We start from the raw sequence: 55253 nt of genomic DNA, 5'->3' as shown, positions 1-55253 counted from the left end.
ACCTGCGCCAGGATACCCGCACGCTGATCGTCAGACAGCGCACGCGTCATGTCCGTTTCAATAAAACCCGGAGCCACAACATTGACAGTAATACCACGGGACGCAACTTCACGCGCCAGTGATTTACTGAAACCGATCAGGCCCGCTTTCGCCGCAGCGTAGTTTGCCTGACCTGCATTTCCCATGGTACCAACCACAGAACCAATAGTGATAATGCGACCACAACGCTTTTTCATCATAGCGCGCATTACCGCTTTTGACAGGCGGAAAACGGATGATAAATTGGTTTCGATAATATCGTTCCACTCATCATCTTTCATTCGCATCAACAGATTATCACGAGTGATACCGGCATTATTAACCAGGATATCCACTTCACCAAATTCTGCGCGAATATTTTCCAGAACAGATTCAATAGATGCAGGATCGGTCACATTCAACATCAAACCTTTCCCGTTAGCACCTAAATAGTCGCTAATGTTCTTCGCACCATTTTCACTGGTCGCAGTCCCGATAACTTTCGCGCCGCGGGCAACGAGAGTCTCTGCAATTGCGCGGCCTATGCCACGGCTTGCACCAGTCACCAGCGCAATCTTTCCTTCAAAGCTCATGGTTTTCCTCTTTTATTGCGTAAGTGCCGCAGACAGCGCCGCCGGCTCGTTCAGCGCCGACGCTGTCAGGGTGTCGACAATACGTTTCGTCAGACCAGTGAGGACTTTACCTGGACCCACTTCATAAAGATGTTCAACGCCCTGCGCCGCGATAAATTCCACGCTCTTCGTCCACTGTACCGGATTGTACAACTGGCGAACCAGCGCATCGCGGATAGCGGCGGCATCGGTTTCACATTTCACGTCAACGTTGTTTACTACCGGCACCGTTGGCGCGCTAAAGGTAATTTTGGCTAATTCAACCGCCAGCTTATCTGCCGCTGGTTTCATCAGCGCGCAGTGCGACGGTACGCTCACCGGCAGCGGCAGCGCGCGTTTCGCGCCAGCGGCTTTACAGGCTGCGCCCGCGCGTTCTACCGCCTCTTTATGCCCGGCGATAACCACCTGTCCCGGCGAGTTAAAGTTAACCGGCGAAACAACCTGCCCTTCGGCAGATTCTTCACAGGCTTTAGCAATAGAGGCATCATCCAGCCCGATGATCGCAGACATGCCGCCAGTACCTTCCGGAACCGCTTCCTGCATGAATTTACCACGCATTTCCACCAGACGAACGGCATCAGCAAAGTTGATGACGCCAGCGCAAACCAGCGCGGAATATTCGCCCAGGCTGTGACCTGCCATTAACGCAGGCATTTTACCGCCCTGCTGCTGCCAAACGCGCCAAAGCGCGACGGAAGCGGTTAATAACGCCGGCTGCGTCTGCCAGGTTTTATTCAGTTCTTCCGCTGGACCTTGCTGGGTGAGCGCCCACAGATCATATCCCAGAGCCGCAGAAGCTTCAGCAAACGTTTCTTCTACGATAGGGTAATTTGCCGCCATCTCGGCCAACATCCCAACGCTCTGAGAACCCTGACCGGGGAACACAAATGCAAATTGCGTCATGTTTAAATCCTTATACTAGAAACGAATCAGCGCGGAGCCCCAGGTGAATCCACCCCCGAAGGCTTCAAGCAATACCAGCTGACCGGCTTTAATTCGCCCGTCACGCACGGCTTCATCCAGCGCGCACGGCACAGAAGCCGCGGAGGTATTGCCGTGCCTGTCCAGCGTGACGACGACATTGTCCATCGACATGCCGAGTTTTTTCGCTGTCGCGCTAATGATACGCAGGTTAGCCTGATGCGGCACCAGCCAATCGAGTTCTGAGCGATCCAGGTTATTAGCCGCCAGCGTCTCATCGACAATATGCGCCAGTTCAGTGACCGCCACTTTAAAGACTTCATTGCCCGCCATCGTCAGGTAAATCGGGTTATCCGGATTTACACGATCGGCATTCGGCAGGGTCAGTAATTCACCGTAACGGCCATCGGCATGAAGATGAGTGGAGATAATACCCGGTTCTTCAGAAGCGCTCAGTACGGCCGCGCCTGCGCCATCGCCGAAAATAATGATCGTACCGCGATCGCCAGGATCGCAAGTGCGGGCTAATACATCGGAACCGACCACCAGCGCGTGTTTAACCGCGCCGGATTTAACGTACTGGTCGGCGATGCTTAACGCGTAGGTGAAACCTGCGCACGCTGCCGCGACATCAAACGCCGGGCAACCTTTAATACCGAGCATACTTTGAATCTGACATGCCGCGCTTGGAAATGCATGCGTTGCTGATGTGGTAGCCACCACAATCAAGCCAATTTGGTCTTTATCGATCCCCGCCATCTCAATCGCGCGATTCGCAGCGGTAAAGCCCATCGTCGCGACAGTTTCATTAGGCGCGGCGATATGGCGTTCACGAATACCTGTACGAGTGACAATCCACTCGTCAGAGGTCTCAACCATTTTTTCCAGATCGGCGTTAGTCCGCACTTGTTCGGGCAGATAGCTGCCAGTACCAATAATCTTCGTATACATGTACGCTCAGTCACTTTTCGGTTATATACCGTTACCTGTAAACGTCTGGCACGCTGGCGGCGCCGGGGAGACAGCGATATTATCTGTGCGCCCGCAGGTTTACGCCTTTGCCATCGTCCAGCGGTTCAAATCCGGCTGGGTATACAGATTCCAGGCGAGCGGCAATTCGCTGAGGAACTTGTCGCTGCACCGCCTGCACTGCCTGTTCAATCGCGACTGCAAATGCTCGCTGATTGGCCGCACCATGACTTTTTATCACCGTGCCGCGCAATCCTAACAGACAGGCGCCATTATACTGGTCGGGGTTGAGGTGACTGAATCGCCTCGTCAGGCTTTTTTGTAACCAACGTTTTAATAACAGCAGCCACCACGACCGTTTTTTCCCCTCGCCCTGTGATTTCAGCAGTGAAAGGAACATTCTGACAACCCCCTCCATCGTTTTAAGTGTGACATTGCCTGTAAAGCCGTCACACACCAGTACATCGGTTTTTCCCGTCAGTAACTCATTCGCCTCAAGGTAGCCGATGTAATTGATGGTTGGGACTGTTTTTAACATTAAAGAGGCTTCGCGAATACTGTCGAGGCCTTTGGTTTCTTCTTCCCCGATATTGAGTAGCGCCACGCGGGGATTTTTGATCCCGACGACCTCTTCCGCCAAAACGGCGCCCATCACGGCAAACTGCACCAGCATGGTACTGTCACAGTCGACGTTGGCACCCAAATCAAGCACTACCGTTTTGCCCTTTTGCTGGTGCGGTAATACCGTCACCAACGCCGGACGCTCAATCCCCTCAAGAGGCTTGAGCAATAATTTCGCCAGCCCCATCAGCGCCCCGGTATTACCGGCGCTAACGCAAGCTTCGGCTCGGCCTTCTTTCACAAGCTCCAGGGCCACACGCATGGATGTCCCGCGACTGGCGCGGATCGCCTGCGAAGGCCGGGCATCACTGGCAATAACTGACTGTGCAGGGATAATCTGCAGACGCGAACGTTGTTCAAAGTCAGCTTTGGCAAGTAATGGCGTGATAATATCGGGATTCCCGACTAAAAGAAGAGTGAGCTGCGAATTAGCGTTCAGTGCCTGCAATGCTGCAGGCACCGTCACGGAAGGACCAAAATCGCCCCCCATGACATCTAACGCCAGGGTTAGACGTGTCAAGGTATCGTCGCTGCCTGGTTCGGTGTTCTCCGCTTACGCGGAGAAATCCTCACTAAGCTTTATCACGCTTGTACTCTTCGGCTTTTACACCACAGGCACGCCTGTGATGCAAAAGGCATCGAGTATCGCGCGATTACTTAGCGATGACCTTACGGCCGCGGTAGTAACCGTCGGCAGTGATGTGGTGACGCAGGTGTTTTTCACCAGAAGTTTTGTCTACAGACAGGCTGGTGACTGCGGTCAGAGCGTCATGGGAACGACGCATGCCACGTTTGGAACGGGTTGGTTTATTCTGTTGTACGGCCATGGACCTTACTCCTCAATTACGGTTTATCCCTGCGTCCGCGGGGAAGACCTATTACTTACGCTTTAAGCTGGCTAATACGGCAAATGGGTTTGGCTTTTGCGCTTCATCAGGCAGTTCGCCAAAGACCATGTCCGCCTCGGACACTTCACAGTGTTCAGAATCATGCACCGGAACTACCGGCAAGGCGAGGATGATTTCATCTTCAACCGTCGCCAGCAGATCGATTTCGCCGAATTCGTTTACCTCAATCGGCTCATACGCTTCCGGCAGTGCTTCAGCCTGCTCGTCGGAACGGACAGGGCTAAAACAATACGTTGTGTGAACCTGATGGGTAAACGGTTTCCCGCAACGCTGGCATTCGAGCGACACCGTAACGACCGCATCGCCGGTTAAAACGGCGAGACGCTGGTTATCGATAGCGAACGACATGGAGCATTCCACATCACTGTCCACACTGACTACAGATTCGGCAACGCGCTCAACCTGATCGGGGGTATAGATACCCTGGTAATCAAGGCGTTTTTGAGCGGTACGAACCGGATCAAGAGTCAGGGGTAATTTTACCTTTTGCATAGGGCGCGCATATTAACTTCGTAACGTCATATAGTCAAAGAAAAAGGCAGCCTGCGGTTGCCTTTTGCCAATAATTCGCACACATTGCGGGTTACAGACTTATTTTCGCTCAAGACGAGTCAGTATGACAGGCTTGAAGACCGAAGAGCATAGTTTAAGATGGCTCTCATCATTACGCTATATCTGAGGGAAAAAATATGCCCCGTCTCATCCTTGCGTCTACCTCTCCCTGGCGTCGCGCGCTGCTGGAAAAGCTGACGATTCCTTTCGAATGCGCCGCGCCGGATGTTGATGAAACCCCCATGCCGGGCGAAGCGCCGCGTCAGTTGGTGCTGCGGCTGGCGCAGGCGAAGGCGCAATCGCTCGCCGCGCGTTTCCCGAATCATTTGATTATTGGCTCCGACCAAATTTGTGTTCTGGACGGCGAAATCACCGGCAAACCGCTGACGGAAGAAAAAGCGCGTCAGCAATTAGCCAAAGCCAGCGGAAATATTGTGACGTTTTATACCGGACTGGCACTGTATAACTCCGCCTCCGGGCAATTACAAACCGAAGTGGAGCCTTTTGACGTTCATTTTCGCCATTTAAGCGAAGCGGAAATAGACGACTATGTCCGTAAAGAGCATCCGCTGCACTGCGCGGGAAGTTTTAAAAGCGAAGGTTTAGGCATTGCATTATTTGAGCGCTTAGAGGGCCGCGATCCGAACACGCTGATCGGCTTGCCGCTTATTGCCCTGTGCCAGATGCTGCGACGGGAGGGCTTCAACCCGCTACAGCAGTAAACGGCCTACTCTGTAGGCTTTTCAAATACCCCTAAAAGCCGTTTCTGCACGTGTTGGTAGTTATCTCCCGTTTATTGGGGAGCAGTTTCGACCGCTTCCAGTTCTAACCAACTGGAAAGCGCTTGTTGTGAACAATTTAGTGCCTGCCGATCTTCACTCTCTTCGTGCGGGCCCGTTTCCTGGTCAATCCATTCACCGACCAGAAAAAAAGCATTGGCATTACGAACCGATGTACGGTGCGTTTTATCCCATAGGGTATCAACAGCGGTATACGTGCGCGTTAATGAATTCCCCATCTCAGTTCAGTTTTGTAAAAACACATGTTCTCAATACTCGCCTGACGCGCTCTACGGCGTCAAAAGCGGCTTACGAACTTATTCTCGCGAGCAACTCTCAGGACGTTTACTGTCCTGAAACCTTCCCCTTGCGACTCGTTAAATTCCATCTCGCGATGAGTTTACGCCCCCCTAACATTGCTTCACCTCACGACACATTCCTTTAATTAACGCCGCCAGCATCAGCCGCATCTTGTTGACTATTTATAAATTCAACCATCTGCTGAGTAAGATGGTTTATATCATTCTGCGTAATGAAAAAATTAAATTGTTGATCCTGAAAGTGTTCTTTTGCTGCCAGGTCGGCAAAAACCGCTTTTCCATTCGTTTCAAAGCGGACTTTATTTCCCTGTTTTTGCAGAAACTCGCCCATTGCGACCAGCTGGTCGAGCCGCTTTCCGCGCAGAAAATAATAGCGAGTCATCGTCTCATCCAGCGGTGTTACGGTTTTATTCCACGCAGCGTCAAAGACAGGCTTCACATCAGAGGGGAGCTTTAAAGCAGAATATTTTTTTCTGTTTTCACTACTCACATTTTTCAACCGAAGGATAAATCGATTGTTTACGTCACGAGCCACACGTAGCTCGTTCAGGAAAACCAGATTATCACGCTCAGACTGAATAACACCGGTGATCTTATCCTCCTGGCCGGTCTCATACACCACAGCAAAGATTTGCCCGTAGGCAGCTAATAGTACATCGTAGTCATCGGCGTAATGACCAAAAGCCTGACGTTGGGCTGGCGTCAACTCACAGACGCCCACCACGGGAGACGTAATGATTTGCGTATTCAAATACTCAACGAAAGCCCGTCGTGAACTATCGCCCTTTCCTTCGCAACCGGTCAGCATCGCGATCACGAGCGGCACGATAACGTATTTTCCCCAACGCTGAGTAAATGAGCGCATCCAGCTAGTATTGGCCATCTGTTCGTCCTTAAACACGCCGAAATCCGGATCGCAAGAATAAACAGTACACAACGGTAAAAATGCGTCGGATACAGCAAAACAAAAATATTATGAGAAAAGTGAGATTCGGGCAGATAACCTGCCCGAGAGAGGAACTATTTTGCGTTACGCAGCACCTGTAGACAGCGCTTCAGGGCGTTATCCATTGGCGCTTCAATGCGCATGACTTCGCCCGTTCCCGGATGCGTGAACTTCAGCGCCGCGGCGTGCAGAAAGAGACGTTTAAGACCGGTTCCCGCTTCGGTAAGCTGTTGATCAAACTCACGGTCGCCGTAGCGATCGTCGAACGCAATAGGGTGACCGGCATATTGGGTATGTACGCGAATCTGATGCGTACGGCCCGTGACCGGGCTACAGCGCACCAGCGTGGCGAAGGCATAGCGCTCTTCCACCTTGAAGCGCGTTTCTGACGGTTTGCCTTCCTGGCTCACGCGAACAATGCGTTCGCCGCTTTGCAGAATCTTCTTTAATAATGGCGCCTGTACGGTTTTAACGTGCGATTGCCACTGGCCGCGCACCAGCGCCAGATAATCTTTCTGCATTCCCTTTTCGCGCAGTTGTTCATGCAGCGAACGCAGCGCGGAGCGTTTTTTCGCCACCAACAGCACGCCGGAGGTATCGCGGTCAAGACGATGCACCAGTTCCAGGAATCGCGCTTCCGGACGCAACGCCCGCAGCCCTTCGATGACGCCAAAACTTAACCCGCTCCCGCCGTGTACGGCGGTGCCGGAAGGCTTATTCAGCACCAGAATATGGTCGTCTTCATACAAAATGACGTCCGCCAACGCCGCCACTTTTTGCAAATGCGGCGACACGGCCTCTTCTTCGCGTTCAGCAACGCGAACCGGCGGAATGCGGACTTCATCGCCCGCTTCCAGTTTGTATTCCGGTTTAATGCGTTTTTTGTTCACCCGCACCTCGCCTTTACGCAAGATGCGATAAATCATACTTTTTGGCACCCCTTTCAATTGAGTGCGCAAAAAGTTATCAATGCGTTGCCCCGCTTCGTCAGCGGCGATAGCAACAATTTTTACGGATGGCGTTTCTGTTTTCATGGGGGGCGATTCTAAATAGCCTGTGAGATTCGCGCCACACATTTTTCTATGCTTATAGAGACGTCTACGCCAGCGGATGAACATTTTTCACTGCGGTTTTGCTGGTTATTAAAGCGATTGGCTCACGCTGGTGAAAAAACTGTGAGTAAGCGGGTGATAAATGGTAAAAGTCATCTTGCTATAACAAGGTTAGCAGTGGAATAATGATGCGGTTTCCGCACCGAAACTTGTTAAAACAAAAAGTTTAGCGGAATAACCCATTTTGTCTGACCGATCATCAACGCAGCAATGGCGTAAGACGTATTGATTTTTCAGACAGTTAGCGGGCTGCGGGTTGCAGTCCTTACCGGTAGATAGGATCTTCTCTGGAGAGTAATGCCCAGGCTGCTTCCCTGATAATTGCGCTGTGTTTCCGTATGAAATACAGGCAACCGACACTCTGCGCCTCTTTGAGCTGACGATAACCGTGAGGTTGGCGACGCGAAATAGTCACGAGGCCATCGGTTCATGCCCGGTAAGGCGTCACCATGCCCGCAGCTTAGTCGTCAACGTAAGAATAATGAGTAAGTTACGATGAAAAGAATGTTAATCAACGCGACTCAGCAGGAAGAGTTGCGCGTCGCCCTTGTAGATGGGCAGCGTCTGTACGATCTGGATATAGAAAGCCCCGGACACGAGCAGAAAAAAGCGAACATCTATAAAGGCAAAATTACCCGTATTGAACCGAGCCTGGAAGCGGCTTTTGTTGATTACGGCGCAGAACGCCACGGTTTCCTCCCGTTAAAAGAAATTGCCCGCGAATATTTCCCCGCTAACTACAGCGCTCATGGTCGCCCGAACATTAAAGACGTGTTACGCGAAGGCCAGGAAGTCATTGTTCAAATCGATAAAGAAGAGCGCGGCAACAAAGGCGCGGCGTTAACCACCTTTATCAGTCTGGCGGGCAGCTACCTGGTGCTGATGCCGAATAACCCGCGCGCGGGTGGTATCTCCCGTCGCATTGAAGGCGACGATCGTACCGAGTTAAAAGAAGCGTTGGCCAGCCTGGAACTTCCTGAAGGGATGGGGCTTATCGTACGTACCGCGGGCGTGGGTAAATCCGCCGAAGCGTTGCAGTGGGATTTAAGCTTCCGCCTGAAACACTGGGAAGCCATTCAGAAAGCCGCTGAAAGCCGTCCCGCGCCGTTCCTGATCCATCAGGAAAGCAACGTCATCGTACGCGCGTTTCGCGACTATCTGCGTCAGGATATCGGTGAAATCCTGATCGACAATCCAAAAGTGATGGAAATGGCGCGTCAGCATATCGCCGCGTTGGGCCGCCCGGATTTTAGCAGCAAAATTAAGCTGTACACCGGTGAAATCCCGTTGTTCAGCCATTACCAGATCGAATCGCAGATCGAGTCAGCGTTCCAGCGTGAAGTGCGCCTGCCCTCCGGCGGCTCCATCGTCATTGACAGTACCGAAGCGTTAACCGCCATCGATATCAACTCCGCCCGCGCGACTCGCGGCGGCGATATCGAAGAAACCGCGTTCAACACCAATCTCGAAGCGGCCGATGAGATTGCCCGTCAGTTGCGTCTGCGCGACCTGGGCGGCCTGATCGTTATCGACTTTATCGATATGACGCCGGTACGTCACCAGCGCGCGGTAGAAAACCGTCTGCGTGAAGCGGTGCGTCAGGACCGGGCGCGTATTCAGATTAGCCATATTTCCCGCTTCGGCCTGCTCGAAATGTCGCGTCAGCGCCTGAGCCCGTCGCTGGGCGAATCCAGCCATCACGTGTGTCCGCGCTGTAGCGGTACCGGCACCGTGCGCGATAACGAATCTCTGTCGCTGTCCATTCTGCGCCTGATTGAAGAAGAAGCGCTGAAAGAGAATACGCAGGAAGTCCATGCCATTGTTCCGGTGCCGATCGCCTCTTATCTGCTTAACGAAAAACGGACGGCAGTTAACGCTATTGAGACGCGTCAGGATGGCGTCCGCTGTGTCATCGTCCCGAACGATCAGATGGAAACGCCGCACTATTCCGTGCTGCGCGTACGCAAAGGGGAAGAAACGCCGACCCTGAGCTACATGCTGCCGAAGCTGCACGAAGAAGCGATGGCGCTGCCTTCTGAAGAAGAGTACGCCGAGCGTAAACGCCCGGAACAGCCTGCGCTGGCGACATTCGCTATGCCAGATGTGCCTCCAGCGCCGACGCCTGTCGAACCGGCGGTTAGCGTCGCCACGGCGAAAAAGGATAATGTTGCCGCCGCGCAGCCTGCCCAGCCGGGTCTGTTTAGCCGCTTCCTTAACGCGCTGAAACAACTGTTCAGCGGTGAAGAAACGAAAACCGTCGAAACAGCCGCGCCGAAAGCGGAAGAAAAAGCGGAGCGTCAGCAGGATCGACGCAAGCCACGGCAGAATAACCGTCGCGATCGTAACGAACGCCGCGACACCCGTGATAACCGTGCCGGACGTGACGGCGGCGAGAGCCGCGACGATAATCGTCGTAACCGTCGCCAGGCGCAGCAGCAAAATGCGGAAACGCGCGATACCCGCCAGCAGGAAACGGCGGAAAAAGTGAAAACCGGCGATGAGCAGCAACAGACGCCGCGTCGCGAACGCAGCCGCCGCCGCAATGATGACAAGCGCCAGGCGCAGCAGGAAGTAAAAGCGCTTAACCGCGAAGAACAGCCTGTCCAGGAGACCGAGCAGGAAGAACGCGTTCAGCAGGTTCAGCCGCGCCGCAAGCAGCGTCAGCTTAATCAGAAAGTCCGCTTTACCAACAGCGCAGTGGTTGAAACGGTTGACACGCCGGTCGTCGTCGACGAACCACGCCCGGTTGAAAACGTTGAACAGCCCGTTCCAGCGCCGCGTACCGAGCTGGCGAAAGTTGATTTACCTGTCGTTGCCGATATCACGCCGGAGCAGGATGATAGCGTAGAACCTCGCGATAATACCGGTATGCCGCGTCGCTCCCGCCGTTCTCCGCGCCACCTGCGCGTAAGCGGTCAGCGTCGCCGTCGCTATCGTGACGAGCGCTACCCGACACAATCGCCAATGCCGTTAACCGTCGCCTGCGCGTCGCCGGAAATGGCATCCGGTAAAGTCTGGATCCGCTACCCGATTGTCCGTCCGCAGGAAACGCAGGTTGTTGAAGAGCAGCGTGAAGCAGATCTGGCGCTGCCACAACCGGTTGTCGCTGAACAGCAGGTTATCGCTGCGACCGTAGCGCTCGAACCACAAGCGTCGGTACAGGCGGTAGAAAACGTTGCCGTTGAGCCGCATACTGTCGCCGAACCACAGGCGCCGGAAGTCGTCGAGGTCGAGACAACGCATCCGGAAGTCATTGCCGCGCCAGTTGATGAACAGCCGCAACTGATTGCCGAAAGCGATACGCCGGTGGCGCAAGAGGTTATTGCTGACGCCGAACCGGTAGCAGAAACCGCCGACGCGTCCATTACGGTGGCTGAAAACGTAGCTGATGTTGTCGTTGTCGAGCCAGAAGAAGAGACAAAAGCGGAAGCGGCTGTTGTGGAGCACACGGCAGAAGAAACCGTTATCGCACCGGCCCAGGTGGTGGAAAAGCCGCAGGACGTTGTCTGCGTTGACGATCATAACCACGCCAGCGCGCCGATGACGCGTGCGCCAGCGCCGGAATATGTGCCGGAAACCCCGCACCATAGCGACTGGCAGCGCCCTTCCTTCCACTTTGAAGGTAAAGGCGCAGCAGGCGGACACAGCGCCACACGTCACGCCAGCGCCCCGGCAACACGACCACAGCCGGTAGAATGATGTAAATGCTGATACAAAGCCGACCGCCAGGTCGGCTTTTTTTTATGCCTCTTACAGGGCGATGCCTCACCCCATGGCGTCTTTTAGTCACTCCAGGCGTATGAGATCAGGCGGGATAATACGTACGGATGGCGTCGCTACGGGCGCGACAATATGACCACTAACTCAATGACGACTAAAAAAATGCCCGCGCCGGGGTGGATGGCGCGGGCAGACAAAACATATCCAGTTTCGTGATATGTTTCAAAAAGAGGCGTTACCGGTTCAACTGGAAAAGTGACATTCCCTGCATGTCGGTAAACGTTTTATAGGACGCCTGTAATGCCGCCTGTTGCATGACGTAGGAGGAAATGACCGAGTTCCAGTCCACATCTACCAGGTTGCTCATCTGCAGCTTCTGTCCCAGCGCACGGTCGCTTCCCAGTGAATCCAGCGTACTGAGTTCGCTCAGTTGCGTTCCCAGTTCCGCACGAACGGTCAGGACGTTATTGAGCGAATTTTTTAAGCCGCGATTGGTTTTATCAATGGCGGCAGCGGCCTTTTCTTTTTCCACGTCATTGCCTTCCACCGGGGTCTTGAGCGCGGCAATTGCCGTATCGAGCATGACAAACAGATTCTTTTCGGAGTCCGAGCCATCCGGTTCCGGCACCGCATTGCTGGTGATGCTATTAAAAATTTGCGCTCCCGTATGGCCAATTACCATCGTGCGTGCGGAATCCACCTGCTGGGTAACACTTTTCTCGCCGCCATGATAACCACCTGTCGCCTGGTCGAATGGCGCCGCTTCCGTTTTATACCCGGCAAAGATATAGCGACCATTGCCGTCAGTGCTGTTTGCCAGGTTCATCAGCTGATCGCGGATCCCCTGTAAATCCGTCGCCAGCGACGCGCGGTCATCGTCGCTTAACGTGCCGTTTCCGGCATAGACGATTTTTTCCTGCGCGGTTTGAATCGCCGTCGTCACCTGACTGAGTACGCTTTCTTCCAGCGACACTTTTTGGGTGGCAAACGTACGCGCCAGGGCGTACTGGCTATTCTGCGCCTGCGCCTGAGAGAGTACTACCGCCTGCGACGCGGCGATCGGATCGTCAGATGGGTTGGTAACGCGCTTACCGGTAGACATCTGCTCGCCCAGCTTCATCCATTCGGCCTGAGAATTAGTGATGCCGCTCATATTTTGTTCGTACATCATCTGGGTACTGATACGCATGTCATCCTTCTCCTTTAGCGAATATTCAGTAACGCATCAAACAGCGCATTCGCGGTCTGCAATACTTGCGCATTCGCCAGATAATACTGCTGATAACGCTGCAAATTGCCGTACTCTTCGTCGAGGTTAACGCCGGAAACCGACTGTTGCTGTTTATAAAGCTGTTTAACCACATTCGCCTGCGTGGTGCTGCTGGTTTTCAGCGTTGACGTTTTGTTACCCACATCGCTGACCAACGTGGCGTAAGCATCGTTAAAAGTTTTGTTGCCGCCCACTACATTGCTGTTTTGTAAGTCCAGCAATGCCTGACCATTGCGGTTATCGCTGTCGCCGGTATCCACGTCAGGATCGAGTTTTGACTCAGACGCCATCGCAATCTCGGCTTCATTCGTCACTTTAACGTTCATGTCGACGATAGCATTGCTGACCGGCTTGAGAAGAAAACTGTCGTTTTTCTGTGCGCCGGTCCCTACCGTCACTTTCAGACCGTCAATCTCCAGTTTTCCGTCAGCATCTTTTGTCGCCGTGAAGGTGGTGTTATCCGCAGTGCGAGTAACCTGCCAGTCTGTACCGTCAAAAACAATCTTATAATCCGTCGCCTGAACCTTCGTGCTGTCGACCACCTTAGCGGTTAGCGATACCGTTTTATCGGCATTATTACTGTTGCTATATACCACCGGCGAGCCAATGCTAAAGAAGTCTTTCCCTTTATTGCCGTCGGCGTCATAACCTTTGGTATGCTGCGCGTTAAACGCATCGGCAAACGCCAACGCCAACTGGCCCAGCGTATTACGAGTCTGATCCAGATCCTGAGAACGGAACGTCAGTAGCCCGCCGAGCGAACCGGTGTTCAGCAACTTTTCCGGAATTTCGATGTTACCGGCGGCCTCATCGACATAAGCGACAGTCGTTCGCGTCGGGTCGGCGCTGGAGGGAACCGCCGCCAACTGACGCGCCGTCGACCCCTGCACCAGCGTATAGCCATTGGCCATCGTCAGGTTATAGGTGCCGCCGTCCTGTACACTCACCTCGACGCCAACGATCTTGTTAAGCTCGCTGACCAACTGATCACGCTGATCGAGCAGGTCGTTCGGCGATGCGCCCGCGCCTACGCCCGTCATACGGGAGATTTGATCGTTCAGGTTAGCTATCTGCTTCGCGTAATTGTTGATTTGCGCCACGCTGGAGCCAATCGCGATATTGACCTGTTTATCCTGATCGCGCAGATACTGATCGGTGGTTTTGAACTGGTTTACCAGCCCTTCCGCTTTACCAATCAGCGCCTGACGCGCCGCAGGATCTTCCGCATTACTGACTAACGTTTGCAGGCTGGTAAAAAAACTCTGCAACGAACCAGACAGTGAGCTGGATTTATCGGCCAGCAGGTTGTCGATTTTCGACATCTGTTCATAGCGCGTGGTCAAGCCGCTGCTCTGGTTTTGCGCGCCGCGTAGCTGATTAGTGATAAACGCATCATATTCGCGCTGTACGCCTGAAACGTAAACGCCATTACCTATCCAGCCGCCAGCCCCTAACGTACTGTTTGCCTGCGCCAGAATAGTTGTCTGCCGGGTATAACCCGCAACGTTATAATTGTTGATGTTATTACTGACCGTATTTAACGCGGCCTGCGCAGCGTTAAGTCCGCTCATGGCGTGATTAATCAAGCTGGACATGATGGTTCCTTTTAATCCTTCAATACTCGTTGTTATCGGCAGCGACTACGTGGACTTGAGCAATTTAAAAGAGATTGTCGAGATTCGCGCTGTAGGTTTTGCTGACCTTTTCACTCATCGCTTTCAACTGCTGAATCATGCTGGTCAATTTACGCGCGTAATTCGGGTCAGTGGCGTATCCGGCGTTTTGCAGAGCCACTGCGCCCTGCTCTGCCGTGGCGGCAGTGGTCACGGCAGCGTAGCGTGGGTTACGCGTTAACAGCGCGACATAATCCGATAACGCCTCCAGATACGAGCTATAGACGCGGAATTTCGCTTTCACTTTTTTCGCTTCGCCATTTTCGTATTCAGTGGTGGTGATTTCCGTCACCGGCCCTTTCCAACTGGCGGTCGCTTTCACGCCAAATACGTTATAGCTGGGTTCGCCATTCTCCCGCAGGATTTGCCGCTGCCCCCAGCCGGACTCCAGCGCCGCCTGCGCCAGAATCAGATGATGCGGCACCCCGCTTTGTTCGCTGGCCAGCCTCGCCGGGAGCGAAAGCCGGGCCAGAAAGTCTTTACTGTCGCCGGAGAGCGGCGCATCGCTGCTGTCCGGCGTTTTCGGTATGGCTTTGCGCACCAGTTGGGTCAGCGCCTGATTTTGATAGCTGCTTACCGTCTCCAGGGAGAATTTAAGCGGTACTTGCGGCGCGTCATCCGCAGGCATCGTCTGCCCGCCCGTCATCTGTTTAACCATCATATCCGCCAGCCCCAGTCCCTTACCGGCGGTCATCTGCTGGGCAATCTGCTGGTCATACATGCTGGTATACAGACGCGTCTGATCGCTGCTGAATAAACCATCTTTGGGTAAAGCCTCGCGCATACTTTTCAGCATCATCTGCACAAACATCCCTTCCACCTGACGGGCCACAGGACGGATATTCGCCGCCGGGTCCTGGCCCGCTTTCGCTTTCAGTTCGTTCAGAGATTGCGCATCCCAGGCCGCGCTGGCCAGCAATTTACCGTCTCCGATCATCAGATGATTTCCAGTTTGGCGCGTAGACAGCCCGCGCTCTGCATGGACTGCAAAATCGACATCAGGTCCATCGGCGTCGCGCCAAGCGCATTCAGCGCACGCACTACGCTGTTCAGATTGGCGCTGGAACGCACGCTCTGTAGCGATCCGCCGCTCTGACGCAAATCTATTTGAGTCTGTGGCGTCACCACGGTCTGCCCGCCGCCAAATGGCGTATTCGGCTGGTTGACGTTGAGCTGGCGATTGACTGTCACTGACAAATTGCCCTGCGCCACAGCGCAGCTATCCAGCGTGACTTCCCGATTCATGACCACCGAACCGGTACGCGAGTTGATCACGACTTTTGCATCCTGCGGCGTCACGTTGACTTCCATATTTTGAATGTCCGCCAGAAAACGCACCTGCGAGCTGTTGCCGCTGGGCACGCGTACCTGTACCGTTCGCGCATCAAGCGCAGTGGCGCTGCCGTAACCGCGGGCGCGGTTGATGGCGTCGGTAATTTGCTGCGCCATCGTAAAATCTTCGTCGTTCAATTGCAGATTAATGGTGTTGCCAGCGCCGAACTGAGTCGGCAACTCGCGTTCGATAATCGCGCCATTAGTGATGCGCCCGCCATTAAGCTGGTTAACCTGCACGCTACTGCCGCCTGCGGAAGCGCCCGCGCCGCCGACCAGAATATTGCCCTGCGCCAGAGCATACACCTGGCTGTCCACCCCTTTTAACGGCGTCATTAATAACGTCCCGCCACGCAGACTTTTAGCGTTCCCCATTGAGGAAACGACGACATCGATCGTTTGTCCCTGTCGCGCAAAAGGCGGATACGACGCCGTCACCATCACCGCCGCCACGTTTTTCAACTGCATATTGGTGCCGGTGGGGACCGTAATCCCCAGTTGTGACAGCATGTTATTCAGCGTCTGGGTGGTAAATGGCGTCTGGGTCGTCTGGTCGCCCGTACCGTCCAGCCCGACCACCAGCCCGTAGCCGATCAGCGAGTTTTCCCGTACTCCCTGGACACTGGTCAGATCCCGGATACGCTCGGCGTGCGCCAGAGTGGCAACCAGTGCCAGAACGATTCCTGCAAGAGCTTTAAACACATACACCTCGCTTACATCGGCGACAAATTAAGGAAGAAACGTTGCAGCCAGCCCATATTTTGCGCTTCGTTAATATAGCCGTTCCCGACATATTCAATCCGCGCATCCGCCACCTGTGTCGAGGGAACAGAGTTGCTGCCGCTGATGGTGCGTGGATTTACCACGCCGGAGAAGCGGATGAATTCCGTTCCCTGATTAATCGCGATCTGTTTTTCCCCCACGACGTGTAAATTGCCATTGGCCAGAACCTGATCGACGGTCACGGTCAGCGTGCCGCTAAAGGTATTGCTGGCATTCGCGCCGCCTTTACCATTAAAAGAGTTGCCGCCGGAGGCCTCCATATCCGCGCGGGAATTACCGAATAATCCCTGCAGATAACGCGGTACCGTATCAAAACCAAAGCTGGTTTTGCCGTCGCGGCTGGCATTTGCCGACGAGCTTTTACTGGCGCTGACGTTTTCCTGTAACACAATCGTGAGCGTATCGCCGATATTACGCGGTCGACGATCTTCAAAAAGCGGCTGATAGCCATAATTAATCGGCTGCGCAGACTGAAATATGGAGCCATTCGCCACCGGTACCGGGCCAGGTATCGGCTGCGCCGTGGTCGCCCCCTGCACGAGCGGTTTAGCGGGTATCCAGGCGCATCCTGTCAGCGTCGCGACCATCAGGGCCATAACTGGGTAAGCGTGAAGCGCGTATTTTTGCATTACCTTCATCTTCAAAATCAGGGAGCCGGTGGCGTATCCCCCACCGGCGGCCCCTTAGAGTTGCGTCAGTTTCTGCAGCATCTGATCGGTCGTCGATACTGCTTTACTGTTAATTTCATAGGCGCGTTGAACCTGAATCATGTTCACCAGCTCTTCCGCCACGTTAACGTTCGACGTTTCGACATACCCTTGATACAACAACCCCGCGCCGTTGAGCCCCGGCGTGCTTTCGTTCGGCGCGCCGGACGATTGCGTTTCGATATAGAGGTTCTCGCCGATGCTTTCCAGACCGGTGTCGTTCATAAAGGTGGTCAGGTTAAGCTGCCCGACCTGAACCGGCGCGGCCTGCCCCTGCTGGGTCACGCTGACCACGCCGTCGCGGCCAATCGTGATGCTTAACGCGTTGGCCGGAATGGTGATTGCCGGCTGCACCTGAAAACCGCCCGCCGTCACCAGTTGACCATTCTGATCCACCTGGAAAGAGCCATCGCGGGTATAAGCAGACGTACCGTCCGGCAGCATGACCTGGAAAAAGCCCTGCCCTTTAATCGCCACATCTTTACTGTTGTTGGTCTGCGACAGGTTCCCCTGACTGTGCAGACGCTCCGTGGCGACCGGACGCACGCCGGTACCGATTTGCAGCCCTGAAGGCAGCGTCGTCTGCTCGGACGACTGCGCGCCCGGCTGGCGGATGGTCTGATACAACAGATCTTCAAATACCGCGCGCTGACGCTTAAAACCATTGGTGCTGACGTTTGCCAGGTTATTGGCAATCACATCCATATTGGTTTGCTGCGCGTCCAGACCGGTTTTGGCGATCCATAATGAACTGATCATAAAATGTCCTGTATTAACTCATCGACAGCAGTTGGTTAGCTCGCCCTTCGTTCTCATCTACGCTGGTGATAACCTTCATCTGCATTTCAAAACGACGTGCGTTGGCGATCATGTCGGTCATCGCTTCAACCGGCTTGACGTTACTGCCCTCCAGCACGCCCGACATAATGCGAATTGACGGGTTGGCGGCCAGTACCGCCCCGCGTTCAGCCTGTGCCTCGGCGGTAAGGCGGAATAAACCGTCATCGCTCCGCTGCACCTCATTGCCTTCCGCTTTGACCAGCTTCAGTCGCCCAACGGGCGCCACCGTGTTTGGCGGGTCGCCGGGATTGAGCGCGGAGATCGTGCCGTCTGCCGCAATGGTGATTTCCGACCCTTCAGGAACGGTAATCGGGCCGCCTTCGCCGATAACCGGATGTCCCTGAATGGTTAACTGCCCGGTCGGACCCACCTGGATATTCCCGTTACGGGTATATCCTTCAGCGCCATCCGCCGCTTGCACTACCAGCCAGCCGTCCTGCTGTAACGCGACATCCAGCGGACGGGAGGTGTAGTCCAACTGACCCGGGGTCATATCCGCCCCGGGCGTCGACGCCGTAACCAGCGTGCGCGTTGCTAAAGAGAGGCCATCAACAGGCACCGCGCGTAACGCGTTAAGCTGCGCGCGAAAGCCCGGCGTCGAGGCATTAGCCAGGTTGCTGGCCGTTACCGCCTGCTGGTTAAGCGTCTGGCTGGCCGCCCCCATGGCGGTATAAATTGCGTGATCCATTAAGCTATCCCGTCAGGCGCTTAGCGCAGGTTAACCAGCGTATTGAGGATCTGGTCCTGGGTTTTGATGGTCTGCGCATTCGACTGGTAGTTACGCTGCGCGACGATCATATTCACCAGCTCTTTACTCAAATCCACGTTAGAGGCTTCCAGCGCGCCGTTCGTCAGCTTACCGAAGTTGCCGGAACCGGCAGTCCCCAGCAGCGCTACCCCGGAGGCCTGCGTCGCAGCCCAGACGTTATCGCCCTGGGATGCCAGACCTTCGTTGTTGGCGAAGTTAGCCAGCACAATCTGCCCCAGCACCTGCTCCTGCTCGTTGGAGTAGTTGCCAACCACGGTGCCATCATTGTTAATCTGGTAGCTCACCAGGTCGCCAGGCTTATAGCCGTTTTGATTGGTGGCGACGATGTTATTAGCCCCGGTGTTCTGCTGCATGGAGTTAAGGAAGCTGAGGGAGAAGGTGGCCGCTGTCGCGCCATTAATCGTACCGGTGGTGATGTTCACCGTACCGCCAGACTCCAGAATCCCGTTTTCATTGAATTTCAGCGTAGTGGACGCCGTTGTTGGCGCAGTGGCTGCAGGATCGCTGCTGTCATGGGTGTACACAGCCCATTCATTATCTTTGGTTTTCACAAAATAGACGTTCATGTCATGGGCATTACCCTGGCTGTCATAAACGGTGACGGTGCCTTTTTTGTTATACGAATCCGCATCACTCACGCTAAAGGGCGTTTTAGACGGTACAGGGTCCGTTGAGTTCAGGTTGATCTGCATTGACGCGGTGGTGGTCGATTTCGCCGCCATCAGCGTGTTCGGAATGGTGATCGGCGCAGGATTCGCCCCCTGCTGAATGGTCGGCGGCGTACCGGTGGCCGGATAGCCGGTCAACTGCATCCCCTGCATATTGACCAGGTTACGGTTCTCGTCCAGTTTGAACTGGCCGTTGCGGCTATAGAACACGGAACCGTTGCTGTCTACCAGGCGGAAAAAACCGTTCTGGCTAATCGCGACATCCAGCCCGCGCCCGGTGTTCGTTGTCGTACCGTCGGTAAAATCCTGGGTAATCCCCGCCACTTTTACGCCCAGCCCCACTTTGGAACCGGCGAACATATCGGCAAATGATGCCGTACCGGACTTAAAGCCATAGGTGGCGGAGTTGGCGATGTTATTACCGATAACATCAAGGTTGGTGGCCGCAGCGTTCAGGCCGCTAACCGCTTGAGAAAAAGACATGACTGACTCCTGATAAATGTAAGGGCTTAGATTATTTGCCGAACTTCGTCGAGTGTGGTGGTGCCGTAGGTACCCAGATCCAACAGGTTGCCGTTACTGCCCTTCGTCACGCCCTGTACCAGAGCGAATTGCAGCGGCTGCGCCACCAGTTGCGTCCCGCCATTGCTGGCGGTAATCGCAATGTTGTAAGAACCATTCGGTACCGTTGTTCCGTCCGTTTGCTTACCATCCCAGGTAAAGGTGTGTACCCCGGCTCGCAACTCACCGATCTCCAGCGTCCGTACCACCCGGCCATCTTTATCGGTAATGGTTGCCGTCACTTTGTCCGCAGGCTGTTGCAATTCCACGCCAAACGGCGTCGTGGACGTCACGGCCCCTTCTTCCGCGCCTTTACCCGCCAGAATTGTGGTGCCAGGCACCATAACGCCATGTCCAATCAGCGTGGTCGCCTGTAGGGACTGACTATTATCGATTTGCCCGGAAATAGCCCCCAGCGTCGTATTCAGTTTTTCAATGCCGCTCACGGTACTGATTTGCGCCAACTGCGTCGTTAACTCATTATTTTGTAATGGGTTAGTCGGGTCCTGGTTCTTCAATTGCGCGACCAGTAAGGTCAGGAAACTGCTTTGCAGATCGGCAGCGTTGCTTCCGGTCATCGACCCGCTGCCGGTCGTCGTTTTGACGCCCGTGTTGGTCGGGTCATTCATATTTACGGCAATAGACATACGCGCCTCCTTTACTGGCCTAATGTCAGCGTTTTAAGCATCATGCTTTTTACGGTATTCAGGACTTCGATATTTGCCTGATAGCTGCGCGAGGCTGACATCGTGTTGACCATTTCGCCGACCACATCGACGTTGGGCATTTTGACGTAACCATTAGCGTCCGCCAGCGGATTGCCTGGCTCATAAACCAGCTTTTCCGGTGCCTGACTTTCAATCACGCTGGCGACCTTTACCCCGCCAGTGGCTTGACCCGGCGCGGCGTCCACCTGAAAAACCACCTGTTTGGCGCGATAAGGCTGTCCGTCCGGGCCGGTGACGCTATCCGCATTCGCCAGGTTACTGGCCGCAACGTTCAACCGCTTGGACTGTGCGGCAAGCGCCGATCCGGCAATATCAAAAATGTTTAACAGCGCCACGAATTAGTTTCCTCCCTGTAGCACATTCATCATGCCTTTGAGTTGGCTACCCAGAACGGTAAGCCCCATCTGATATTTGAGACTGTTATCCGCAAACTGCGTACGTTCCCTGTCCATATCTACGGTGTTACCATCCAAAGAAGGCTGATCGGGTACGCGATAAAGCAGATCCACTGCGGGAGAAGAGACCGCCTGGGCGGGAATATGGTGAGAGGAAGTCAACGTTAACGCGACGCCGCCGGTTTCTTCCCGTCCACGCACCATCACCTTTTTTAACTCACTGGCAAAATCAATATCGCGCGCCTGATACCCCGGCGTATCGGCATTGGCGATATTCGCCGCTAATATTTCCTGACGTTGCGCGCGCAGATTTAGCGCTTCCTGCTGAAATCGTAAGGCGGCATCGAGCCTGTCGAGCATATCTCCTCCGCAAATGGCAAAATTCAGCCGACAGCTTAAATGCCTTCACGCGCGCGTTATCGCCGGAATAAACGCAAAATGCGTCGCTATTTATTGCGTTGATGCTTGCTTCACACGGGTAGAATCCTGTCATGACATCAACCAGGGGGAAGTACCATGCAAACGTTAAAACGAGGATTCGCCGTGGCGGCTTTGCTGTTCAGCCCCCTGACAATGGCGCAGGACATCAACGCCCAGCTGACCACGTGGTTTTCCCAGCGTCTGGCTGGCTTCAGCGACGAGGTGGTTGTCACGCTCCGTTCACCGCCCAATCTGCTGCCGAGCTGCGAGCAGCCAGCCTTCAGCATGACGGGCAGCGCGAAGCTGTGGGGCAACGTCAATGTGGTGGCGCGCTGCGCCAATGAAAAACGTTATTTGCAGGTGAATGTGCAAGCGACCGGCAATTATGTCGCTGTTGCCGCGCCCGTCGCGCGCGGCGGAAAATTGACGCCGGCCAACGTCACGCTAAAACGTGGCAGGCTGGATCAGTTACCGCCGAGGACGGTACTGGATATCCGTCAGATTCAGGATGCCGTCAGTTTGCGCGATCTCGCTCCCGGGCAGCCGGTACAGCTTACGATGATACGTCAGGCCTGGCGCGTCAAAGCGGGGCAACGAGTACAGGTCATCGCCAATGGCGAGGGGTTTAGCGTCAATGCGGAAGGTCAGGCGATGAATAATGCCGCCGTCGCGCAAAATGCGCGCGTACGCATGACATCGGGTCAAATCGTGAGTGGAACCGTCGATTCTGATGGGAATATTCTTATTAACCTATAATTGTGTAAAGATTTTGTCGCGGCTGCCGATGAGATATTCAACCATGATGGTAGCTGGCCGCTACAACGTAACCCTCGATGAGGATAAATAAATGAGCATTGACCGTACCTCACCTTTGAAACCCGTTAGCACTGTCCAGACGCGCGAAACCAGCGACACGCCGGTACAAAAAACGCGTCAGGAAAAAACGTCCGCCGCGACGAGCGCCAGCGTAACGTTAAGCGACGCGCAAGCGAAGCTCATGCAGCCAGGCGTCAGCGACATTAATATGGAACGCGTCGAAGCATTAAAAACGGCTATCCGTAACGGTGAGTTAAAAATGGATACGGGAAAAATAGCAGACTCGCTCATTCGCGAGGCGCAGAGCTACTTACAGAGTAAATAAGCGTATGACTCGTTTGTCAGAAATACTTGACCAGATGACCACCGTCCTGAATGACCTGAAGACGGTGATGGACGCCGAGCAACAACAGCTTTCCGTAGGCCAGATTAACGGCAGCCAGCTACAGCGTATTACAGAAGAAAAAAGCTCGTTGCTGGCGACGCTGGATTATCTGGAACAACAGCGCCGTCTGGAGCAGAATGCGCAGCGTAGCGCAAACGATGACATTGCAGAGCGCTGGCAGGCGATTACCGAAAAAACGCAGCATCTTCGCGACCTCAACCAGCACAACGGCTGGCTGCTGGAAGGGCAAATCGAGCGTAATCAACAGGCGCTGGAGGTGCTGAAACCTCACCAGGAGCCGACCTTGTACGGGGCTGACGGTCAGACTTCCGTCTCTCACCGCGGCGGTAAAAAAATTTCTATCTAATCATTGCCGGATGGCGACGTTGCGCCTTTCCGGCCTGAATGCCTTGTAGGCCTGATAGCACAGCGCTATCAGGCACTGAATTTACGCCGTCCGGCGAACAAACTCTTTCACTTTAAAGCCCAACACGGCAAGCGCGGCGAAATAGGCCGCGATACCCGCAATCACTACCGCCATCAAACGTAGCAAACGCCATAACATCGACCCTTGCGACCACTCCGGCATAATATGCAACACGCCGAACAATACGGCAGCCATCACCAGTACGGAAATGATCAGACGCATCAGGAACCACATCCAGCCCGGTTGTGGCGTAAAGATATTCTGTTTGCGCAGTTGCCAGTACAGCAGCGACGCATTGAGACATGCCGCCAGACCAATAGAGAGCGACAGCCCGGCGTGTTTCAGCGGTCCAATAAACGCCAGGTTCATTAACTGCGTCATGATTAACGTCACGATGGCGATTTTCACCGGCGTTTTAATATCCTGGCGAGAATAGAAGCCCGGAGCCAGCACTTTTACGACGATCAAGCCAATCAGCCCCACCGAATAGGCGATTAACGCCCGCTGCGTCATTGCCGCATCAAAGGCGGTGAATTTACCGTACTGAAACAGCGAGACCGTCAGCGGCTTCGCCAGAATGCCTAACGCTACCGCGCTCGGCAACGCCAGTAAAAAGCACAAACGCAGCCCCCAGTCCATCAGGCGGCAGTACTCATCATGATTGCCGCTGGCAAAGCTTTTCGACAATGACGGCAACAGGATGGTCCCCAACGCCACGCCCAGCACGCCGGACGGGAACTCCATCAACCGATCGGCATAGTACATCCATGAGACCGAGCCGGAGGCCAGAAACGAGGCGAAAATGGTATTGATGATAAGGGAGATCTGACTGACGGAAACGCCCAAAATCGCCGGCCCCATCTGTTTGACCACCCGCATCGCCCCAGTGTCGCGAAAGTTAATGCGCGGCAGCACCAGCATACCGATCTTTTTCAAATACGGAAGTTGATACACCAGTTGCAGCACGCCGCCGACGGTGACTGCCCAGGCTAACGCCAGCACCGGCGGATTAAAGTATGGCGCGGCGAATAATGCAAAACCGATCATGCTGATATTAAGAAATGTCGGCGCAAAAGCAGGAATAGAGAAGCGATTCCAGGTGTTGAGAATGGCGCCAACCAGTGAAGCCAGCGAGATCAGCAGAATATAGGGAAACGTAATCCGCAGCAGTTGCGTCGTCAGCGCGAATTTATCCGCAGTATCGGCAAAACCCGGCGCGGTTACCATAATCACCCACGGGGCGGCCAGCATACCGGCCACCGTCACGACGGCCAATGCCAGCGTCAACAGGCCGGAAACGTAAGCGACAAAGATCCGCGTCGCTTCTTCACCCTGCTTGCTCTTATATTCCGCCAGGATAGGCACAAAGGCCTGAGAAAAAGCGCCTTCGGCAAAGATCCGGCGTAGTAGATTGGGGAGTTTAAACGCCACAAAAAAGGCGTCGGTCGCCATCCCTGCGCCAAAAATTCTGGCGACAATCGCATCACGGGCAAAGCCCAACACGCGTGAAAACATAGTCATCGAGCTGACGGCAGCCAGCGATTTCAATAAATTCATTTCTTTTGTATTCCAGACCCTGGCGTAAAACTCCTGCATGGCTGATCCATCGACCGGATAACGCAACTTCTGCCGTATCCGGCTGTATCACCGCGCCTGACGGCGACGTTAAAACGTCTTATCAGGCCTTACAGACTCCCCACGGTTTGCCATTATTCACTGTGAAAAGAGGTATTATGTAGAGTGGGCATATATACCCGCCATACTTCGAGCTGCATGTGCGTTAGCTTTTCTGCAACTCGAATTATTGAGGGTATAGTACCTGGATTACGATGAATTACTACCGCCAGATGTTACAGAGGATTATTCGCTGATGGCGTCCCGCCACAGCGCCTCCACGACGCGCTGGGCCAAAATCGCCTGCTCCCCCGCCGTTTCCGGAACCGTCTGATTTTGTACGCAGTCAATGAAATGCCGCGCGCATCCGACAAAACCACGCTGCTCAAGCGTCGTTTGCCAACCCGGAATGGGTTTGATGAGAATACCCTGCCCGCGCTCTTCGCGCCATTCACGCATATCCGTCACGTCATACAACCCGCCGTCGGTGACGGCCTGGACCGATTCACGCTGACTTCCGGCGCGCCGGTGCATACTGGTGGTAATTTGTAGTTTGTCGGCGGAAAAATGATGTTCCGCATAGTACATTTCGCCGGACTCGCTGGTGAGCAACGTGCCGCTGGCAAGGCGCGCCTCGCCGCCCGCCAGCCACAGTGCGGTATCCACGACATGCAGATAGTCATCGAGCAAAGTAAAACGTAAGTCGTGCGGCCCGACGCTATCGGTACGATGTTTATCCATACGCAGTGACGCCGCAGTGCCGAGGCGCGTCTTCAGTTCGCGGTACAGCGGCGCGAAACGGCGATTAAAGCCAACCATCAGCGTCAATTTTTTTTGCGCCGCCAGCGCCACCAGCCGTTCAGCATCACGTAGATTTTCCGCCAGCGGTTTATCCACGCAGACATGGACGCCGGCATTGAGAAGTTCGCTGACCACGGCATAATGGCTTGCGGTACTGGAGTGGACGAAGACCGCATCGCAGCCGGACGCTAAATTCGCCAGCGAATCCACATACGGTATGCGCCAGCTTTCGCAGATACGTAAGGCTTTATCCCGCGAAGGAGACCAGGCGCCCTGTAACGTCCATCCGGCGGTGTTGGTTAATACCGGCAGCCAGGCCTTCTGCGCAATACCGCCTAATCCGACAATGCCAATCCGTAATGTTCTCACATTACTCTCCCAGGTGAGCTAACAAAGAATCCAGCCGCTGCTTTAACTCCGCCACTTCGCTTTCCAGCGCTTCGACGCGCGACTGAAGATCGCCCGACGCACTTTCCGGCGCAGACGTCTGGAGAGACAGTTCATCGACGTCGCCGCAAAAAAGGTGCATATAACGGCTTTCGCGCTTACCCGGTTCACGCGCCAGACGGACGACATACGGGCCGTCCTCACGACTGGCAAGCCGTTCCAGCGTGGATTCAACTTCCGCCATATCACTGAATTCATGCATCCGCGACGCCCGGCTACGCAACTCGCCGGGCGTTTGCGCGCCGCGCAGCAGCAGCGTAGTGACAAGCGCCACTTCCGCCGCGCTAAGTTTCAGATCGCCAAATTCGGAATTACAGAAGCGCTGTTCATATTTGGTGACGCGATTGCCAAACCCGCTGACCGTACGCAAAAAGTGGCGTTTCACCAGGTTATCGAGCTGTTCTTGTACCTCTTGTTCCGTCAGGTTCATCACCGGTTCACGGTTGGTTTTCTGATTACAGGCTGTCACCACCCCGTTGACGGAAAGCGGATACTGTTCCGGCGTTGTCACCTGCTTTTCCAGCAGACAGCCAATCACTCGCGCTTCAGTGGCGGTTAATTCATATTTCATCGTTTTCTCCCTTTGCCTCTCATTCCGTAAGCCGCTCAACGCCCCGGCGTCCATAACGGCGTGGTTAACGCCGTCAGGACATGGTCGCGCCATTGTCCATCAATCAACAGGTAATCTTTCGCATAGCCTTCTTTTTCAAAGCCAAGCCGCGCCAGCAACGCGCCGCTACGTTTGTTGTGCGGCATATAGTTCGCCATGATACGGTGGATATGCTGAGTGCGCTGCATATAGCGAATCGCAGCGGTTAAGGCTTCAAACATCAGCCCCTGCCCCTGCCACTTCTGCGCAATGGAATAGCCCAGATAACAGGCATGAAAAGAACCGCGCACCACATTGGAAAAATTCGCCACGCCGATAATTTCTTTTTCTTCCAGATCAAGTAGCGCGAAATAGAAGGCGGAGCCCTGTTTGTGAAATTCACCGATCATTCCCAGACGCGCCTGCCATCCTGAAGGATAACAATGACTTTCATCACGGACCGGTTCCCAGGGTTTTAAAAAATGACGATTTTCCGCGTAATAATCGGCCAGACGCCAGGCATCACGCTCATGCACTAAACGTACCACCAGACGATCGGTGGTTAAGCGCACTTTTGGCACGTTACTACGATAGCCAAACATTCTATACCTACTCCTTCCTGTAACGTCTTCAGCACGCCAGTAACATTACTATACCTGCGCAACCAGGCTCTGTGAAAAGCGCAAATCGTCATTTTTTGAATTGCTGCCACATTTTGATGAAAACTCTCGATTAAAAAGGACTTTTGATAAAAAAATATTGTCCCGCTAACGGTAGGAAAAAACGAAACGCCGCCGCAGAATAGAAGACGCTCATCTTTTATTTCCCGGGAGGGGAAATGTCGCGCGTCTCGCAGGCGAGGAACCTGGGTAAATATTTTCTTCTCATCGATAACATGTTGGTGGTGCTGGGTTTTTTCGTCGTCTTCCCGCTCATCTCTATTCGCTTTGTCGATCAAATGGGGTGGGCTGCCGTAATGGTAGGGATCGCGCTCGGCCTGCGCCAGTTTATTCAACAAGGTCTGGGCATTTTTGGCGGCGCCATCGCCGATCGCTTTGGCGCGAAACCGATGATTGTCACCGGTATGCTGATGCGCGCCGCAGGCTTTGCCACCATGGGTATCGCGCATGAGCCCTGGCTCTTGTGGTTTTCCTGCTTTCTTTCCGGTCTCGGCGGTACGCTTTTCGACCCGCCGCGTTCAGCGCTGGTGGTCAAATTAATTCGTCCGGAGCAACGGGGCCGCTTCTTCTCTCTGTTGATGATGCAGGACAGCGCGGGCGCGGTGATTGGCGCGCTGCTGGGAAGCTGGTTGCTACAATACGATTTTCGCCTGGTCTGCGCGACGGGCGCTATTTTGTTCATATTATGCGCCCTTTTCAATGCATGGCTGCTTCCGGCCTGGAAGCTATCAACGGTCAGAACGCCGGTGCGTGAAGGAATGCGCCGCGTCATGAGCGATAAAAGGTTTGTCACCTACGTGCTGACGCTGGCGGGCTACTATATGCTGGCGGTACAGGTCATGTTAATGCTGCCGATTATGGTAAACGATATCGCCGGTTCGCCTGCTGCCGTGAAATGGATGTACGCTATTGAGGCGTGTCTCTCGCTGACGTTGCTCTACCCGATTGCCCGCTGGAGCGAAAAGCGTTTTCGGCTGGAGCATCGGCTGATGGCCGGTTTGCTCGTCATGTCGCTGAGCATGCTCCCCATCGGGATGGTGGGCAATTTACAGCAGCTTTTTACGCTTATTTGCGCTTTCTACATCGGCTCGGTTATCGCCGAACCGGCGCGCGAAACGCTCAGCGCGTCGCTCGCAGACGCGAGGGCGCGGGGAAGCTATATGGGCTTTAGCCGTCTGGGATTAGCCATTGGCGGCGCGATTGGTTATATCGGCGGCGGCTGGTTGTTTGATATGGGTAAAGCGCTTGCGCAGCCTGAACTACCGTGGATGATGCTCGGTATTATCGGCTTTATCACCTTTTTGGCTTTAGGCTGGCAATTTAGTCATAAACGCACGCCGCGCCGGATGCTGGAACCCGGCGCCTGATTTGATACCTGTCGCTATCTCCTCCATACTGGTCAGATACCGACAGTCAAATGGAGGAGAAACGTGAAGCTTTATATTTACGATCATTGCCCTTTCTGCGTTAAAGCCCGCATGATTTTCGGCCTGAAGAACATCCCCGTTGAACTTAACGTGTTACAAAATGACGACGAGGCGACGCCCACCCGGATGATTGGTCAAAAGATGGTACCCATCCTGCAAAAAGATGATAGTCGCTACCTTCCTGAAAGTATGGATATTGTACATTATGTCGACAACCTCGACGGCAAACCGCTGTTAACCGGGAAACGCAATCCAGCCATTGAAGAGTGGTTGCGCAAAGTTAACGGTTACGTTAATCAGCTATTGCTGCCGCGATTTGCAAAATCCGCTTTCGATGAATTTTCTACCCCTGCGGCGCGCCAGTATTTTATCCGCAAAAAAGAAGCCTCATCTGGCAGTTTTGACAACCATCTTGCGCACTCTGCAGGACTGATTAAAAAGATCGGCGATGATTTACGTTTGCTGGATAAACTCATCGTACAGCCTAACGCCGTTAACGGCGAATTATCGGAAGATGATATTCATCTGTTTCCGCTTCTGCGTAATCTGACGCTGGTCGCCGGTATTCACTGGCCGACAAAAGTCGCAGACTATCGCGATAATATGGCAAAGCAGACGCAAATTAATTTACTCTCCTCAATGGCTATCTAACGCCCGCCAGGCGGCAACCCTTTCTTGCCGCCTTTTTCAGCTTTTTCTAGTGGCGCCATGTCCGCTGGCGCGACATGCTGCTTTGTGTCAAGATTAGGGCACAGGCAACATGCTAAGGAACGCCATGAAAAAGTTTTTTTTTGCCGCTGCGCTGGTAGTTAGCGGCCTGTTAGTGGGTTGTAATCAACTTACGCAATACACCATTAGCGAACAAGAAATCAATCAAGCGCTTGAAAAACGGAATAATTTCTCAAAAGATATTGGTCTGCCCGGCATTGCCGACGCGCATATCGTATTGACTAACCTTGTCAGCCAGATTGGTCGGGAAGAACCTAATAAAGTCACCCTTACTGGCGATGCCAGGCTGGATATGAATTCCCTGTTTGGCAGTCAAAAAGCGACGATGAAACTCAAGCTAAAAGCCCTGCCGGTCTTTGATAAAGAAAAAGGCGCCATCTATCTTCAGGAGATGGAAGTAGTAGACGCCACCGTGACGCCGGAGAAAATGCAATCGGTGCTACAAACGCTCCTGCCTTATTTAAATCAGTCTTTACGTAGCTACTTTAACCAGCGGCCCGCTTACGTGTTGCGTGAGGACAGTAGTAAAGGCGAAGCGTTAGCGAAGAAACTCGCGAAAGGCATTGAAGTTAAACCTGGTGAAATCGTTATTCCTTTCACCAATTGATTTCGGAGGGCGCGCTCGCGCCCTTTTTTTACGTGCAAACGAAAACGTTTCCGCTTATCCTTTGTTTCCGGCAAAAAGACTATTCCTCAGCCGGAGCTTATTAATGACTGCACCATCCCAGGTTTTAAAGATCCGCCGCCCGGACGACTGGCACGTTCACCTTCGCGATGGCGACATGTTAAAAACGGTCGTACCCTATACCAGCGAAATTTATGGTCGCGCTATCGTGATGCCGAACCTGGCGTCCCCCATCACGACCGTTGATGCAGCGATCGCCTACCGCCAGCGTATTCTCGATGCGGTGCCCGCCGGGCATGATTTCACGCCGTTAATGACCTGCTATTTAACGGATTCGCTCGATGCCGATGAACTGGAGCGTGGTTTCCATGAAGGCGTGTTTACTGCGGCTAAGCTTTACCCGGCCAATGCCACCACTAACTCCAGTCATGGCGTAACGTCAGTCGACGCTATCATGCCGGTACTGGAGCGGATGGAAAAACTCGGAATGCCATTACTGGTCCACGGTGAGGTGACCCATGCGGAGGTTGATATCTTCGATCGCGAAGCGCGTTTTATCGACACCGTAATGGAACCGCTACGCCAGCGTCTGACCGCGCTTAAAGTGGTCTTTGAGCACATCACGACCAAAGATGCCGCGCAGTATGTCCGTGACGGCAACGACTACCTGGCGGCTACCATTACGCCTCAACATTTAATGTTTAACCGTAATGATATGCTGGTTGGCGGCATTCGTCCTCACCTGTACTGTCTGCCGATTCTGAAACGCAATATTCACCAGCAGGCGTTACGCGACCTGGTCGCCAGTGGTTTTACGCGCGCCTTCCTGGGGACGGATTCAGCGCCGCATTCACGTCATCGTAAAGAGACCAGTTGCGGCTGCGCCGGTTGTTTCAACGCACCCTCCGCCCTTGGCAGTTATGCCGCCGTGTTTGAGGAAATGAACGCGCTGGCGCACTTTGAAGCGTTCTGTTCACTGAATGGCCCGCAATTCTATGGCCTGCCGGTGAATACGGGGTGGGTGGAACTGGTTCGCGATGAACAACAGGTACCGGAAAATATCGCGCTGGCTGATGATTCGCTGGTGCCTTTTTTAGCGGGTGAAACAGTACGCTGGTCAGTAAAAAAATAAAAAATGCGCTTACCTGTTGCTATATATTGGATTTAACTGTATATATATCCAGTATATTAAACAGGGGGCCATTATGCGTATTGAAGTCACTATAGCCAAAACGTCACCTCTGCCTGCCGGTGCGATTGATGCGCTGGCGGGCGAACTCTCCCGTCGTATTAGCCATCATTTTCCGGAGAATTTGGGTAACGTCACCGTGCGTTACGCTACCGCCAACAACTTGTCCGTCATTGGCGCATCAAAAGAGGACAAAGAACGCATTAGCGAGATTCTCCAGGAGACCTGGGAGAGCGCTGATGACTGGTTCATCAATGAATAAAAAATGATATGCAGTGATGTATGTTTGCCGGGTCGCCCCGGCTTTTTTATTTGCGCAACTGATGAATATTTCACCTGACCCTCAAAATAATTGCACAACATCCTAAAAAAATATGAATGAACTGCCGCTTTATTGTTCATATAATTCTTAAAAAGAGAAATTTATCCTCCGGTCTCTTTAAAAACGCAGTGAATAGCCTTATTAATTGGTATACTGAAGTTGCTTCAGAAGAAAAACACGCATTGAACCTCGAGAACCGTTGTCTTATAACACGTACCAGGGGGGCATGATGGAAAAGAATAATGAAGTCATTCAGACCCATCCGCTTGTAGGATGGGACATCAGCACCGTCGATAGCTATGATGCGCTGATGCTGCGTTTGCACTACCAGACCCCAAATCGTCCGGAACCGGAAGGGACTGAAGTTGGTCAAACGCTCTGGTTAACAACAGATGTAGCCAGGCAATTTATTTCAATATTAGAAGCCGGCATCGCCAAAATAGAATCAGGCGATTACCAGGAAAACGAGTATCGTCGCCATTAGCGTGACGCGCTCCCCCTCTCTCAGGCACCGTAAGGTGCCTCACTTATTTCTGGCTTGTATATCTCAGCGCAGTTATTTACCCTGAAATCATCGCGATAGCAGAGAGAAGCTGATGAAATACGACCTTATTATTATCGGCAGCGGTTCGGTTGGCGCCGCCGCTGGTTATTACGCCACCCGCGCCGGGCTAAAGGTCCTGATGACCGATGCGCATATGCCGCCTCATCAACAGGGCAGCCACCACGGCGATACCCGTCTTATCCGCCACGCTTATGGTGAAGGCGAAAAATATGTCCCGCTGGTGCTTCGCGCCCAGACGCTTTGGGATGAACTCTCCACACACAATGAAGAGCCTATTTTTGTCCGCTCCGGCGTCGTCAACCTCGGCCCGGCCGATTCCGCTTTCTTAGCCAACGTCGCACGAAGCGCGCAACAGTGGCAATTGAACGTCGAGCGCCTGGACGCGACGGCCCTCATGACGCGCTGGCCGGAAATTCGCGTGCCCGATAATTATATCGGGCTGTTTGAAGCTGACTCCGGTTTCCTGCGCAGCGAATTAGCCATTACCACATGGCTTCGTCTGGCCCGAGAGGCTGGCTGCGCACAGCTATTCAACAGCCCGGTAAGCCATATTCATCATGATGATAACGGTGTGACGATAGAGACGAGTGAAGGCAGCTACCACGCCAGCAAGGCGCTAATTAGCGCGGGCACCTGGGTCAAAGCGCTGGTACCGGAGCTGCCCGTTCAGCCCGTACGTAAAGTTTTTGCCTGGTTTAAGGCGGATGGACGTTACAGCACTAAAAACCGCTTTCCGGCCTTTACCGGCGAAATGCCCAACGGCGATCAATATTACGGCTTCCCGGCGGAGAACGACGAGTTAAAAATCGGCAAACACAATGGCGGACAGCTAATACAGGCTCCGGAAGAGCGCAAGCCCTTTGCCGCCGTTGCCAGCGATGGCGCGGAAGCATTTCCTTTCCTGCGTAACGTACTGCCGGGTATCGGCGGTTGTTTACATGGGGCGGCATGTACCTATGATAATTCGCCGGACGAGGATTTTATTATCGATACGCTGCCTGGCCATGAGAACACGCTTGTCATCACTGGACTCAGCGGACATGGTTTTAAATTCGCCCCGGTGTTAGGAGAAATCGCTGCGGATTTTGCGTTGGGAAAAACGCCCTCCTTTGATCTGACGCCGTTCCGGCTTTCCCGTTTTAGCCAATAATTTGTCGGCCCCGTAAAGGGGCTGTTTATTAAGGTAAGCTATGCGTCGTCTCTTTCATTTTCTGATGAATAATATTCGCGAACATTTCATGCTTTACGTTATTCTTTGGTCGCTGCTGGCGGTGATGGATATTGTTTATCTCCTTTTCTTCTGATTGCTTTTCATTGACGTTAACTGACACTTCCTGAAAGTTCCTCACTTTTTATTTCATAACGTTGAAGCACGGCAATAATGTCAGTTCCTGCCGTTGTGCGGTTATCAGGGGGAAATATCTCGAAACTTCTGAAGCTGAACCGCAAACAACATCAAAATTATTGAAATAAAAATAAATATCATTCAAATTCTTATTTATAAGTTGCATTCGGCGCTTTTCCACGCCATTTTCATTCTCTCGTGAAATATTCGTTGGTGTGTTTATGCAATTTAAAAATACTCCACAGCGTTATGGCGTGATTTCCGCCGCGCTCCACTGGCTGACCGCCCTGGTGGTCTATGGCATGTTTGCGTTGGGCTTATGGATGGTCACGCTCAGTTATTACGACGGCTGGTATCACCAGGCACCGGAAATGCATAAAAGTATTGGCATATTACTGATGATGGCGCTGATCGTGCGTATTATCTGGCGGCTTTATTCTCCGCCGCCCGTTGCGTTGACCAGCTATTCCCGTTTAACGCGCGCTGGCGCCGCCGCGGGTCATCTCCTCCTGTATCTCCTGCTCTTTGCGATAATCATTAGCGGCTACCTGATTTCCACCGCCGATGGTAAACCGATTAGCGTCTTTGGCTGGTTTGAGATTCCGGCCACGCTTACGGACGCGGGCGCGCAGGCTGACATCGCCGGAACGCTGCATCTGTGGTTTGCCTGGTCGCTGGTCATTATCTCGCTCTCGCATGGGGTTATGGCGCTAAAACACCATTTCATCGATAAAGACGACACACTGAAACGTATGACAGGAATGTCGTCATCTGACTATGGAGCTCAAAAATGAAAAAAAACCTGCTGGGATTCACCTTCGCATCCTTGTTATTCACGACCGGTTCCGCCGTGGCGGCGGAGTATAAAATTGATAAAGAAGGCCAACATGCGTTCGTCAATTTCCGCATCCAGCATCTGGGCTACAGCTGGCTGTACGGCACCTTTAAAGATTTCGACGGCACGTTCACTTTTGACGAAAAAAATCCGTCGGCCGACAAAGTGAACGTGACCATTAACACCAATAGCGTCGACACTAACCATGCCGAACGTGACAAACACCTGCGTAGCGCGGAATTTCTTAATGTTGCGAAATTCCCGCAGGCAACCTTCACCTCTACCAGCGTGAAAAAAGAGGGCGATGAACTGGATATTACCGGCAATCTGACGCTCAATGGCGTGACTAAACCGGTAACGCTGGAAGCGAAGCTGATGGGCCAGGGCGACGATCCGTGGGGCGGTAAGCGCGCGGGCTTTGAGGCCGAAGGAAAAATTAAGCTGAAGGATTTCAATATAACTACCGATCTCGGCCCGGCCTCACAAGAGGTTGAGCTTATCATCTCAGTAGAAGGCGTTCAGCAGAAGTAACGCCTGGCGAAATGCCGGATAGCGGCCTTTACGCTGCTATCCGGCAAAATATTACTCAGCCGGATCGGGAATGCTCAGTTTGCTATTAAGCCGACCACGCGATTTATTAAAAATTTTGTTGCCGTTCTCGCGACCCGCACGACGTCGGCGCTGTTCTTCCTCCGGCAAGGCCAGCTCTTCACAGCATTGTTCACTACAGCAGCCGTTAAATTTACTGGCGCACTGCGGACACTGGATAAACAGCAGATGGCAACCGTCATTTTTGCAGTTGGTATGGCTATCGCAGGGCGCGCCGCACTGATGGCAATGCGCGATAACCTCATCCGAGATTCGTTCGCCCATTCGCTCATCAAATACAAAATTTTTGCCGATAAAGCGAACGGGAAGCCCCTGCTCGCGCGCGCGACGGGCGTATTCAATGATGCCACCCTCAATATGCCAGACTTTATTGAAACCGTTGTGTTTCATCCAGGCGCTGGCTTTCTCACAACGAATACCGCCGGTACAGTACATCACTATCTTTTTATCTGCATGTTCCCGCAGCATTTCAACCGCTTTTGGCAACTGTTCACGAAACGTATCCGCCGGGATTTCCAGAGCATTTTCGAAATGGCCGACTTCATACTCATAGTGGTTGCGCATATCAATAAAGACCGCGTCAGGATCGTCCAGCATCACATTCACATCTGCCGCCTTCAGATAATCGCCGACATTACTGGCGTCAAAACTCGGATCGTCAATACCGTCAGCGACGATACGGTCGCGAACTTTCATACGCAGCACCCAAAATGACTTTCCGTCATCCTCCAGCGCAATATTTAAACGCAGCCCGTCCAGCGCGGGATCGAACGTATAAAGCTGTTGACGAAAGGTCTCGACCTTGCTTTGCGGCACGCTGATTTGCGCATTGATGCCTTCATGCGCCAGGTAAACGCGACCAAAAACGTCCAACGCCGTAAACACCTGATACAACGCGTCCCGCGTCTGTTGCGGCGAGGCGATAGTGAAATATTTATAAAAAGAAATTGTCGTACGCGGCTCGCTTTCCGCCAGCATTTTGGCTTTCAGCTCGTCATTAGAGATGCGGTTGTGTAACACTGGCATGGTGTACGTATCCTGCAATCAGCAAAAAATAAAGTGGGCAGGCATGATAAGGCAAGTCTCGCCAATTTACATCCACACATTTTGCGCTACATTTCCTGCTTTACACTAAATAATTAACAACAATTGTCGATTTAATCGCCACTCTCCTGCTACATATTTTTGCTCAACGCAAAAAGATGCGAGAATACGGGGAATTGTTCGTTGAAAGACAGGATAGAAATGACGAAGTTGCCTAAGTTCTCCGTGGCCTTACTGCACCCGCGCTATTGGTTAACCTGGTTGGGTATAGGCGCGCTTTGGTTGGTCGTGCAACTCCCCTACCCGGTCATCTATAAATTGGGTTGCGCATTGGGCCACCTGGCGCGACGCGTAATGAAACGCCGCGCGAAAATCGCCTATCGCAACCTTGAATTATGCTTTCCGGAAATGAGCGCGCAGGAACGCCACACCATGGTGGTCAAAAACTTTGAATCCGTCGGTATGGGCGTGATGGAAACCGGCATGGCCTGGTTCTGGCCCGATCGGCGAGTGAACCGCTGGATGGAAGCGAGCGGTCTGGAGCATATCCGTGAAGTTAAGGCGCAGGGGCTGGGGTTCATTCTGGTAGGAATACATTTTCTTACCCTTGAGTTTGGCGCCCGCATGTTTGGTATGCATAACCCGGGTATCGGAGTTTATCGCCCGAATGATAATCCGTTGCTCGACTGGTTACAGACCTGGGGACGCTTACGCTCCAATAAATCGATGTTGGATCGCAAAGATCTGAAAGGCATGGTTAAGGCATTGAAAAGTGGCGAATTGATCTGGTATGCGCCGGATCACGATTATGGCCCGCGCGCCAGCGTTTTTGTACCATTATTCGCCGTCGACCAGGCCGCTACGACCTCCGGTACCTGGATGCTGGCGCGCATGTCTAAAGCCTGTATTATCCCCTTCGTGCCTCGCCGTAAACCCGATGGAAAAGGCTACGAACTGATCATTCTTCCTGCGGAATATTCGCCTCCGCTGGAGAACGCAGAAGCGACTGCCGCGTGGATGAATAAGATTGTCGAGCAGTGCATTATGATGGCGCCAGAGCAGTATATGTGGCTGCATCGCCGCTTTAAAACTCGCCCTGAAGGCGTACCGTCGCGCTATTGACAGGATTGCAGCCGTCAGGCTGCAATTTTTCCCCTCTTTTAGCTTTAAAAGCTCCCCACATTGCGAGGCTGGTAAGGTCGGCGCATAATTATAATTAGTACGCTCATAATTAAATTGATGATAGCGCAAACCGCGCATCATACTGTGGAACGCTATGTCACCCTCTGATGTCCCCATAAACTGGAAACGCAATCTAACCGTTACCTGGCTGGGCTGTTTTTTAACCGGCGCGGCATTCAGCCTGGTCATGCCTTTTCTCCCTCTCTACGTTGAGCAACTCGGCGTAACAGGCCATAGCGCACTCAACATGTGGTCCGGGCTGGTCTTTAGTATTACGTTCCTCTTTTCAGCTATCGCGTCCCCTTTTTGGGGCGGTCTGGCGGATCGTAAAGGGCGTAAGATCATGCTGTTGCGTTCCGCTCTCGGCATGGCCATTGTGATGCTGTTAATGGGCATGGCGCAAAATATCTGGCAATTTCTGATCCTCCGCGCGTTATTAGGCCTGCTGGGCGGATTTATTCCCAACGCCAATGCGCTCATCGCCACTCAGGTGCCGCGCCACAAAAGCGGCTGGGCGTTAGGGACGCTCTCTACTGGCGGCGTCAGCGGCGCTCTGCTTGGCCCACTTGCGGGCGGTCTGCTCGCCGACCATTACGGCCTTCGTCCGGTCTTTTTTATTACCGCCAGCGTTTTGTTTATCTGTTTTCTGCTCACCTTCTTTTTCATTCGCGAGAATTTCCTGCCGGTGAGCAAAAAAGAGATGCTTCACGTTCGGGAAGTGGTCGCCTCGTTAAAAAATCCCCGCCTGGTGTTAAGCCTGTTTGTCACCACGCTGATTATTCAGGTGGCGACGGGGTCTATTGCGCCCATCCTGACGCTCTATGTGCGCGAACTCGCGGGAAATGTCAGTAATATTGCGTTCATTAGCGGGATGATAGCGTCCGTTCCCGGCGTGGCGGCATTACTTAGCGCCCCCCGGCTCGGCAAGCTTGGCGACAGAATTGGCCCGGAAAAGATTCTTATCGTCGCGCTGATTATTTCCGTACTGCTGCTGATTCCAATGTCTTTTGTGCAAACGCCGTGGCAGCTCGCGCTATTGCGGTTTCTGCTTGGCGCGGCGGATGGCGCGCTGCTGCCAGCCGTTCAAACTCTGCTGGTTTACAACTCTACCAACCAGATAGCCGGGCGCATATTCAGTTACAACCAATCTTTCCGCGATATCGGCAACGTCACCGGCCCTCTCATGGGCGCCGCAATTTCCGCGAGCTATGGCTTCCGCGCCGTATTCTGCGTCACGGCAGGCGTGGTGTTGTTCAATGCTATCTATTCATGGAACAGCTTACGACGGCGCAGACTGGCAATAGAATAATTTTTGCGCTTTCATACTTGCAATATTACAGAATCAGCTATTCTTTCCCTAAATACCTCATCAAATCAAAGGGAGACACTGATGACCATGTATGCCACGCTGGAAGAAGCTATCGATGCAGCCCGGGAAGAATTTCTGGCTGACCATCCAGGCCTCGAACAAGATGAAGCGAATGTGCAGCAGTTCAACGTTCAGAAATATGTACTGCAGGATGGGGACATCATGTGGCAGGTCGAATTTTTCGCCGATGAAGGTGAAGATGGCGAATGTCTGCCGATGCTGAGTGGTGAAGCCGCGCAGAGCGTGTTTGACGGCGATTATGATGAGATAGAGATCCGCCAGGAATGGCAGGAAGAGAATACTTTGCATGAATGGGATGAAGGGGAATTCCAGCTTGAACCCCCGCTTGATACCGAGGAAGGCCGTACTGCGGCAGACGAATGGGATGAGCGTTAATTACTCATAAGGCCCGTGGTGAATATCGAGCGGCAGTAGCAGTGTATCGAAGATCAGTGAGAAGGGCAGATCGAGGATAGTGATATAGCGCCATGCGGAATCACGCATATCCCACTGCACGCCAGGGTAATACTGGTTGCCGTGTCCTTGTCCTGGGATCGTTCTGCTGATAATACTGCCGCAGCCGCTCAGGGTAATCACCATTATGCTCACCGCGAATATACGCACCTGATACCTCATTTCACTATAAAAATACCGGCATCACGCCGGTATTTTTCACCTCACTCCAGACCTTATCCCGCTGACGATGTTCGCCCCTGCAACGCCTGCGGATTCAGGACGAGAGACTGATAATGGTTTACCCAGGAAGAGTATCTCTCTGGCGCATTCCAGACCCGATAGTGTAAACGCGCCATCGTCACCGGATCGCTGAGCAAAACCAGGCGCCGATCGCGGTTCAGTTTCTCCGGCGTTTCGTTTAGCGCCTGCTCCACATGACGATCGCGGGCTATTTCCAGCACCTTACTGGCGCGGTGACGCGCGGTGGCCATCGCGGTCGCCAGCGCATTCAGCGACGGGTTAAATACCGCATGCATAAAGCCATCGTCCAGAATACGGCGGCGATTCATCTCCAGATATTTATCGGTATCGACCAACACCTGAGGCGGCGAATACTCTTCCGGGATCAGGAACAGCTTCCAGCGTTTGGTGCGTAATCCTACCGTTGAACGACTGGAGATCACCGAAACAAATGGCGACAGAATCAGCGAAAAGACAATCGGCGCCAGCCAGAACAGAAAGCGTAAATCCAGCCACGCCATACCCACCGCCCAGACCAGCCCCAGCAGCAGTTGAGAGCCGTGACGCATAAAGGCTTCTCCCCACGGCGTAGAATCATCGTCACGTTGCGGTGAGTTCCAGACCACTTCCCAGCCGAGGAACGCGCTGACCACAAACACGGTATGAAACAGCATACGCACCGGCGCCAGCAACACGGAGAACAGCACTTCCAGCAATAGCGACAGCGTAACGCGCCAGAAACCGCCATACTCTTTGGTGCCTTTACACCAGATCAGCATAATACTGAGCAGCTTCGGCAGGAACAGCAGCACCATCGTTGACGCAAACAGCGCGATTGCCAGTTCCGGACGCCACTGCGGCCAGACCGGAAAAAGCTGGCGCGGCTGAAGGAAATATTGCGGCTCTGTTAACGCATGAACGACCTGCAGCGCGGTAGAAAGCGCGAGGAACATAAACCATAACGGCGCGGACAGATATGACATTACCCCCGTCAGGAACACGGCGCGATGCACCGGGTGCATTCCTTTCACCAGGAACAGACGAAAGTTCATCAGGTTGCCGTGACACCAGCGGCGGTCGCGTTTAAGCTCATCCAGCAGGTTTGGCGGCAGCTCTTCATAGGAACCGGGGAGATCGTAGGCAATCCAGACGCCCCACCCTGCCCGACGCATTAGCGCCGCCTCCACAAAGTCGTGGGAAAGAATCGATCCGGCGAACGAACCCTCTCCCGGCAGCGGCGCCAGAGCGCAGTGCTCGATAAACGGCTTCACGCGGATAATGGCATTGTGCCCCCAGTAGTGCGACTCCCCCAACTGCCAGAAGTGCAGCCCGGCGGTAAACAGCGGCCCATAAACACGGGTCGCGAACTGTTGGCAGCGGGCATACAGAGTATCCATCCCCGACGCTTTCGGCGAAGACTGGATAATCCCGGCGTTAGGGTTCGCTTCCATCAGGCGCACCAGACCGCTCAGACACTCGCCGCTCATCACTGAGTCCGCGTCCAGCACCACCATATAGCTGTACTGATTGCCCCAGCGGCGGCAAAAATCGTCAATATTGCCGCTTTTGCGTTTCATACGGCGGCGGCGGCGACGGTAAAAAATTTGGCCTTCGCCCTGCACTTCCGCGATAAGCTCCATCCACGCCTTTTGCTCCGCCACGCAGATATCCGGGTTATAACTGTCGCTAAGGATATAGACGTCAAAATGCGCGGCGTTGCCTGTGGCTTTAACGGACTCCCAGGTCGCGCGCAGACCGGCGAAAACGCGGCTAACGTCTTCATTACAGATAGGCATGATCAGCGCCGTCCGGTGTTCCGGATTGAGGGGCTCATCGCCAACCGTAGACGCGGAGATGCTGTACTTATCGCGCCCGATAAGCAGTTGCAGGAAGCCCATCAGCGCCGTCCAGAATCCGGCTGACACCCAGCAGAACAGCACGGCAAACAGAATCAGGATACCGGTTTGCAGCATGTAGGGCAGGAGCTGCATAAAGGAGACCCAAATATCCTGCCCCACCATATCCATAGGATTGATGAGCGCCCATCCCTGATAAGGCAGAATGGTCTTCATATACCAGGTCGCGACGACGGTTTGCGCCAGAGTCAAAATTAACAAAATATAGCGGCGTATAGTGCCGACGGTACGCCATTTTTGCTCGCTCGCCTGCTCTTCTTTTGTCAGACGAGAAACATAGCGCGGCGTCACATCCCGCCCACGCAGACGATCCCAGAAACGGCCAACCGGGTTGGTTCGCCAGGGATCGGGAAACATCGAAGAGCGCGTCGCTTTTGGCATAGCCTGCAACTGATCGCGCCCTTCATCATCTTTAATTAACTGCCCCTTCGCCAATGAATCCGGCCAGGCGTGTTCAAGGCGGGCTTTTACGGAACCCTGCGGTGAATCGTCTTCTCGCGAGTAAGTCCGATGCTCGGCATCCAGCGCCTGATGCACGGCGCGGATGTCAGTTTTCGGCAATGCCGCTTTCTCACGTTCAGAAAGCAGCAGTGCGTCAATATACTCAGTTGTTTTATTCATTGGCAGGTAACTGGTAGCTCCAGGTTTCACTTAGCGTCTGATCGGCATTCACCAATGCGGCACGCATTTCCGTGGTTTTCTTCGCGTCTTTGACTTTCACGCGCAGCATTAAACGCCAGCCTTTAGTGACTGGGTTATAGCGTACATTACTGTCAACGATTTCACCGTTATCGCCAATGCTGGTTTGCGCAGCGACGGGCGTATCCGGCGGCAGTTTTTTCATGTCGGCGCCAACGAAATCCACCACAAAGGCAATAGTGCCGTCGGGCTGGCGAATCAGATTCGACTGTTTAACGTCGCCCGTTGAGCGGCGTGTTTGCAGCACCCAGGCATTATCCGGCGCATGAAGTTTATCTTCATCGCGGCTGAAGGTCAGAGTGTACTTGAAGTTCATCTCTTTACCCGGTTCCGGCAGTTGATCCGGAGTCCAGTAAGCGACGATGTTATCGTTGGTTTCATCATTGGTCGGAATTTCAACCAGTTCAACCTTACCTTTGCCCCAGTCGCCTTTCGGGGTAATCCAGGCGCTTGGACGCAGGTCGTAGCGATCGTCTAAATCTTCAAAGCGCGAGAACTCGCGACCACGCTGCAACAGGCCGAATCCCTGAGGGTTTTCCATTGCATAGCTGCTCACAGCGAGGTGTTTTGGATTGTTCAGCGGACGCCAAATCCACTCGCCATTACCCGCATGAATGGATAAGCCGTTCGAGTCATGCAGTTCCGGACGATAGTTGGTCGTCGGCGACGGCTGGTTTGGCCCAAACAGGAACATACTGGTTAATGGCGCAACGCCCAGCTTGCCCACTTTATCGCGCAGATAGACTTTTGACTGCACGTCCACCACGGTATCGCGGCCAGGAATGATCACAAAACGGTAAGCGCCGGTCGCGCGCGGAGAATCCAGTAATGCATAGACGGTCAAACGCTTATCGGTGGGTTTTGGACGCTCAATCCAGAACTCGCGAAAGCGGGGAAACTCTTCACCAGATGGTAAGGCGGTATCAATCGCCAGGCCGCGCGCAGATAAGCCATATACCTGGCCTGCGCCGATAACGCGGAAATAGCTGGCGCCAAGCATACTGACGATTTCGTCGTTCTTATCTTTACTGTTGATGGGGTACAGAACTTTGAACCCGGCGAAGCCTAAATCTTTTACCGTGTCTTTATCGTGCTGAACATTGCCAAAATTGAAGTAATCCGGGCTGTATTTGATTCTTTTGACCGTCGTCGCCGTCACTTCGTTAATCTTGACCGGCGTATCGAAGTACATCCCCTGATGGTAAAATTCGAGCTTAAAAGGGGTCTTTAAGTTGTTCCAGTAGGCTTTATCGCTGTTAAACTGGATCTGCTGATAATCCGCATATTTCATGTCGCGGAAAACGGAGGGCAAGTTGCTTTTAGGCGCCTCATAGCCTTTCCCGGCTAAAGATTGAGCTTGTTTTGCCACGTCATCAATACTGAACGCCCAGCTCGATGATGCGTAAAGCGTTAACATAATAGCTGCGCCCAACCAACGCATTTTCATCATTTGTCGTTTATGTTTCATAATAAGTAAGCACTTCCCCCTTTGTGTGCTTATATCGATCCGATCCATTTTAATGGATAATCAGGCATTACGACAACTGAATCCAGGCTTTGTTCAGCGCGCTGGCTCATGGATTAAGCACCTCCCGCGCCTGTTTTCACTTTGCGTGCTTATCCTGGAGACAGGTTGTCGGAGTTGGTGTAGGGTTGCTACCGAATGTAACTATAATTCGCCTTATGGATAAGGTGAAAAATCTGAGAATACGTGACCTTATATGAGCTCTGTACCCGCGCCGCGTGAATATTTTCTTGACTCTATCCGCGCATGGCTGATGTTGTTAGGGATTCCCTTTCATATCTCGTTGATCTATTCCACTCACAGTTGGCATGTCAATAGCGCCACGCCATCATGGTGGCTAACCCTGTTTAACGATTTTATCCACGCTTTTCGTATGCAGGTGTTTTTTGTTATTTCTGGTTATTTTTCGTACATGTTGTTTTTACGTTATCCGTTAAAACGCTGGTGGAAAGTACGGGTAGAACGTGTGGGTATTCCTATGCTTACCGCAATCCCTTTGCTTACCTTGCCGCAATTTATCCTGTTGCAATATGTCAAAGAGAAAACAGAGAACTGGCCTACACTCTCTGCCTATGAAAAATATAATACGTTAGCGTGGGAACTCATTTCACATCTGTGGTTTTTACTGGTGCTGGTGATATTAACCACAGTCAGCATCGGGATTTTTACCTGGTTCCAAAAAAGGCAGGAAACAAGCAAGCCTCGTCCCGCCGCTATTTCACTAGCCAGGCTTTCGCTTATTTTTTTCCTGCTGGGGATGGCTTACGCCGCTATCAGGCGCATTATTTTCATCGTATATCCGGCAATCCTCAGTGACGGCATGTTCAATTTTATTGTGATGCAAACGCTATTTTATGTGCCGTTTTTTATTCTCGGCGCGTTGGCCTTCATTCACCCCGATCTGAAAGCGCGCTTCACCACGCCCTCACGCGGATGCACTTTAGGCGCTGCCGTTGCTTTTATCGCCTATCTGCTGAATCAACGTTATGGGAGCGGCGACGCCTGGATGTACGAAACCGAATCCGTGATTACGATGGTCATGGGGCTGTGGATGGTGAACGTAGTATTTTCACTGGGGCATCGCTTGTTAAACTTCCAGTCCGCGCGCGTCACCTATTTCGTGAATGCTTCGCTGTTTATTTATCTGGTGCATCATCCCTTAACGCTTTTCTTTGGCGCGTATATTACGCCGCATATCTCCTCCAACCTGATCGGGTTCTTGTGCGGGCTGATATTTGTTATGGGTATTGCGTTAATTCTGTATGAAATTCATTTACGCATCCCGCTTCTGAAATTTCTCTTTTCAGGTAAACCGCCGGTAAAACAAGAAAGCCGCGCCGCGATCGGGTAGTTTTCCGCGCGCGGGTTCACAGCAACCATTCCACAGGTAAAATTGCCGCCAACCGTACCAGAACTCGCTGCCAGAAACGCGTAGCGGGTTCTTTCTTTAACACCTTTTCCTCTTCTTGCTGACGATCGATCCAGTTAATTCGTCCCCAGCGATCCAGCCGCAGTTGCCAGGCCGCATCGCGTTGGCTCTGCGTAAAACGCTTATGAATAAGCGTCGCCAGCGTTTCACTTTCAATGACAAAGCCCATTTCGGTATTTAAAAGCGTTGAACGGGGATCAAAATTAAGCGACCCGATAAACACCTTACTACCATCAATACTGAACGTTTTAGCATGTAAGCTGGAACCTGAGTTCCCGGTGAGTCCGCGATCATGTACAGCGGTTTCATGTTCGCGGGTCGGTTTCAGTTCGTAGAGCTCCACGCCATAGCGCAGTAATTTCTTGCGCCAGCGCGCGTACCCTGCGTGAACGACCGCCACATCGTTGGCCGCCAGAGAGTTAGTTAAGATGGCGATCTTCACGCCTTTCCTGACCAGATTAAGCAACTGCGCCACGCCTGCGCGCGTGGGGACAAAGTAAGCGGAAATAATGTCGATACGCTCCGTCGGCGACCCCATCACGTCAAATAATCGCTGCGGAAGAAGCGAATGGCGCTGCGCCTTCCCCTCGCCTTTAGAAGGGTCATCGCTAAGCAAGCGTGTTTTTGCCCAAATCAGCGGCAACGTTCCGCGATCGAGATCCGCCATAAACTGGCTGGTTTCCAGCTTATGCAGATAGCGGCGGGTGATCTCATCGTTATACCAGGATTCGGGAAGTTCGATACGTTGCGTCAGTTCCTGCTCAGAAAGGGATAATACTTGCTGCAATGTCGACACTGAACTACAGCGCCAGTAACGTTCAAAATCATTGGCGACATCATTGACCACCGGGCCAATGGCCATCACGTCCAGATCGGAAAATAGCGGCTCCTCGCCAGCGCCGAAATAGGCATCGCCGATGTTGCGCCCACCGACCAGCGTCACTACGCCGTCGGCAGTGTAACTTTTATTGTGCATCCGCCGATTCAGCCGCGCAAAATCCGTCAAATATCCCAGCGCGCGTAGCGTACGAAAAGAGAAAGGATTAAACAGACGAACTTCGATATTAGGATGGCTATCCAGCAAGCGCAACGTATCATCCAGACCAGGCGTATTGTTATCATCCAGCAGCAGACGAACATGAACGCCGCGCTTCGCCGCCGACAGCAGTACCGAAAAGAGCAGCCGCCCGGACATATCGTCTTCCCAAATATAATACTGCACATCCAGCGTCCGCGCCGCCATTTCAGTCAGGCGGTAGCGGGCGGCAAAAGCGTCCAGACTGTTATCCAGCGCGAGAATGCCGCACTCTCCGGGATGGCGCGCGCATAGCGGTTCAACGGCACGCTCCAGGCGTGTTTTATCAGGCAGGGTCGTCGCCTTGCTGAGTAAGTAATCTTGCGTAAAGCCGGGCAGTTTCTTCATCATAACAGACAAAGTATACCTGTTCAGGCAGAGCGTAACGGGTAATAAAATCTGAAACCGTCCTGACGGCGACTTCAGCGGCCTGGGCGCGTGGATAGCCATAAACGCCGGTACTGATTGCCGGAAAAGCGATGGAACGAAAGTGATTCGCCTCGGCAAGCAGCAAACAATTCCGGTATGCCGCTTCGAGTAGCTCAGCTTCCTGGTATTCGCCGCCTCGCCAGACGGGCCCCACTGTGTGAATAACCGCCTTTGCCGAAAGCTTGCCAGCAGGCGTGATAACCGCATGTCCCGTCTGACATTCGCCCTGTTGCTGACGGATGAGTTTACAGGCGTCCAGCAATGCCGGCCCCGCCGCGCGATGAATCGCGCCGTCTACGCCGCCGCCGCCCATTAATGATGCGTTAGCGGCATTCACAATCGCATCGACGCTAAGTTGAGTGATATCACCCTGTATGACCTGAAGACGTGATGTCATAACCCCCCCTTTGTCTCACCTTATCTGCAAAGTGTACAGCAGGGCTTTCAACAGAGTCGCTCTTTTTATATCTATGACACCGCCGTTAACGGTACTCAATATTCATCACCGCCAGGCTTTTTTGCGCATCGAGATAATGCAGCCGTACCGTCGCAATGGACTGAATATCCTGCGGTAATCCAGATGCCTGCCGAAGGTCTATCCGGTGCATTTGCTTTTTACCTTCGCGTAGGCAGGTTAAATCAATATTTTCGGCGTGAGTAGAAATATCGCACAGTGGCTCAACAATCGCGCCGCGAAAATGGATAACGCCGCCCTGTACCGTTTGTTGCCCTACCGCAGAATGGATAAAAAAAGCGCAGATACACAGGCCTATGGCAGGGATATTTTTCTTGATTACGGACATGTTAACTCCTCAATGATTAGTCATCCTCGAGGGTTCGGCGTTACCTTTTAGCGACATGCCGAGACGATGAGACGCTTTTATCGCCTCTTTAATACCCAGGTCAGCCAATCCATTTCCGCCACCATCAAAAACTACTGTGCAGAAGGCGGCCATTGTTGTGATAAATGCAGTGATTGTCCGTCCGAAACAGTAACAATAATTTTAACCGAGTCCTCTGAAGATATATTTACACTAAGACGAGACAACTCAATCGGTTGATTAGCAGGTAAAGATAGCGTTTGTTTTTGCTGTGTATGGCTTTGTCCCCCGACGCCGTCGCGCACAGAGAGAATTTGCACCTGACAGACGCAGGGTTCGTTTAATGTGACCTGAGGGATCACCGTGTAAATATCGCCTTGCTGAGTCGTGGTAAACGTAATCTGATTTGAAAGTGCGGCAAGGAGCAATAAAGTATGCATAATTTCCTCCCGAAAAAAAACAGGGCTTACGCCCTGTTTTTTTATTAGCGCAGACGCTAAATTAATACTGGTTAGCCGTGGCGTTGTTGCCAAAACCAACCTGACGCACCATTACGCTGGAATCAGATGCGGTCTGATTAACCAGCGCGGCGTTATTACCGCCGTATTGACCGACAGTAATATCGGAGTTTTTAGCGTTCCACTGGTCGATGGTGGCATTGTTTCTGAAACCATTCTGAGTCAGTTCAATAGTACTGTTATCCGCACCCTGGCCTACATCGGCGCCGTTACCATAACCGCTCTGGGTAATGGTCGTTTCAGATTTACGGGCATCGCTTTGCAGAGCAAGCGCAGCGTTAGCGGAACCGTACTGATAAATGCTCAACGTTGAGTCCGGGCCGGAACTATTGCCGCCGCCGTTATGATTACCGCCGCCGCCCCATTGTGGAACGACGCCAGCCAGAGCACTGCCAGAAACTACGATTGCTGCGAATGCTGCCACTTTTAAAAGTTTCATGGTAAAACCCCCATCGGATTGATTTAAAAGTCGTAACGGTATTAGCGTTGGGTGACGCGAATAGCCATATGCGACTGTTTCTGCACTACAACTGCTGTTTTCTGCGTACCGTACTGGGTAATATTGGCCTTATTTCCAGAACCTTTCTGGATAATAGCCGCACTATTACCGTAAGCGCTTTGCGATATACTGGCATCGTTGGCATTGCCCGTTTGCTCAATATACGCAAAGTTATAATTCCCTGCCTGGTCGACTTTCGCCCGATTATTTCCTCCTTCTTGTGAAATAACGGACAATAGTTTTGATCCTTCCTGGCGTACTCTGGCACTATTATCCGTGCCGACTTGACCAATAATGGCCGCCTGATTAAATGAAGACTTGCTTAATTCATTTACCGCAAAATTATACTCTGAACGAGCCAGATCATAATTTGTCGCGGTTGCAATCCCAGGCGCACCCAGTATTGTCAACATCATAAATAACAATTTGTTTTTCATGCTGTCACCCTGGACCTGGTCGTACATAGCGAAAATTATCTATTACCTTGTTAGCGACATGCGTTTTTTGTTAACGCGTCGTTACGATGAAGAGTATGTCCGTGGAAACATTTTTAATAACTCACCCACGCGTGGTATTTTGTTATTTAAGCTCATACCAAAGTGCTAATAAAACGATAGCCATGTGATTTTTTATAATTGATTTTTGGCCATAGAAGAGAGTGTATCGCGCACCTAAAAAATGAAGTGTTGGTGTGTGTTATGCCGCCATGGGGATGTTCTTATGCTTCCCATGGGGGGCAATACGCACAAGACGTGACACACTTCGTTTTTTTTGTCTTTGTGCTGTCCAGGTTAATGCCACGTCTCAAATTTCAAGAAAAAATAAAATCAAAACATGACATACAATAATTAAAATGATTAAAAATCAATTAATTATTATAATTTGTATGATTTTTTAAATCTATGCAATAACAGCGAAATGTACAACTTTACTATCAAATCTAAACTTCAAAAAAACCCAAAAACAACATTTTAATATATATTTTTACATCTTGTTACAAGTTTAACACTTGCTTTAAGATTTGTAATGGCTAGATTGAAAACAGTTAAAAGTATTTTCGTAAATATTTTTCTCTTTCTGGATAATGGGCTATTTCAACCCACAGCAGTGCAACATCTGTCAGTACTTCTGGTGCCTTTATTTTATGGGGGCAGCTGTCAGATGTGCGATTAAAAAAAGTGGAGTTTCATCATGTTTAATGAAGTCCATAGTAGTCATGGTCACACACTATTGTTGATCACAAAGCCATCTCTGCAAGCTACGGCATTATTGCAACATTTAAAGCAATCGCTGGCCATAACCGGAAAACTGCATAATATTCAACGTTCTCTGGAAGATATCTCAGCCGGTTGCATTGTTTTAATGGATATGATGGAAGCGGATAAGAAGCTTATTCACTATTGGCAGGATAATTTAAGCCGCAAAAACAATAATATAAAAACATTATTGTTAAATACCCCTGACGATTATCCCTACCGTGAAATTGAAAACTGGCCTCATATTAACGGCGTGTTTTACGCCACTGAAGACCAGGAACACGTGGTCAGCGGATTACAGGGTATTCTGCGGGGCGAATGCTATTTTTCACAAAAATTAGCCAGTTACCTGATTACACACTCAGGAAATTACCGCTACAACAGCACCGAGTCCGCATTACTCACTCATCGCGAAAAAGAGATCCTCAATAAGTTACGTATTGGTGCCTCTAATAATGAAATCGCCAGGTCGCTATTTATCAGCGAGAATACGGTTAAGACACATCTTTATAATCTTTTCAAAAAGATAGCTGTCAAAAATCGCACCCAGGCAGTTTCATGGGCAAACGATAATCTCAGGCGGTAAGGCCATGAAACGCTATCTGACCTGGATTGTAGCAGCAGAGTTACTGTTCGCTACCGGAAACCTGCATGCCAATGAAGTTGAAGTCGAGGTTCCCGGATTGTTAACCGACCATACCGTCTCTTCGATAGGACATGAATTCTATCGTGCATTCAGCGACAAATGGGAAAGCGACTACACCGGCAATCTGACCATTAATGAAAGACCCAGTGCGCGTTGGGGAAGCTGGATCACCATAACGGTAAATCAGGACGTTATTTTCCAGACTTTTTTATTTCCAATGAAAAGAGACTTCGAGAAAACCGTCGTCTTCGCATTAGCGCAAACAGAGGAAGCATTAAATCGCCGACAAATAGATCAAACGCTATTAAGTACGAGTGATTTAGCGCGTGATGAATTCTAAAACATGATTTTTATCCGGAGGCTGTCATGCGTGTTAAACATGCAGTAGTGCTGCTCATGCTTTTTTCGCCATTAACCTGGGCTGGAAATATGACGTTCCAGTTCCGTAATCCTAACTTTGGTGGAAACCCCAATAACGGTTCCTTTTTATTGAATAGCGCCCAGGCGCAAAATTCATATAAAGACCCCGCTTATGATAACGATTTTGGTATCGAAACCCCCTCAGCGTTGGATAACTTTACGCAGGCTATTCAATCGCAAATTCTGGGCGGCTTGTTGACCAATATTAATACCGGGAAACCAGGACGTATGGTGACCAACGATTTTATTATCGATATCGCTAATCGCGACGGACAGCTTCAGCTCAACGTCACGGACAGAAAAACGGGAAGAACCTCGACCATCGAAGTGTCAGGTTTACAAACTCAGTCAACCGATTTTTAAGCTACAGTCACTAAAGGATATAAATCATGCCGCGCTTACTTATTTTGGTTGCCGTTTTATTGTTGAGCGGATGCTTAACTGCCCCGCCGAAACAAGCTGCGAAACCGACATTAATGCCCCGCGCACAAAGTTACAAAGATTTGACGCACTTACCTGCTCCCACCGGTAAGATCTTTGTTTCGGTATATAACATTCAGGATGAAACGGGCCAATTTAAACCTTACCCGGCAAGTAACTTTTCTACGGCTGTGCCGCAGAGCGCCACCGCTATGTTGGTCACTGCTCTGAAAGATTCGCGCTGGTTTATCCCGCTGGAACGACAAGGCTTACAGAATCTTTTGAATGAACGGAAAATTATTCGCGCAGCCCAGGAAAACGGCACCGTGGCGATGAATAACCGTATCCCGCTTCAGTCGCTGACGGCGGCAAATATTATGGTGGAAGGTTCTATTATTGGTTATGAAAGTAACGTCAAATCCGGCGGGGTCGGCGCAAGATATTTCGGTATTGGCGCCGATACGCAGTATCAGCTGGATCAGATTGCTGTCAACCTGCGCGTGGTTAACGTCAGTACGGGCGAGATCCTTTCTTCGGTGAACACCAGTAAAACGATCCTTTCCTATGAAGTACAGGCAGGCGTGTTCCGTTTTATTGATTATCAGCGCTTACTGGAAGGCGAAATCGGCTATACCTCGAACGAACCGGTGATGCTGTGTCTGATGTCAGCCATTGAAACCGGCGTTATCTTCCTCATTAATGATGGTATCGATCGTGGACTGTGGGATTTGCAGAATAAAGCGGACAGGCAAAATGATATTCTGGTGAAATACCGTGAGCTGTCAGTACCGCCAGAATCCTGATGAATACGACAAAGCGTGGGGAAGAACCCCACGCTTTTTTATTTTGTGACCGCCGTATTCGCTGAATGTTGCTCGCGGCGTGATGCCAGCCATAGCCCACTATTTTTCATGGCATAGCCAAAGATTAGCCCCAGCGCCAGCGACGGTAATACCAACCGCCAGTCACCCTGCCCTGCAAATGTCGCGCAGGCGCCGATAAATGTTCCCGGGACAAAAGAAAGCAATAGCTGCTTTGCCTGGATACACATCAGGAATGCCACGATCCCCGTCAACACGTAACTGACAATTTCCAGATGCGGCGCCAACGCGCTACCGTGAATAATGACCAGCGCCCACACCATACCGCTTAACAGCGTACAGGCAGAAATTAACAATCCCTTAAAGCCGCCCTGCGGACAGGCGAAATAAGCCGTACAGCCTAAAAAACCGGCCCAGCTTAGTAACCCCAGGGAGACGGCCACCCATCCCCATATTCCAGAAAGGATGCCCGTCGTGATAGCAATAGAAAGAAGTATGTTCATGGCGCGCATCATAACAGAAAAGCGGCATATTAATGAGATCACGCACACATTTTATGCAATGATGTAAAACCCGTTGCAGTTAAGAGTGATTTACATCACATTATTCTTCATCTTCTTCCTGAAGTTCATCCCACATGGCCCCTATCGCATCACGCGTTAGCGGCGCCAGAGTGCGCCAGAATGGCGTAACGGCATGGGCTTCAACTTTACCGAGGAAGGTATTGCACCAGGGAAGCAGATAATCGGCAAATAAGGTTTCCAGCGCTTCACTTTCATCTTCGGCAGACTGATCTTCCAGCCAGGAGGCCGCGAGCAATAAAGTGCCAATGTGATCGGCAGGCGTATCGGCCAGCGGCATCCCTCGCGACGTTAAAAAAGCGCGCACCTCAGACTCTTCCGCGCCTTCGACCCACGCACTGCGGTATGGCGCTACCGCGCACTCTTCCCCAACAAATAACGCATTGTAATCAGTGGAAATCTGCGTGATATCGCAGCTTTTCTGTAAACGCGCCAGCATGTCATCCTGCTCCAGCGGCCAGTTTGCCGCCAGTTTACCTTCACGGATTAACGTAAACAGCGGAACCAGTAAAGGATCTTGCGGTTGGCGGTAAAACAACGATCCCAGCACACGGCACAGGATTGAAAACTCATTCATTGATATCTTCCCGTAAATAACGATTATAGTTCGGCAAATTCCGGTACAGGCGCCATACCGCGTGATTCGAGGAAGGCCAGTAAGCGCTGCGGCGAGACGTTCAGGATTCGATCTTCCGGGAAATTCACCGCATCCAGAATTTTCCGGCATTCGGTGAAATCGCCAAGCGTAAAGGCCGTATGGGAATCAGAGCCTAACGCTACCCAGCCTCCCGCATCGCGTACGGCGGCAGCGACCGCGCGGCAATTATCTTCACTTCCTTTACGCGAATGCAGAAAAGAAGAGTTGTTGATTTCCAGCGCTACATGGTGTTTCGCCGCCGCCTGCGCGATGGCTTTAACCTCCACTGGATACTTTGGATTTCCGGGGTGACTAATTATATGCACCTTGCCGCTGGCGATGGTCGCGATCATCGCCTGGGTATTGGTTTCTTTATCATGTGGCGCAAAAACGGGCTCATGGAAGCCTGCGATAATCAGATCCAGCGAGTCGAACATCTTTCCGGAACAATCAATTTCACCGTTAATGTTCTTGATATTCGCCTCAATGCCACGCAGTATCCCCACGCCGTCAACCAGACGCGGCCAGATGCGCATGTTAATAAAATGCCAGTGATGCGGCGCATCTTCCATGTCCGGACCATGATCGGTAATCGCAAAAAGTTTAATGCCTTTGCGTTTGGCTTCCGCGATATAATCGCTCAGAGTACTGTAGGCATGAGTGCTGGCGACGGTATGCATATGCAGGTCAACGGGATACATTGCTCTCTCCTGTAGTCATTTCCGACAAGGATAGCAGGTATCGCCAGCGTTTTTTAGCGAAACCCGGCCCGCGCCGGGTTGATGTCAATATCCTCTCGCCCGATCCACCTGCCCCGTCACCGGCTCTCCCTTCTCCAGCTGGGTAATGGTGCGGCTAATATAATCGATGGCTTCCGCTGGACGGGTGACTGCCGCAATGTGCGGCGTCATGGCGACTCGCGGATGGCGCCATAATGGACTTTCCTGCGGTAACGGTTCCTGGCTAAAGACATCCAACATCGCGCCTTTTAGCTTACCGCTATCAAGCGCAGCCAGCAGATCCGCCTCCTGAACATGAACGCCGCGCGCGAGATTCAGCACGTAAGCGCCATCCGGCAATTGATCCAACAATTCGCTATTAATAATTCCTACCGTTTGGGCCGTATTCGGCAGCAGATTAATCAGCACCCGCGTCTGGTTCAGGAAAGCGTGCAGCTCTTCACGCCCCACATAACTTTCCACGCCAGGCCAGGATTTGCGGCTACGACTCCAGCAACGTAACGGGAACCCCCATGCCTGTAGACTTTCTGCCACTTTTGCGCCCAGCACCCCTGCGCCCATGATACCGACGCTAAATTCTTCGCGGGTATATTCCGGCAACGGTTTCCATAGCGCCTGATTTTTCAGCGCCTGATAATCATCGAAACGACGGAACCAGTGTAATACCTGGCTGACGGCATACTCCTGCATTTGCAGGCCCATTCCGGTATCTTCCAGACGGAATAGAGGAATGGAGGCGTCCAGCATTTCCGGATGCGCATTTAATTTACTCAGAATTGCATCCACCCCCGCGCCCAGCGCAAAGACGGCTTTTAAGCGTCTTCCGGCCAGCATTTCAACCGGGGGCTGCCATACAAGCGCATAGTCTGCGGGGTTGTTATCACCGACCTTCCATTCACGAACGCGCGCATGTGGGAGAGCCTTCTCCAGCGCATTTACCCACCAGGCGGCGTTAAATGTCGGGTGATAAAAAATTATCTCCATGTTATCTCCTGAGCAGTATGGTGCGGAATGTGATTGCGCCTGTTATCAGCGTTTTCAACGGGATGTGCAGCATAGCAAATTTCCCGGCGCGGGCAAAAAAAGCAGTTTTCGCTTATTAAAGCCACAGATTGGTGGAAGTTTGTATAAACGCGCTTTTTTTTAAAAAAGTTGATTGACGTAGAAAGGATATTTCCCTACATTAGCGCCCGTTCCAGTAATGCTGGAGCGACAATTTGGTGAGGTGTCCGAGTGGCTGAAGGAGCACGCCTGGAAAGTGTGTATACGGCAACGTATCGGGGGTTCGAATCCCCCCCTCACCGCCATATTTAAGAAAGAGCTCGTACGAATGTACGGGCTTTTTTTTACATAATGACCCGTCCTGAATAGCGTTGACACGTTCCAGACTTAAATCCGGAGAACGTGATGATGACTGAGTTCAAACGCACCCAACGCGATTATCCTCTATCCTTTAAAATAGCCGTCGTTGAGCAGGTCGA

The 55253-nt window shown here is 52.3% G+C and carries 61 protein-coding genes and 1 tRNA gene (1 of these 62 running past the window's edge); 24 read left to right on the top strand and 38 right to left on the bottom strand.

Features of this window, described 5'->3' with window-relative positions; all coding sequences use genetic code 11:
• The 6 genes from fabG to yceD form a co-directional block, all read right to left on the bottom strand.
• On the bottom strand, positions 1 to 611 hold the 5' portion of the coding sequence (gene fabG, locus ACH0WD_RS00310; RefSeq protein ID WP_000007236.1) for a 3-oxoacyl-ACP reductase FabG. It extends 124 nt beyond the left edge of the window; only the first 611 of its 735 coding nucleotides appear in the window; its start codon is at positions 609 to 611; its stop codon lies off the left edge, out of view.
• Between the two features lie 12 nt (positions 612 to 623).
• The gene (gene fabD / locus ACH0WD_RS00305) at positions 624 to 1553 is read right to left on the bottom strand and encodes an ACP S-malonyltransferase (RefSeq protein WP_000191343.1); all 930 of its coding nucleotides are present in this window, start codon (positions 1551 to 1553) and stop codon (positions 624 to 626) included.
• Positions 1554 to 1568: 15 nt separating this feature from the next.
• Positions 1569 to 2522 (bottom strand): beta-ketoacyl-ACP synthase III, encoded by a 954-nt coding sequence (gene fabH, locus ACH0WD_RS00300; RefSeq protein WP_000288148.1) that lies wholly within the window; start codon positions 2520 to 2522, stop codon positions 1569 to 1571.
• A 79-nt stretch (positions 2523 to 2601) separates the two neighbouring features.
• Positions 2602 to 3681, bottom strand: coding sequence for a phosphate acyltransferase PlsX (gene plsX, locus ACH0WD_RS00295; protein WP_001518286.1), 1080 nt, complete (start codon positions 3679 to 3681; stop codon positions 2602 to 2604).
• Positions 3682 to 3814: 133 nt separating this feature from the next.
• Entirely contained in the window at positions 3815 to 3988 is a 174-nt protein-coding gene (gene rpmF / locus ACH0WD_RS00290; protein ID WP_000290727.1) for a 50S ribosomal protein L32, read from the bottom strand.
• Positions 3989 to 4039: 51 nt separating this feature from the next.
• Positions 4040 to 4561, bottom strand: a complete 522-nt coding sequence (yceD, locus tag ACH0WD_RS00285; RefSeq protein WP_001174492.1) for a 23S rRNA accumulation protein YceD — start codon at positions 4559 to 4561, stop codon at positions 4040 to 4042.
• 197 nt (positions 4562 to 4758) lie between these two features.
• On the opposite strand from yceD, the gene ACH0WD_RS00280 reads away from it, so the two are divergent.
• Entirely contained in the window at positions 4759 to 5343 is a 585-nt protein-coding gene (locus ACH0WD_RS00280; protein ID WP_001137607.1) for a nucleoside triphosphate pyrophosphatase, read from the top strand.
• Between the two features lie 71 nt (positions 5344 to 5414).
• Here ACH0WD_RS00280 and ACH0WD_RS00275 read toward each other — a convergent pair whose 3' ends face one another.
• From ACH0WD_RS00275 to rluC, 3 genes are all read right to left on the bottom strand, one after another.
• Positions 5415 to 5639 carry a hypothetical protein gene (locus tag ACH0WD_RS00275; protein ID WP_000528428.1) on the bottom strand — a complete coding sequence of 75 codons (225 nt, stop codon included), beginning with the start codon at positions 5637 to 5639 and terminating at the stop codon, positions 5415 to 5417.
• Between the two features lie 202 nt (positions 5640 to 5841).
• Entirely contained in the window at positions 5842 to 6585 is a 744-nt protein-coding gene (locus ACH0WD_RS00270; RefSeq protein WP_077684038.1) for a DUF3053 domain-containing protein, read from the bottom strand.
• Between the two features lie 155 nt (positions 6586 to 6740).
• Positions 6741 to 7700, bottom strand: coding sequence for a 23S rRNA pseudouridine(955/2504/2580) synthase RluC (gene rluC, locus ACH0WD_RS00265; protein ID WP_000846309.1), 960 nt, complete (start codon positions 7698 to 7700; stop codon positions 6741 to 6743).
• A gap of 573 nt (positions 7701 to 8273) precedes the next feature.
• On the opposite strand from rluC, the gene rne reads away from it, so the two are divergent.
• Complete coding sequence (gene rne, locus ACH0WD_RS00260; protein WP_000827468.1) at positions 8274 to 11477, top strand: ribonuclease E; 3204 nt, start codon at positions 8274 to 8276, stop codon at positions 11475 to 11477.
• 256 nt (positions 11478 to 11733) lie between these two features.
• Here rne and flgL read toward each other — a convergent pair whose 3' ends face one another.
• The 11 genes from flgL to flgB all read right to left on the bottom strand — a co-directional run bounded on the left by flgL (position 11734) and on the right by flgB (position 21584).
• Positions 11734 to 12687: a flagellar hook-associated protein FlgL gene (gene flgL / locus ACH0WD_RS00255; RefSeq protein WP_001223032.1), complete on the bottom strand. Its 954-nt coding sequence runs from the start codon at positions 12685 to 12687 to the stop codon at positions 11734 to 11736.
• A 14-nt stretch (positions 12688 to 12701) separates the two neighbouring features.
• Positions 12702 to 14363 (bottom strand): flagellar hook-associated protein FlgK, encoded by a 1662-nt coding sequence (gene flgK, locus ACH0WD_RS00250; RefSeq protein WP_000096425.1) that lies wholly within the window; start codon positions 14361 to 14363, stop codon positions 12702 to 12704.
• A gap of 64 nt (positions 14364 to 14427) precedes the next feature.
• Positions 14428 to 15378, bottom strand: a complete 951-nt coding sequence (gene flgJ / locus ACH0WD_RS00245) for a flagellar assembly peptidoglycan hydrolase FlgJ (protein WP_000578689.1) — start codon at positions 15376 to 15378, stop codon at positions 14428 to 14430.
• On the bottom strand, positions 15378 to 16475 hold the full coding sequence (locus tag ACH0WD_RS00240; RefSeq protein ID WP_001518955.1) for a flagellar basal body P-ring protein FlgI: 1098 nt from the start codon (positions 16473 to 16475) through the stop codon (positions 15378 to 15380). The genes flgJ and ACH0WD_RS00240 overlap by 1 nt, the downstream gene beginning before the upstream one ends.
• An 11-nt stretch (positions 16476 to 16486) precedes the next feature.
• Positions 16487 to 17185, bottom strand: a complete 699-nt coding sequence (gene flgH, locus ACH0WD_RS00235; protein ID WP_001174897.1) for a flagellar basal body L-ring protein FlgH — start codon at positions 17183 to 17185, stop codon at positions 16487 to 16489.
• Positions 17186 to 17239: 54 nt separating this feature from the next.
• On the bottom strand, positions 17240 to 18022 hold the full coding sequence (gene flgG / locus ACH0WD_RS00230) for a flagellar basal-body rod protein FlgG (RefSeq protein WP_000625851.1): 783 nt from the start codon (positions 18020 to 18022) through the stop codon (positions 17240 to 17242).
• 13 nt (positions 18023 to 18035) lie between these two features.
• Positions 18036 to 18791, bottom strand: coding sequence for a flagellar basal body rod protein FlgF (locus ACH0WD_RS00225; RefSeq protein ID WP_000349279.1), 756 nt, complete (start codon positions 18789 to 18791; stop codon positions 18036 to 18038).
• Positions 18792 to 18811: 20 nt separating this feature from the next.
• Positions 18812 to 20023 carry a flagellar hook protein FlgE gene (gene flgE / locus ACH0WD_RS00220; protein ID WP_000010567.1) on the bottom strand — a complete coding sequence of 404 codons (1212 nt, stop codon included), beginning with the start codon at positions 20021 to 20023 and terminating at the stop codon, positions 18812 to 18814.
• A 26-nt stretch (positions 20024 to 20049) separates the two neighbouring features.
• Positions 20050 to 20748, bottom strand: a complete 699-nt coding sequence (flgD, locus tag ACH0WD_RS00215; protein WP_000020450.1) for a flagellar hook assembly protein FlgD — start codon at positions 20746 to 20748, stop codon at positions 20050 to 20052.
• A gap of 11 nt (positions 20749 to 20759) precedes the next feature.
• On the bottom strand, positions 20760 to 21164 hold the full coding sequence (gene flgC, locus ACH0WD_RS00210) for a flagellar basal body rod protein FlgC (RefSeq protein ID WP_001196448.1): 405 nt from the start codon (positions 21162 to 21164) through the stop codon (positions 20760 to 20762).
• A gap of 3 nt (positions 21165 to 21167) precedes the next feature.
• Positions 21168 to 21584, bottom strand: a complete 417-nt coding sequence (gene flgB / locus ACH0WD_RS00205; RefSeq protein ID WP_000887043.1) for a flagellar basal body rod protein FlgB — start codon at positions 21582 to 21584, stop codon at positions 21168 to 21170.
• A 156-nt stretch (positions 21585 to 21740) separates the two neighbouring features.
• Here flgB and flgA point away from each other — a divergent pair, with 156 nt between their 5' ends.
• The 3 genes from flgA to flgN all read left to right on the top strand — a co-directional run bounded on the left by flgA (position 21741) and on the right by flgN (position 23212).
• Positions 21741 to 22400 carry a flagellar basal body P-ring formation chaperone FlgA gene (flgA, locus tag ACH0WD_RS00200; RefSeq protein ID WP_001194076.1) on the top strand — a complete coding sequence of 220 codons (660 nt, stop codon included), beginning with the start codon at positions 21741 to 21743 and terminating at the stop codon, positions 22398 to 22400.
• A 91-nt stretch (positions 22401 to 22491) separates the two neighbouring features.
• Positions 22492 to 22785, top strand: a complete 294-nt coding sequence (gene flgM, locus ACH0WD_RS00195; protein WP_000020893.1) for a flagellar biosynthesis anti-sigma factor FlgM — start codon at positions 22492 to 22494, stop codon at positions 22783 to 22785.
• A gap of 4 nt (positions 22786 to 22789) precedes the next feature.
• Positions 22790 to 23212 (top strand): flagella biosynthesis chaperone FlgN, encoded by a 423-nt coding sequence (gene flgN / locus ACH0WD_RS00190; protein ID WP_000197547.1) that lies wholly within the window; start codon positions 22790 to 22792, stop codon positions 23210 to 23212.
• A gap of 81 nt (positions 23213 to 23293) precedes the next feature.
• On the opposite strand, the gene murJ is transcribed toward flgN, so the two are convergent.
• The 4 genes from murJ to rimJ form a co-directional block, all read right to left on the bottom strand.
• Positions 23294 to 24829, bottom strand: coding sequence for a murein biosynthesis integral membrane protein MurJ (gene murJ, locus ACH0WD_RS00185; RefSeq protein WP_001537775.1), 1536 nt, complete (start codon positions 24827 to 24829; stop codon positions 23294 to 23296).
• Between the two features lie 303 nt (positions 24830 to 25132).
• Positions 25133 to 26056 (bottom strand): Gfo/Idh/MocA family protein, encoded by a 924-nt coding sequence (locus ACH0WD_RS00180; RefSeq protein WP_001259730.1) that lies wholly within the window; start codon positions 26054 to 26056, stop codon positions 25133 to 25135.
• A gap of 1 nt (position 26057) precedes the next feature.
• Positions 26058 to 26705, bottom strand: coding sequence for a YceH family protein (locus ACH0WD_RS00175; protein ID WP_000873047.1), 648 nt, complete (start codon positions 26703 to 26705; stop codon positions 26058 to 26060).
• Positions 26706 to 26740: 35 nt separating this feature from the next.
• On the bottom strand, positions 26741 to 27325 hold the full coding sequence (gene rimJ / locus ACH0WD_RS00170; RefSeq protein WP_000468199.1) for a ribosomal protein S5-alanine N-acetyltransferase: 585 nt from the start codon (positions 27323 to 27325) through the stop codon (positions 26741 to 26743).
• Positions 27326 to 27561: 236 nt separating this feature from the next.
• On the opposite strand from rimJ, the gene mdtH reads away from it, so the two are divergent.
• The 10 genes from mdtH to ACH0WD_RS00120 all read left to right on the top strand — a co-directional run bounded on the left by mdtH (position 27562) and on the right by ACH0WD_RS00120 (position 34971).
• Complete coding sequence (gene mdtH, locus ACH0WD_RS00165) at positions 27562 to 28770, top strand: multidrug efflux MFS transporter MdtH (protein WP_000092178.1); 1209 nt, start codon at positions 27562 to 27564, stop codon at positions 28768 to 28770.
• A gap of 63 nt (positions 28771 to 28833) precedes the next feature.
• A complete protein-coding gene (gene grxB, locus ACH0WD_RS00160) occupies positions 28834 to 29481 on the top strand; it encodes a glutaredoxin 2 (protein ID WP_000780893.1) in 648 nt (215 codons plus the stop codon).
• Positions 29482 to 29605: 124 nt separating this feature from the next.
• The gene (locus ACH0WD_RS00155) at positions 29606 to 30166 is read left to right on the top strand and encodes a lipoprotein (RefSeq protein WP_000713057.1); all 561 of its coding nucleotides are present in this window, start codon (positions 29606 to 29608) and stop codon (positions 30164 to 30166) included.
• A gap of 103 nt (positions 30167 to 30269) precedes the next feature.
• Positions 30270 to 31316: a dihydroorotase gene (pyrC, locus tag ACH0WD_RS00150; RefSeq protein ID WP_000126601.1), complete on the top strand. Its 1047-nt coding sequence runs from the start codon at positions 30270 to 30272 to the stop codon at positions 31314 to 31316.
• Between the two features lie 73 nt (positions 31317 to 31389).
• Positions 31390 to 31635, top strand: coding sequence for a DNA damage-inducible protein I (dinI, locus tag ACH0WD_RS00145; protein ID WP_001217763.1), 246 nt, complete (start codon positions 31390 to 31392; stop codon positions 31633 to 31635).
• 289 nt (positions 31636 to 31924) lie between these two features.
• Positions 31925 to 32179: a biofilm formation regulator BssS gene (bssS, locus tag ACH0WD_RS00140; protein ID WP_000414441.1), complete on the top strand. Its 255-nt coding sequence runs from the start codon at positions 31925 to 31927 to the stop codon at positions 32177 to 32179.
• A gap of 112 nt (positions 32180 to 32291) precedes the next feature.
• Complete coding sequence (gene solA, locus ACH0WD_RS00135; protein WP_000872774.1) at positions 32292 to 33410, top strand: N-methyl-L-tryptophan oxidase; 1119 nt, start codon at positions 32292 to 32294, stop codon at positions 33408 to 33410.
• Positions 33411 to 33450: 40 nt separating this feature from the next.
• Positions 33451 to 33564 (top strand): YceO family protein, encoded by a 114-nt coding sequence (locus ACH0WD_RS00130; protein ID WP_001253282.1) that lies wholly within the window; start codon positions 33451 to 33453, stop codon positions 33562 to 33564.
• A 262-nt stretch (positions 33565 to 33826) separates the two neighbouring features.
• Positions 33827 to 34399: a cytochrome b gene (locus ACH0WD_RS00125; RefSeq protein ID WP_001159776.1), complete on the top strand. Its 573-nt coding sequence runs from the start codon at positions 33827 to 33829 to the stop codon at positions 34397 to 34399.
• Positions 34396 to 34971, top strand: coding sequence for a YceI family protein (locus ACH0WD_RS00120; RefSeq protein ID WP_000739881.1), 576 nt, complete (start codon positions 34396 to 34398; stop codon positions 34969 to 34971). Before ACH0WD_RS00125 ends, ACH0WD_RS00120 begins: the two co-directional genes overlap by 4 nt.
• Before the next feature lie 51 nt (positions 34972 to 35022).
• Here the strand turns inward: ACH0WD_RS00120 and ACH0WD_RS00115 are convergent, their stop codons facing one another.
• The gene (locus ACH0WD_RS00115) at positions 35023 to 36075 is read right to left on the bottom strand and encodes a rhodanese-related sulfurtransferase (RefSeq protein ID WP_001144635.1); all 1053 of its coding nucleotides are present in this window, start codon (positions 36073 to 36075) and stop codon (positions 35023 to 35025) included.
• Positions 36076 to 36294: 219 nt separating this feature from the next.
• Here ACH0WD_RS00115 and ACH0WD_RS00110 point away from each other — a divergent pair, with 219 nt between their 5' ends.
• From ACH0WD_RS00110 to ACH0WD_RS00100, 3 genes are all read left to right on the top strand, one after another.
• On the top strand, positions 36295 to 37215 hold the full coding sequence (locus ACH0WD_RS00110) for a Kdo(2)-lipid IV(A) acyltransferase (RefSeq protein WP_000163972.1): 921 nt from the start codon (positions 36295 to 36297) through the stop codon (positions 37213 to 37215).
• A 154-nt stretch (positions 37216 to 37369) separates the two neighbouring features.
• Complete coding sequence (gene mdtG / locus ACH0WD_RS00105) at positions 37370 to 38584, top strand: multidrug efflux MFS transporter MdtG (RefSeq protein ID WP_000075053.1); 1215 nt, start codon at positions 37370 to 37372, stop codon at positions 38582 to 38584.
• A gap of 81 nt (positions 38585 to 38665) precedes the next feature.
• On the top strand, positions 38666 to 39040 hold the full coding sequence (locus tag ACH0WD_RS00100; protein WP_000180050.1) for a MysB family protein: 375 nt from the start codon (positions 38666 to 38668) through the stop codon (positions 39038 to 39040).
• On the opposite strand, the gene ACH0WD_RS00095 is transcribed toward ACH0WD_RS00100, so the two are convergent.
• The 3 genes from ACH0WD_RS00095 to mdoG form a co-directional block, all read right to left on the bottom strand.
• Complete coding sequence (locus ACH0WD_RS00095) at positions 39041 to 39268, bottom strand: YceK/YidQ family lipoprotein (protein WP_001217832.1); 228 nt, start codon at positions 39266 to 39268, stop codon at positions 39041 to 39043. It abuts the gene before it with no gap.
• A gap of 65 nt (positions 39269 to 39333) precedes the next feature.
• Positions 39334 to 41877, bottom strand: a complete 2544-nt coding sequence (gene mdoH, locus ACH0WD_RS00090) for a glucans biosynthesis glucosyltransferase MdoH (RefSeq protein WP_001044609.1) — start codon at positions 41875 to 41877, stop codon at positions 39334 to 39336.
• Positions 41870 to 43405 carry a glucans biosynthesis protein MdoG gene (mdoG, locus tag ACH0WD_RS00085; RefSeq protein WP_001562609.1) on the bottom strand — a complete coding sequence of 512 codons (1536 nt, stop codon included), beginning with the start codon at positions 43403 to 43405 and terminating at the stop codon, positions 41870 to 41872. Before mdoG ends, mdoH begins: the two co-directional genes overlap by 8 nt.
• Positions 43406 to 43676: 271 nt before the next feature.
• Here mdoG and mdoC point away from each other — a divergent pair, with 271 nt between their 5' ends.
• Positions 43677 to 44831 (top strand): glucans biosynthesis protein MdoC, encoded by a 1155-nt coding sequence (gene mdoC / locus ACH0WD_RS00080; protein WP_000100069.1) that lies wholly within the window; start codon positions 43677 to 43679, stop codon positions 44829 to 44831.
• A gap of 16 nt (positions 44832 to 44847) precedes the next feature.
• Here mdoC and ACH0WD_RS00075 read toward each other — a convergent pair whose 3' ends face one another.
• From ACH0WD_RS00075 to csgB, 6 genes are all read right to left on the bottom strand, one after another.
• Positions 44848 to 46335, bottom strand: coding sequence for a phospholipase D family protein (locus ACH0WD_RS00075; RefSeq protein WP_000976323.1), 1488 nt, complete (start codon positions 46333 to 46335; stop codon positions 44848 to 44850).
• Positions 46271 to 46810 carry an O-acetyl-ADP-ribose deacetylase gene (gene ymdB / locus ACH0WD_RS00070; RefSeq protein ID WP_000203946.1) on the bottom strand — a complete coding sequence of 180 codons (540 nt, stop codon included), beginning with the start codon at positions 46808 to 46810 and terminating at the stop codon, positions 46271 to 46273. The genes ACH0WD_RS00075 and ymdB overlap by 65 nt, the downstream gene beginning before the upstream one ends.
• Positions 46811 to 46895: 85 nt before the next feature.
• A complete protein-coding gene (locus tag ACH0WD_RS00065; RefSeq protein ID WP_000111254.1) occupies positions 46896 to 47216 on the bottom strand; it encodes a type 1 fimbrial protein in 321 nt (106 codons plus the stop codon).
• Positions 47217 to 47347: 131 nt separating this feature from the next.
• The gene (csgC, locus tag ACH0WD_RS00060) at positions 47348 to 47674 is read right to left on the bottom strand and encodes a curli assembly chaperone CsgC (RefSeq protein ID WP_000557256.1); all 327 of its coding nucleotides are present in this window, start codon (positions 47672 to 47674) and stop codon (positions 47348 to 47350) included.
• A gap of 61 nt (positions 47675 to 47735) precedes the next feature.
• Entirely contained in the window at positions 47736 to 48191 is a 456-nt protein-coding gene (gene csgA, locus ACH0WD_RS00055) for a curli major subunit CsgA (protein WP_000771416.1), read from the bottom strand.
• Between the two features lie 41 nt (positions 48192 to 48232).
• Positions 48233 to 48688, bottom strand: coding sequence for a curli minor subunit CsgB (gene csgB, locus ACH0WD_RS00050; protein ID WP_000791655.1), 456 nt, complete (start codon positions 48686 to 48688; stop codon positions 48233 to 48235).
• A 754-nt stretch (positions 48689 to 49442) separates the two neighbouring features.
• On the opposite strand from csgB, the gene csgD reads away from it, so the two are divergent.
• Genes csgD through csgG form a run of 4 tightly spaced genes read left to right on the top strand, consistent with a single transcriptional unit; the run spans position 49443 to position 51796 of the window.
• Complete coding sequence (gene csgD, locus ACH0WD_RS00045; protein WP_000481517.1) at positions 49443 to 50093, top strand: biofilm master transcriptional regulator CsgD; 651 nt, start codon at positions 49443 to 49445, stop codon at positions 50091 to 50093.
• A gap of 4 nt (positions 50094 to 50097) precedes the next feature.
• Entirely contained in the window at positions 50098 to 50493 is a 396-nt protein-coding gene (gene csgE / locus ACH0WD_RS00040; protein ID WP_000833305.1) for a curli production assembly/transport protein CsgE, read from the top strand.
• Between the two features lie 26 nt (positions 50494 to 50519).
• The gene (csgF, locus tag ACH0WD_RS00035; RefSeq protein WP_001264073.1) at positions 50520 to 50936 is read left to right on the top strand and encodes a curli production assembly/transport protein CsgF; all 417 of its coding nucleotides are present in this window, start codon (positions 50520 to 50522) and stop codon (positions 50934 to 50936) included.
• 26 nt (positions 50937 to 50962) lie between these two features.
• A complete protein-coding gene (csgG, locus tag ACH0WD_RS00030) occupies positions 50963 to 51796 on the top strand; it encodes a curli production assembly/transport protein CsgG (protein WP_001137620.1) in 834 nt (277 codons plus the stop codon).
• A 38-nt stretch (positions 51797 to 51834) separates the two neighbouring features.
• Here csgG and ACH0WD_RS00025 read toward each other — a convergent pair whose 3' ends face one another.
• The 4 genes from ACH0WD_RS00025 to ghrA form a co-directional block, all read right to left on the bottom strand.
• Positions 51835 to 52317 carry a DUF1097 domain-containing protein gene (locus ACH0WD_RS00025; RefSeq protein ID WP_001546652.1) on the bottom strand — a complete coding sequence of 161 codons (483 nt, stop codon included), beginning with the start codon at positions 52315 to 52317 and terminating at the stop codon, positions 51835 to 51837.
• Between the two features lie 100 nt (positions 52318 to 52417).
• Complete coding sequence (locus tag ACH0WD_RS00020) at positions 52418 to 52972, bottom strand: molecular chaperone (RefSeq protein WP_001001883.1); 555 nt, start codon at positions 52970 to 52972, stop codon at positions 52418 to 52420.
• Between the two features lie 23 nt (positions 52973 to 52995).
• Entirely contained in the window at positions 52996 to 53733 is a 738-nt protein-coding gene (locus ACH0WD_RS00015) for a phosphatase (protein WP_000283643.1), read from the bottom strand.
• Between the two features lie 84 nt (positions 53734 to 53817).
• On the bottom strand, positions 53818 to 54756 hold the full coding sequence (ghrA, locus tag ACH0WD_RS00010) for a glyoxylate/hydroxypyruvate reductase GhrA (RefSeq protein WP_000402551.1): 939 nt from the start codon (positions 54754 to 54756) through the stop codon (positions 53818 to 53820).
• Positions 54757 to 54991: 235 nt separating this feature from the next.
• Here ghrA and ACH0WD_RS00005 point away from each other — a divergent pair.
• Positions 54992 to 55079 (top strand) — tRNA-Ser (locus ACH0WD_RS00005).
• Positions 55080 to 55253: the final 174 nt, after the last annotated feature.

Origin of the sequence: Salmonella sp. 2020_1395, assembly GCF_043848115.1 — a bacterium.
GTDB lineage: Bacteria > Pseudomonadota > Gammaproteobacteria > Enterobacterales > Enterobacteriaceae > Salmonella > Salmonella enterica.
The sequence above is the reverse complement of the archived record's forward strand: the minus strand, read 5'-3'. Positions and strand labels throughout refer to the sequence as shown.

Excerpts from the sequence above, each read along its gene's own strand:
- rpmF (WP_000290727.1), bottom strand. The coding sequence starts at position 3,988 with ATGGCCGTACAACAGAATAAACCAACCCGTTCCAAACGTGGCATGCGT.
- ACH0WD_RS00270 (WP_077684038.1), bottom strand. The coding sequence starts at position 6,585 with ATGCGCTCATTTACTCAGCGTTGGGGAAAATACGTTATCGTGCCGCTC.
- ACH0WD_RS00275 (WP_000528428.1), bottom strand. The coding sequence starts at position 5,639 with ATGGGGAATTCATTAACGCGCACGTATACCGCTGTTGATACCCTATGG.
- csgB (WP_000791655.1), bottom strand. The coding sequence starts at position 48,688 with ATGAAAAACAAATTGTTATTTATGATGTTGACAATACTGGGTGCGCCT.
- ACH0WD_RS00155 (WP_000713057.1), top strand. The coding sequence starts at position 29,606 with ATGAAAAAGTTTTTTTTTGCCGCTGCGCTGGTAGTTAGCGGCCTGTTA.
- ACH0WD_RS00175 (WP_000873047.1), bottom strand. The coding sequence starts at position 26,705 with ATGAAATATGAATTAACCGCCACTGAAGCGCGAGTGATTGGCTGTCTG.
- flgG (WP_000625851.1), bottom strand. The coding sequence starts at position 18,022 with ATGATCAGTTCATTATGGATCGCCAAAACCGGTCTGGACGCGCAGCAA.
- fabD (WP_000191343.1), bottom strand. The coding sequence starts at position 1,553 with ATGACGCAATTTGCATTTGTGTTCCCCGGTCAGGGTTCTCAGAGCGTT.
- ACH0WD_RS00125 (WP_001159776.1), top strand. The coding sequence starts at position 33,827 with ATGCAATTTAAAAATACTCCACAGCGTTATGGCGTGATTTCCGCCGCG.
- ACH0WD_RS00015 (WP_000283643.1), bottom strand. The coding sequence starts at position 53,733 with ATGTATCCCGTTGACCTGCATATGCATACCGTCGCCAGCACTCATGCC.
- ACH0WD_RS00120 (WP_000739881.1), top strand. The coding sequence starts at position 34,396 with ATGAAAAAAAACCTGCTGGGATTCACCTTCGCATCCTTGTTATTCACG.
- ACH0WD_RS00025 (WP_001546652.1), bottom strand. The coding sequence starts at position 52,317 with ATGAACATACTTCTTTCTATTGCTATCACGACGGGCATCCTTTCTGGA.
- mdoC (WP_000100069.1), top strand. The coding sequence starts at position 43,677 with ATGAGCTCTGTACCCGCGCCGCGTGAATATTTTCTTGACTCTATCCGC.
- csgE (WP_000833305.1), top strand. The coding sequence starts at position 50,098 with ATGAAACGCTATCTGACCTGGATTGTAGCAGCAGAGTTACTGTTCGCT.
- bssS (WP_000414441.1), top strand. The coding sequence starts at position 31,925 with ATGGAAAAGAATAATGAAGTCATTCAGACCCATCCGCTTGTAGGATGG.
- ACH0WD_RS00075 (WP_000976323.1), bottom strand. The coding sequence starts at position 46,335 with ATGATGAAGAAACTGCCCGGCTTTACGCAAGATTACTTACTCAGCAAG.
- flgL (WP_001223032.1), bottom strand. The coding sequence starts at position 12,687 with ATGCGTATCAGTACCCAGATGATGTACGAACAAAATATGAGCGGCATC.
- flgE (WP_000010567.1), bottom strand. The coding sequence starts at position 20,023 with ATGTCTTTTTCTCAAGCGGTTAGCGGCCTGAACGCTGCGGCCACCAAC.
- yceD (WP_001174492.1), bottom strand. The coding sequence starts at position 4,561 with ATGCAAAAGGTAAAATTACCCCTGACTCTTGATCCGGTTCGTACCGCT.
- mdoH (WP_001044609.1), bottom strand. The coding sequence starts at position 41,877 with ATGAATAAAACAACTGAGTATATTGACGCACTGCTGCTTTCTGAACGT.
- ACH0WD_RS00020 (WP_001001883.1), bottom strand. The coding sequence starts at position 52,972 with ATGAATGAGTTTTCAATCCTGTGCCGTGTGCTGGGATCGTTGTTTTAC.
- csgG (WP_001137620.1), top strand. The coding sequence starts at position 50,963 with ATGCCGCGCTTACTTATTTTGGTTGCCGTTTTATTGTTGAGCGGATGC.
- ymdB (WP_000203946.1), bottom strand. The coding sequence starts at position 46,810 with ATGACATCACGTCTTCAGGTCATACAGGGTGATATCACTCAACTTAGC.
- murJ (WP_001537775.1), bottom strand. The coding sequence starts at position 24,829 with ATGAATTTATTGAAATCGCTGGCTGCCGTCAGCTCGATGACTATGTTT.
- fabH (WP_000288148.1), bottom strand. The coding sequence starts at position 2,522 with ATGTATACGAAGATTATTGGTACTGGCAGCTATCTGCCCGAACAAGTG.
- flgN (WP_000197547.1), top strand. The coding sequence starts at position 22,790 with ATGACTCGTTTGTCAGAAATACTTGACCAGATGACCACCGTCCTGAAT.
- flgB (WP_000887043.1), bottom strand. The coding sequence starts at position 21,584 with ATGCTCGACAGGCTCGATGCCGCCTTACGATTTCAGCAGGAAGCGCTA.
- rne (WP_000827468.1), top strand. The coding sequence starts at position 8,274 with ATGAAAAGAATGTTAATCAACGCGACTCAGCAGGAAGAGTTGCGCGTC.
- csgA (WP_000771416.1), bottom strand. The coding sequence starts at position 48,191 with ATGAAACTTTTAAAAGTGGCAGCATTCGCAGCAATCGTAGTTTCTGGC.
- ACH0WD_RS00225 (WP_000349279.1), bottom strand. The coding sequence starts at position 18,791 with ATGGATCACGCAATTTATACCGCCATGGGGGCGGCCAGCCAGACGCTT.
- dinI (WP_001217763.1), top strand. The coding sequence starts at position 31,390 with ATGCGTATTGAAGTCACTATAGCCAAAACGTCACCTCTGCCTGCCGGT.
- solA (WP_000872774.1), top strand. The coding sequence starts at position 32,292 with ATGAAATACGACCTTATTATTATCGGCAGCGGTTCGGTTGGCGCCGCC.
- flgK (WP_000096425.1), bottom strand. The coding sequence starts at position 14,363 with ATGTCCAGCTTGATTAATCACGCCATGAGCGGACTTAACGCTGCGCAG.
- ACH0WD_RS00065 (WP_000111254.1), bottom strand. The coding sequence starts at position 47,216 with ATGTCCGTAATCAAGAAAAATATCCCTGCCATAGGCCTGTGTATCTGC.
- pyrC (WP_000126601.1), top strand. The coding sequence starts at position 30,270 with ATGACTGCACCATCCCAGGTTTTAAAGATCCGCCGCCCGGACGACTGG.
- flgA (WP_001194076.1), top strand. The coding sequence starts at position 21,741 with ATGCAAACGTTAAAACGAGGATTCGCCGTGGCGGCTTTGCTGTTCAGC.
- mdtH (WP_000092178.1), top strand. The coding sequence starts at position 27,562 with ATGTCGCGCGTCTCGCAGGCGAGGAACCTGGGTAAATATTTTCTTCTC.
- csgD (WP_000481517.1), top strand. The coding sequence starts at position 49,443 with ATGTTTAATGAAGTCCATAGTAGTCATGGTCACACACTATTGTTGATC.
- ACH0WD_RS00100 (WP_000180050.1), top strand. The coding sequence starts at position 38,666 with ATGACCATGTATGCCACGCTGGAAGAAGCTATCGATGCAGCCCGGGAA.
- flgD (WP_000020450.1), bottom strand. The coding sequence starts at position 20,748 with ATGTCTATTGCCGTAAATATGAATGACCCGACCAACACGGGCGTCAAA.
- rluC (WP_000846309.1), bottom strand. The coding sequence starts at position 7,700 with ATGAAAACAGAAACGCCATCCGTAAAAATTGTTGCTATCGCCGCTGAC.
- ACH0WD_RS00115 (WP_001144635.1), bottom strand. The coding sequence starts at position 36,075 with ATGCCAGTGTTACACAACCGCATCTCTAATGACGAGCTGAAAGCCAAA.
- mdtG (WP_000075053.1), top strand. The coding sequence starts at position 37,370 with ATGTCACCCTCTGATGTCCCCATAAACTGGAAACGCAATCTAACCGTT.
- ghrA (WP_000402551.1), bottom strand. The coding sequence starts at position 54,756 with ATGGAGATAATTTTTTATCACCCGACATTTAACGCCGCCTGGTGGGTA.
- mdoG (WP_001562609.1), bottom strand. The coding sequence starts at position 43,405 with ATGATGAAAATGCGTTGGTTGGGCGCAGCTATTATGTTAACGCTTTAC.
- csgF (WP_001264073.1), top strand. The coding sequence starts at position 50,520 with ATGCGTGTTAAACATGCAGTAGTGCTGCTCATGCTTTTTTCGCCATTA.
- ACH0WD_RS00110 (WP_000163972.1), top strand. The coding sequence starts at position 36,295 with ATGACGAAGTTGCCTAAGTTCTCCGTGGCCTTACTGCACCCGCGCTAT.
- flgJ (WP_000578689.1), bottom strand. The coding sequence starts at position 15,378 with ATGATCGGAGACGGTAAATTGCTGGCCAGCGCGGCCTGGGATGCGCAA.
- ACH0WD_RS00130 (WP_001253282.1), top strand. The coding sequence starts at position 33,451 with ATGCGTCGTCTCTTTCATTTTCTGATGAATAATATTCGCGAACATTTC.
- ACH0WD_RS00280 (WP_001137607.1), top strand. The coding sequence starts at position 4,759 with ATGCCCCGTCTCATCCTTGCGTCTACCTCTCCCTGGCGTCGCGCGCTG.
- flgM (WP_000020893.1), top strand. The coding sequence starts at position 22,492 with ATGAGCATTGACCGTACCTCACCTTTGAAACCCGTTAGCACTGTCCAG.
- flgH (WP_001174897.1), bottom strand. The coding sequence starts at position 17,185 with ATGCAAAAATACGCGCTTCACGCTTACCCAGTTATGGCCCTGATGGTC.
- csgC (WP_000557256.1), bottom strand. The coding sequence starts at position 47,674 with ATGCATACTTTATTGCTCCTTGCCGCACTTTCAAATCAGATTACGTTT.
- rimJ (WP_000468199.1), bottom strand. The coding sequence starts at position 27,325 with ATGTTTGGCTATCGTAGTAACGTGCCAAAAGTGCGCTTAACCACCGAT.